We start from the raw sequence: 57671 nt of genomic DNA on the forward strand, positions 1-57671 counted from the left end.
AGGCCCTGCGCGCCCAGCTCCTGGCCCGCGACCAGCAACTGGCCGAGCGCAAGCGCATCGAACTGGCCAAGGGCATGTTGATGAAGATGAAGGAATGCAACGAGGAGCAGGCCTACACCCTGATGCGCCGCCAGGCCATGAGCCGCCAGCAGAAGCTGATCCAGGTGGCGGAACAGATCATTGCCATGAATGAGCTGCTGGGCTGAAGACCTTGTAGCGCCTGCCTTACCGCCCTACTGATGATCGTTCCCACGCTCTGCGTGGGAATGCATCCCATGACGCTCTGCGTCACCTTGTGAAGCGGAACGCGGAGCGTCCCTGGCGCGGCATTCCCGCGCAGAGCGTAGGAATGATAGTGACAGACTTGGCACAGATCTCGCTTAAGCAAACCCACAGGTAACCAACGGCGGTTGCCCCACCTACGACAAAGACGTCGCACACCCTCCTTGCCTCTCTGGCGATCCGGGTTGCGGCGTTTTTTTGTTTTGGCCCCTCGGGGCCGGTGGTGCGACCACAGACGGCGCACTGCTCAAAGCACTGACTCATTTCTCGAGACTTTTACAGCTGAGGTGCGCGATGAATTCAAGCTTCTGGAAATCCGGCCATACCCCGACACTGTTCGCGGCCTTCCTCTACTTCGACCTGAGCTTCATGGTCTGGTACCTGCTCGGTCCACTGGCGGTACAGATCTCTGCCGACCTGCACCTGACCACCCAGCAACGCGGCCTGATGGTCGCGACGCCGATCCTGGCTGGCGCCGTACTGCGGTTGTTCATGGGCCTGCTGGCCGATCGGATTTCGCCGAAGACTGCTGGCATGGTGGGCCAGGTGATTGTGATCGGTGCGCTGTTCTGCGCCTGGAAACTGGGCATCCACAGCTACGAGCAAGCGTTGTTGCTAGGCCTGTTTCTGGGCGTGGCCGGCGCTTCGTTCGCCGTGGCCCTGCCGCTGGCGTCCCAGTGGTATCCGCCACAGCACCAGGGCAAGGCCATGGGCATCGCCGGTGCCGGTAACTCGGGCACCGTGCTCGCGGCGCTGATCGCTCCGGTCATGGCGGTGGCCTTCGGCTGGAGCAACGTGTTCGGCTTCGCGCTGATCCCCCTGGTGCTGACCCTGGTGCTCTTCGCCTGGTTGGCCAAGAACGCCCCCGAGCGGCCAAAAGCCAAATCCATGGCCGACTACCTCAAGGCCCTGGGCGACCGCGACAGCTGGTGGTTCATGTTCTTCTACAGCGTGACCTTCGGCGGCTTCATCGGCCTGGCCAGCGCCCTGCCCGGCTACTTCAACGACCAATATGGCCTGAGCCCGGTCACCGCTGGCTACTACACCGCCGCCTGCGTCTTCGGTGGCAGCCTGATGCGTCCATTGGGCGGCGCCCTGGCGGACCGTTTCGGCGGCATCCGCACCTTGCTGGGCATGTACACCGTCGCGGCCGTCTGCATCGCCGCAGTGGGCTTCAACCTGCCGAGCTCCTACGCCGCCCTGGCCCTGTTCGTCTGCACCATGCTCGGTTTGGGTGCGGGCAACGGCGCGGTGTTCCAACTGGTGCCACAACGCTTCCGTCGCGAGATCGGCGTGATGACCGGGCTGATCGGCATGGCCGGCGGCATCGGCGGCTTCGCCCTGGCGGCGGGCATGGGCGCGATCAAGCAGAGCACCGGCAGCTATCAACTGGCATTGTGGTTGTTTGCCAGCCTCGGTGTCCTGGCCTGGTTCGGCCTGCACGGCGTCAAGCGCCGTTGGAGGACCACTTGGGGTTCGGCCGCCGTCACCGCGGCTCGGGTATAAATAACCCCCATGAGCCTGCAACTGAGTTTCGCCGAAGCCAGTGCCATCGGCCCGCGGGAAGAAAACCAGGACGCCTTGCGCCTGGTCACCCCGGCGCCGGCCCTGGCCGCCAGCAAGGGATACCTGTTCGCCATCGCCGACGGCGTGAGCCAATGCGCCGATGGCGGGCTGGCCGCCCGTTCGACCTTGCAGGCCCTGGCCCTGGATTACTACTCCACGCCACAGACCTGGGGCGTGGCCCAGGCATTGGACCGGTTGCTGTTGGCGCAGAATCGCTGGCTGCAAGCCAACGGTGGCGGGCAACCGCTGCTCACCACCGTCAGCGTCCTGGTCCTGCGGGGCCGGCGCTTCACCTTGGCCCACGTCGGCGATTGCCGGGTCTACCGCTGGCACGCCGATCAGCTGCAACGGGTCAGCGAAGACCACGTCTGGGAACAACAGGGCATGCAGCATGTGCTCAAGCGTGCCCTGGGCCTGGACCAACACCTGATCCTCGACTTTCTTGACGGCGAACTGCGCATCGACGAAACCTTCGTATTGCTCAGTGATGGCGTCTGGGCGGTGCTGGGCGACACGGCCATTGCCGGCATTCTTCGGGATCAACCGGACCTGGACGTCGCCGCCCAGACCCTGGTCAACGCCGCGCACCTGGCCGGCAGCCAGGACAACGCCAGCGCCTTGCTGGTGCGGGTCGACGCGGTGGGCGAAGCGAGCATCGGCGATGCGCTGATCCAGTTGCAGCAATGGCCCCTGCCGCCTGCGCTGAAACCGGGCCAGGTGTTCGAGGGCTGGCAGATCGAAAGCCTGCTCGGTCAGAGCCAGCAATCGTTGCTCTACCGGGTACACGATGGTCAGGGCCAACCTTGGCTACTGAAAACCCTGCCCGCGCAGCTACGCGACGATAGCCGCGCGGGGCAGGCGTTGCTCTCGGAGGAGTGGTTTCTCAAGCGCGTCGCCGGGCGGCAGTTTCCAGAGGTCCATGGGGTTCCCCAGCGTCAGCATTTGTATTACGTGATGCGTGAATATCCGGGCGCGACCCTGGCCGAGCTGTTCAACCAGGGCGGGCCACTGCCTCTGGCCCAGTGGCTGGAACTGGCGCAGCGGCTGGTGCGGGCAGTAGGCCTGTTACATCGAAGGCAGATCTACCACCGCGACATCAAGCCGGAAAACCTGCACCTGGGGGATGACGGGGAATTGCGTCTGCTCGACTTCGGCCTGGCGTACTGTCCGGGCCTGTCCGAAGACCAGGCCAACGTCCTGCCCGGCACCCCCAGCTACATTGCCCCGGAAGCCTTCGCCGGCACCGCGCCGACGGCGCAACAGGACTTGTACTCGGTCGGCGTGACCTTGTACTTCCTGCTGACCGGGCATTATCCCTACGGCGAAATCGAAGCCTTCCAACGCCCGCGCTTTGGCGTACCGGTCAGTGCCAGTCGCTATCGACCGGACTTGGCCGAATGGCTCGGGCAAAGCCTGGAACGCGCCGTCGCCGCAGACCCGGAGCAACGCTTTGAAACCGCCGAAGAGTGGTTGTTGCTGCTGGAGCAGGGTGAACGCCGCAGCTTGAACGTAAGGCCCCGGCCACTGTTGGAGCGCGAGCCGCTGAAGGTCTGGCGGACCTTGGCACTGGTGTCCCTGGTGGTGAACATCGTGCTGCTGTTTTTGGTGTTTCACGGCTCATGATTATTGTGGCGAGGGGATTTATCCCCGCTGGGCTGCGCAAGCAGCCCTAAAGCAATGATCTCAATCTTCCTGGCACACCGCGTTGCCTGGCTTGGGGCCACTTGCGCAGCCCAACGGGGATAAATCCCCTCGCCACAGGGCCTAGTTCACTACGCTCCATTACCGGGCAACACGCTTTGATTCGGTGCAATAAATCCCTCCCCAATCCGCTCAACCAACCCGCAGCTCAATAAATCCGCACCTTCAAGCCACTTGGCACAACCACTGCATAACCTCTCTCACCATACATAAAGCAACGCCTCCAACGATGAAGGCGGTGCTTCCCGAGAGAACGGGACCAGGACAAAGGCGTCCTCGCTAGCTTGCTAGCGGGACGCCTTTTTTTGTTTTCGTAAAAATTGCCGAGCCAGTCCGATCACCGTGATAAAGCGGACCTGAGCTTGCGGAGAACCCTGATGAAAAAACTCAAACTGGTAATGATCGGCAACGGCATGGCCGGGGTTCGAACCCTCGAGGAACTGCTCAAGCTGAGCAACGAGCTGTACGACATCACGGTGTTCGGCGCCGAGCCCCACACCAACTACAACCGCATCCTGCTCTCGCCGGTGCTGGCCGGTGAGCAGACCTTCGAAGAGATCGTGCTCAACGACCTGAGCTGGTACCTGGACAACAACATCAAGCTGCTGCTCAACCGCAAAGTGGTGGAGATCGATCGGGTCAAGCGCCGGGTCATCGCCGAAGATGGCAGCGAAGCCGAATACGACCGCCTGCTGATCGCCACCGGCTCCACGCCCTTCATCCTGCCGATTCCCGGCAACACCCTGGACGGCGTGATCGGCTACCGCGACATCGCCGACACCCAGGCGATGATCGACACCGCCAAGACCCACAAGCACGCCGTGGTCATCGGCGGCGGCCTGCTCGGCCTGGAAGCCGCCAATGGCTTGAAGCTACGGGGCATGGACGTGACCGTGGTGCACCTGGGCGAATGGCTGCTGGAACGGCAACTGGACAAGACCAGCGGCCAATTGCTGCAGACCGCCCTGGAAAACCGGGGCTTGAAATTCCGCCTCAGCGAGCAGACCCAGGCCTTGCACGACGCCGGCAATGGCCGGGTCGGCTCGGTGCAGTTCAAGAACGGCGACATCATCCCCGCCGACCTGGTGGTGATGGCCGCCGGCATCCGGCCCAACACCGAGTTGGCGGAAAAATCCGGCATCCCCTGCAACCGCGGGATCCTGGTCAACGACACGATGCAAACCTACGACCCGCGCATCTACGCCATCGGTGAATGCGCCAGCCACCGTGGCACCGCTTACGGCCTGGTGGCGCCGTTGTTCGAACAGGCCAAGGTCTGCGCCAACCACCTCGCACAACTGGGCTTCGCCACCTACAAGGGCTCAGTGACCTCGACCAAACTCAAGGTCACCGGTATCGACCTGTTCTCCGCCGGGGACTTCATGGGCGGCGAAGGCACCGAGACCATCACCCTTTCCGACCCGATCGGCGGCGTCTACAAAAAGCTGGTGATCAAGGATGACGTGCTGGTCGGTGCCTGCCTGTACGGCGATACCGCAGATGGCGGCTGGTACTTCCGCCAGATCCGTGAAAACCACGGCATCAGCGAGATCCGCGATCACCTGATGTTTGGCGAGAACGCCTTGGGCGACGTCGGTCACCAAGGCCAGGACAAGGCCATGAGCATGGCCGACAGCGCCGAAGTCTGCGGCTGCAACGGCGTGTGCAAGGGCACCATCGTCAAGGCGATCCAGGAACACGGGCTGTTCAGCGTCGATGACGTGAAGAAACACACCAAGGCCGCCAGCTCCTGCGGTTCCTGCGCCGGCCTGGTAGAGCAGATCCTGATCAACACCGTGGGTGGCGCGGCGGACGTCAAGCCGAAAAGCGAAAAAGCCATCTGCGGTTGCAGCGACCTCAACCACGGCCAGATCCGCCAGGCAATCCGCGACCAGCACCTGCTGACCATCGCCGGGACCATGAGTTACCTGAACTGGCGGACCCCGAACGGCTGCGCCACCTGCCGCCCGGCGTTGAACTACTACCTGATCTCCACCTGGCCCGGCGAAGCCCAGGACGACCCGCAGTCGCGCCTGATCAACGAACGTGCCCACGCCAACATTCAGAAAGACGGCACCTACTCGGTCGTGCCACGGATGTGGGGCGGCGTGACCAATCCTGCGGAACTGCGGCGCATCGCCGACGTGGCCGACAAATACAACGTACCCATGGTCAAGGTCACCGGCGGCCAGCGTATCGACCTGCTGGGCATCAAGAAGCAAGACCTGCCCGGCGTCTGGAAAGACCTCGACATGCCGTCCGGCCACGCCTACGGCAAATCCATCCGCACCGTGAAAACCTGCGTGGGTAGCGAGTTCTGCCGCTTTGGCACGCAAAACTCGACCCAACTGGGTATCGAGCTGGAGCACGACCTGTTCAACATGTGGTCGCCCCACAAGGTCAAGCTGGCCGTTTCCGGTTGCCCGCGCAACTGCTCGGAAGCCGGCATCAAGGACGTCGGCATCATCGGTGTCGACTCCGGCTGGGAGATGTACATCGGTGGCAACGGCGGGATCAAGACCGAGGTCGCCGAGTTTTTCGTCAAACTCAAGACCGCCGAGGAAGTGCGCGAATACAACGGCGCCTTCCTGCAGCTGTACCGCGAAGAAGCCTTCTACCTCGAACGCACCGTGCATTACATGCAGCGGGTCGGCATGGAGCACATCAAGAAAGCCGTGCTTGAGGACCCAGAACGGCGCAAAGCCCTCCATGAACGCTTGAAGTTTTCCCTGTCGCTGGAACAGGACCCGTGGAAACAGCGCCTGGAACAACCCCAGCTGAAGAAAGAGTTCGAGGTCATCCCCGTGAAAAACCTGGAGGTGCTGGCATGAACTGGCTGGATATCTGTGCACTGGAAGAAATCAATGTCCTCGGCTCGCGCATCATCAATGGCCCGAAAGGCGATATCGCGATTTTTCGGACCAGCGATGATGAAGTGTTCGCCCTGGATGACCGTTGCCCGCACAAGGGTGGCCCGCTGTCCCAAGGCTTGGTCTATGGCAAACGCGTGGCCTGCCCGCTGCACAATTGGCAGATCGACTTGGAAACCGGCCAGGCCCAGGCTCCGGATGTGGGCTGCGCCCATCATCATTCGGCGCGGGTCGAGAACGGTCGGGTACAGTTGGCACTGCGGGACGCAAGCTGATGAACCGCCAAATCACTGCCTCGACCTGCTGTTATTGCGGGGTCGGTTGCGGCGTCCTGATCGAGCATGACGGCGAGCGCATCCTCGGCGTCAGCGGCGATCCCGCCCATCCGGCCAACTTTGGCAAACTGTGCAGCAAGGGCTCCACCCTGCACCTGACCGGCGACCTCGCCGCTCGCGCCCTCTACCCGGAACTGCGCCTGGGCAAAGGCCTGGCCCGGGCCCGCAGCGACTGGGACAGCGCCCTGGATCACGCCGCCAGCGTCTTCGCCGAGACCATCGCCGAGCACGGCCCGGACAGCGTGGCGTTCTACATCTCCGGGCAACTGCTGACCGAGGACTACTATGCCTTCAACAAGCTCGCCCGGGCATTGGTGGGCACCAATAACATCGACAGCAATTCGCGGCTGTGCATGTCCTCCGCCGTGGTGGGCTACAAGCGCAGCCTCGGCGCCGACGCCCCGCCCTGCAGCTACGAAGACCTGGAGATGAGCGACTGCGTGATGATCGTCGGCAGTAACATGGCCTACGCCCATCCCATCCTCTTTCGCCGCCTCGAAGAGGCCAAATCCCGCCGGCCACAGATGAAAATCATCGTCATCGACCCCCGGCGCACCGACACCTGCGACCTGGCAGACCTGCACCTGGCGATCCTGCCGGGCACCGATGTCGCCTTGTTCCATGGGATTCTGCACTTGCTGCTGTGGGAAGACTGGGTTGACCGCGACTTCATCAAGGCCCACACCGAAGGCCTGGCGGACCTGAAAAACCTGGTGCGTGACTACATCCCGAGCATGGTCGCCCAACTGTGCGGTATCAGCGTCGAGCAACTGCACCTGTGCGCCGAATGGGTCGGCACGTCGCCGAGTTTCCTGTCGCTGTGGTGCATGGGCTTGAACCAGTCCACCGCCGGCAGCGCCAAGAACAGCGCATTGATCAACTTACATCTGGCCACCGGGCAAATCGGCCGGCCAGGTGCGGGACCTTTCTCACTGACCGGCCAGCCCAATGCCATGGGCGGACGGGAAACCGGCAGCCTGTCCAACCTGCTGCCAGGTCATCGCGAAGCAGCCAACCCGGAGCATCGCGCCGACGTCGCCCGTTACTGGGGCGTCGAGCAATTGCCCGCCACCACGGGCTTGAGCGCCATCGAATTGTTCGAGCAGGTTCGCAGCGGCAAGATCAAGGCCCTGTGGATCGCCTGCACCAACCCGGCCCAATCGATGCCGGACCAGACGGCGGTACGTGAAGCCCTGCAAGCCTGCCCGTTCGTGGTTTTGCAGGAGGCGTTCCGGACCACCGAAACCGCCGCATTCGCCGACCTGCTGCTGCCGGCAGCCAGCTGGGGTGAGAAAGAAGGTTCGGTGACCAACTCCGAACGGCGCATTTCCCACGTCCGCCGGGCAATCGGCGCGCCGGGTGAAGCGCGGGCGGACTGGGCAATCACGGTGGATTTCGCACAACGCCTGGAGAAACGCCTGCGGCCCGGCCAGCCCAGCCTGTTCGCCTTTGAAACCCCGGCCCAATTGTTCGATGAATACAAGCAATTGACCCGGGGTCGCGACCTGGACTTGTCCGGCATCAGCCATGCGTTGATCGATCAACTCGGTCCGCAGCAATGGCCCTTCCCGGAAGGCGCGACCGTCGGAACGGCGCGTTTGTACGTGGACGGGATTTTTCCCACCGACAGCGGCCGCGCCCGGTTCGTGGCCGACCCGTATCGCGCCGCCAAGGAACTGCGTGACGCCCGCTACCCGCTGACCCTCAACACCGGTCGGCTACGCGACCAATGGCACGGCATGAGCCGCACCGGCACCGCCGCCCAGTTGTTTGGTCATGTGAACGAAGCGGTACTGAGCCTGCATCCCGACGAACTGCAGCGCCATCGCCTGCAAGCGGGCGACCTGGTCAGCCTCAAGAGTCGTCGCGGCAGCGTGATCGTGGCCGTGGACAGCGACGATAGCGTGCGTCCCGGCCAGGCGTTCCTGCCCATGCACTGGGGCGACCGGTTCCTCAAGGGCGGGGTCAATACCCTGACGCAACCCGCCTTCGATCCCTTGTCGAAACAACCGGAACTCAAGCACAGCGGCGTGCGCCTGGAACCGGTGAACCTGCCTTGGCAGTTTTTCGCCTTGATCGAAGGCGATGTTCAACAGCATCTGGAAGCCCTGCGCCCCCTGTGTGAGGCGTTTTCCTATGTCAGCCTGAGCCTGACTGGCCGTGAGCGTCCCGCGTTGCTGATTCGCGCTGCCAGCGCCGTTACCCCTGAACCGCAACTGCTCCAGGCCATCGACGAACAATTGGGTCTGATTGATGGGCCGGTGCTGGCCTATGACGATCCGCGTCGCTCCATCGGTAAGCGGGTGCGCATAGAAAACGGCCGCATCACCGCTATTCGCCTGGCCGGCGAAACCCTGGCCCGACACTGGTTGCAGAACCTGTGGCTGGAAGGTCGTGCCAATGAACAACTGCGGCGCTGGCTGCTGGCGCCTTTGAGCGCGCCGCCGGGCAATGTCGGCGCAGCAACGGGTGGCAGCAAAACGCTGTGCAACTGCATGAACGTCAGCCAGCGTGCGATCTGCGCAGGTATTGAACGTGGCCTGGACTTGCAGGGGCTCAAACAGGAGCTGGGCTGTGGCACGCAATGCGGCTCCTGCGTACCGGAAATCAAGCGCCTGCTGGTTGCCACTGCGCAACCACTGGCGGCTATCTCGTGAGGAAAACACTATGAACGCAAAAGTCTGGCTGGTGGGTGCAGGTCCTGGTGACCCTGAATTACTGACCCTCAAAGCCGTGCGCGCCCTGCGCGAGGCCGACGTGGTGTTGATCGACGATCTGGTCAACGCAGCGGTGCTGGAACATTGCCCCGATGCGCGCATCATTGCCGTGGGCAAGCGCGGCGGGTGCCGCTCCACACCCCAGGCCTTCATTCATCGATTGATGCTGCGTTATGCCCGCCAGGGCAAATGCGTGGTGCGCCTCAAGGGCGGCGACCCCTGCATCTTCGGCCGCGGTGGTGAAGAGGCGCAGTGGCTGCGCGAGCAGGGTGTCGAAGTGGAGATGGTCAATGGCATCACCGCCGGCCTCGCGGGGGCGACCCAATGCGATATTCCACTGACCCTGCGCGGGGTTGCCCGGGGCGTGACGCTGGTGACGGCCCACACCCAGGACGGCAGTAGCCTGAACTGGCAAGCCTTGGCGCAAAGCGGCACGACGCTGGTGGTGTACATGGGTGTGGCGAAGCTGAGCGAGATCCGCGAACAGTTGCTGGCCGGTGGCTTGGCGGCGAACACGCCTGTCGCCATGATCGAAAATGCGTCCCTGCCCCATCAACGTGACTGCCGCAGCGACTTGGCCTCGATGGAAGCCGATGCGAACGCCTTTCAACTCAAGAGCCCGGCGATCCTGGTGATTGGCGCGGTGGCAGCGGCCGCTGAACTCGCCGGATCGCAGCCTGCGTGGGTCCAGGCGTCGGCGCTATAACAAACCACACCGAACCTGTGGGAGCGAGCCTGTTCGCGATAGCGGTGGGTCTGCATCATTGATGTTGACTGATACGCCGCCATCGCGAGCAAGCCCGCTCCCACAGGTATTGTTTTGTCTGGCACAAGCTGCGTCCCACAAATCGCAGACAAAGAAAAGCCCGGCCTAAGCCGGGCTTTTCTATAGCGTCAGGCTAATTACTTAGCTTGGGCTTCAACCTGCGCTTCTACGCGACGGTTAACTGCACGACCAGCTTCAGTGGCGTTGTCGGCAACTGGGCGGGATTCGCCGTAGCCAACAGCCTGAACGCGGGACGATTCAACACCGTACTGGTTGGTCAGAACTTGTTGAACGGCTTTTGCACGACGCTCAGACAGTTTCTGGTTGTAAGCGTCAGGACCGACGGAGTCAGTGTGACCTTCAACAGTGGTGCTGGTGGATGGGTACTGCTTCATGAAGTCAGCCAGGTTCTTGATGTCGCCGTAGCTGTTAGGCTTGACAACCGACTTGTCGAAGTCGAACTTCACGTCCAGCTCAACACGTACGACTTCAGCAACAGCTGGGCAGCCATCAGCGTCAACGGTTACGTTGGCTGGGGTGTCAGGGCACTTGTCGACGTTGTCGCACACGCCATCGTTGTCGCTGTCGGAGCAGACTTCAGCCGGAGCTGGAACTGGAGCAGCAGCAGGCTTGGAGCCGCCACCGAAGTTCACACCGATACCGACGCTTGGAGCCCACTCGGTGTCGCCCTGGTCGATGTTGTACTGAGCTTCAACGCCGGCACGGGCGTAGAAGTTCTCGGTGAAGTACAGCTTGGCGCCGCCACCAACGTTGGCGAAGGTGGAACGGTTACGACCGTTGCTGCCATTCTGGTCGATGCTCTGGTCGGAGAAACCGGCAGAGACGTAAGGACGCAGCATGTCGCCTGGGTTGTTGAAGTGGTACAGAGCGTCCAGAGCGGTGTTGGCGCCTTTGACGTTGGTGCCGTCGTCAGTACGGGCGTTGTGCACTTCGTCGTAGGCCAGACGCAGTTCAACGTCGTCGGTCAGGAAGTAACCAACCGAACCGCCGAACAGGTTGCCGTTGTTCTTGAAGTTACGAGCGCTGTCGAATTGTTCTTTCTTGGCGAAGCCTTCGATTTCAACTGCGCCTTGGCCTTGTGCCAGAGCGCCGAACGAAGTGGCAGCAATCAAAGAACCAATGGCAAAGCCCAAGGTGTTTTTCAGTTTCATCCGTTAAATCCCCATCTGGTGATTGTGAAGCAGTCCCGCAAACCGGGGGACAACTCGGCGGCAAGTCTATCAGAACTTGCCTACACGTAAGAGATATTTGCGCCGAACTTAAGTTTCAGCAATGCCCGCAAATTTCTCACGCAATTTGTCGAGCGCGCGCTTGTAACGCATTTTTGTCGCGCTCAAACCCATATGCATTATGTCTGCGATCTCCTGGAATTCCAGCTCTGCGACAAATCGTAGCACCAGAATTTCCCGATCGATCGGGTTCACATAGACCAGCCAGCGATCGAGTCCCCCCTTCTCCTCGGGCTTGGGCGCCTTATCTTCCGACGCTTCCTCCAGAGGATCCAGGCTCAAAGCGTCCATCAAGCGACGCTTTCGCCGTTCCTTGCGATACTGCGTGATGCATTCGTTGTAGGTGATGCTGTAGAGCCAGGTCTTGAACTTCGATTTCCCCTCGAAGTTCTTCAGGCCATACAGCACCTTCAACATCACCTCCTGACAGACATCATCAGCATCGCGATCGTTCCCAAGATATCGTGCACAAACGTTAAATAATGTTCTCTGGTAACGGCGCATCAACTCTTCATAGGCGCGCGTTACGTGAAACAGCTCGGTATGCGCGCGCGCGACCAACTCCTCATCGGAGAGATCACGGGGGTCGTAGCGCGTAGATAGCGATTGGGGTTTGTTCAAAACAAGTCGGGCCGACAGTCTAGGTCAATGTGCGCCGCAGCCTGCGATAGCAGGCATTTTGCGGCGGCATACATTAGCAGGATTTGCCGGGTTAGCGGCTACTCACATGCTGTTCCAGCAGGATCCGATTGGAAAGCGACACCAGCTCGCCCTCCTCGGTCAGCAATGTGGTCTTCACCGTGCCAATCTCTTCGATCTGGCCTTCGACCTCGCCTACACGCACTTGTTGCCCAACCTCATACAATTCACGCACATAGATTCCCGCCAGTATCTGACCGGCGATTTCACGACTCCCCAATCCCATTGCCAGCGCAACCGCCAGACCAACGGTAATCAAAACGATCACGATCACGTGGTTGAGCAGGTCTGTCTTGACCTCCAACTGGCTGATCGCCACCGAAATACTTATGATGATCACCAGGCCCTGGGCAATTCGCCCTACGCCAGCGGCGTAGTCCAGCCCCACGCCCTCGGCCGCGCCGCGCACCAGCCCATTGGCCAGTTGCGCCAGCAGAACGCCGACCAGCAATACCAGCGCAGCACCAAAAACCTTCGGCAAATACAATGCGAGCATATCGAGCGTCGCCGAAACTCGCTCAAGGCCAAGGGATTCTGCTGCGGAAACCAGGAAAATCAGCAATACAAACCAGTACACGATCTTGCCGACCAGGGTCGAGATCGGTACCTGGATGCCGCCACGGGACAGCAACTTGGTCAGGCCGGTGCCGCCCATCAGGCGATCGAGGCCCAGCTTGGCGAGCAACTTGGACAGCAACGTGTCCAGCAGCTTGGCCACGACAAAGCCCAACAGCAGCACCACCAGGGCGCCGAAGAGGTTCGGGATGAAGTTAGCTACTTTGGTCCACAACGCAGTCATCGCCGTGACGAGGCTCTGGGTCCAGAGATCAAGTTCCATATTCAATCAGCCTTATCAGCGGTGCGAGTAACAGGTTTACGGCGGGAAACCGGCGAGAGATGGGCCGATCCGTTATTCAGGGCAATCATCAGCGCGGGCAACCAGCGGCCCAGCAGGCTGAACAGATCGCCGGCGCCGACCTGGCGGTTGGCGGTTTTCAGTACACGTCCCAGGCATGCATCGTCGTCCCGGCTGGACGGCGAAGCCTTGAGCATGTCGCGCAAAGACTGTTCAAACGGATCGTGCATACGCACCTCTCGTGATGTCTGTGGAAGACGCGATCAAATTTCGTCGGGTCACATGAAACCCCATCACACCCAGCGCAAACGACGGAACAACCACCACTGCCCCAGCGCCACGCAGATCATCAGCAAGCACGCGACCATGAAACCGTAGGGGCTTTCGGAAAACGGAATGCCGCCGACGTTGATACCCAGAAGGCCGGTGAGAAAACTCATCGGCAGGAAAATCCCGGTGACGATACCGAAGCGGTACATGGTGCGGTTCATGCGCACCGAAAGGCGTCGGTCTTCGGCCTCCAGCACAAGCCCCACGCGCTCTCGAGTCAATTCCAGCTCCTCGAGGTAACGGGTCAGGCTGTTGTTCAATTCGTTCCAGTAGTCGCCGTCATCGTCGCAAAACCATGGCAGTTTGAGCCGCGTCATCTGGCCGAAGATGTCCCGCTGTGGCGCCAGGAATCGCTTGAGCCCGGCAGCCCGTCGACGGATGTGCAAAATGGCGTCGTGCTCGGGAGTATACCGTTCGTCGGTATCGAGTTTTTCTTCCTCGCCATCGACGATTTCGGAGAGGCAGGTGACCAGGTCCTGCACCTTATTGGTGAGGTATTGCGCCATGTAGAGGATGAGTTCGGACGCCGTCTTCGGGCCCTTGCCCTCGGCCAGTTGCGCCAGTAGCTCATCGGTGGCGCGCAACGGACGCAGGCGCAGGGAGATCACCCGCTGGGCGGACGCAAAGATCCGTACCGACACCATGTCTTCAGGTTCGGCGCCCGGGTTGAGATTGATCCCCCGCAGGAACAGCAGCAGCTCGGCATTGGGCAACGGCAACAGCCGCGGCCGGGTGTTTTCTTCGAGCAGCAGGTCGCAGTTGAACTCGCTCAGGCCACTGGATTTGCGCAACCAGGTGTGGGTTTGCGGATGACTGCGATCCCAGTGCAGCCACAGGCTTTCGTGGGCCTGCAACTGCAAATCGTCGAGTTCGGTCCGGGCTATGGAACGCGCGCCGCCTTTACCGTCCAGCACCAGGGCATGCACCAGCCCCCACTGCGCGTTTTCTTCCTCGAACATCCTCATCCCTTATGGCTGTACTGCTTCATTCAGGCATTTTCAGCGGGCTTGGCGAGACGATCACGCCGTTATTGTCCGCATAGACATACTCGCCCGGACGAAACGTCACGCCGGCAAAGGTCACCGGCACATTGAGTTCGCCAACGCCGCGCCGGTCGGTCTTCATCGGGTGACTGGCCAGGGCCTGGACCCCGAGGTCCGTCTGGGCAATGATGTCGACGTCGCGGATGCAACCGTAGACCACCAGCCCTTCCCAGCCGTTTTTCGCGGCCTTTTCCGCCAGCATGTCCCCCAGCAGCGCCCGACGCAGGGAACCGCCGCCATCGACCACCAGCACCTTGCCGTTGCCCTTGAGTTCAACCTGCTCCTTGACCCGCGAGTTGTCCTCGAAGCACTTGATGGTCACGATTTCGCCGCCGAAGGAATCGCGGCCGCCGAAATTGCTGAACATCGGCTCCAACACCTGCACCAGTTCCGGGTAGGCGTCGCACAGGTCGGGCGTGAGGTAATGGTTCATCGAACAACTCCTGAAAGGCTGGAACGTCAGACTGAATGAACAACCGTTTGTGACTGGAACCGCTTGAAGCGTCATATCTTAGCCGCAAGCCGACAAGAGCGAAATGCCCTTGTCAGAGCCTTCGCCTCAAACCGCCTCGGCCAACTGGGGCTGTTCCGCCAGCAAAGGGGCCTGCTGATCCTTGAGCCAACGCACCACCAGCGGCCAGACTTCAAGATGCGCGGCCTTGCTCACCAGCATCTCGACGTGACCAAAGTCTTCGGTGAACCCCTGTCCCCGGCCCAGGCAGACAAACTGCTTGTGCTCGGAACCGATCTGATCGAAGAGTTTGCGGCACGCCCAGGTCGGGTCCTGGTGATCGCCTGCGGCACTCACGGCCAACACCGGTAACTGGACATCGGCCAACCCGGCCCACCAGTTCTTCTCGGCATCGCCGAAACGTCCGAACAGGCCGTACCAGCGCATGCTTTCCAGGGCCAGGCCGATGGGCTCGTCCTCGGGGCCGCGCTTGAGCCTTGAACCGGACAATTGGGCAAAACGCTTGAGAATGAAGCGACCGCTCCACTCCACTGGCGGAATCTTCAGCGGCCAGTAGGTACGGCTGACCTGGGTACCAAAAAACGCCGCCGAAGCCACCGCCGGCTTGCCCAGGTAATGGCCGCCCAAGGCGGCCGCCAGGGTGATGCCCCCCAGGGAATGACCGATCCAGTGGGGCACTTGCCCGCTCTGCTCACGCACGAAGGCGCCAATGGCCGGCAAGTCGTAGCGGGCGTAGTCGGCCACGCGATTGTTGCGATAACCCTGGTTGCGCTGGGACAACCCATGGCCGCGCATCTCGGGGATCCAGACATCGAACCCCAGGCGTGTCAGGTACGCGCCCAGGCCCAGGCCCTTGGGGGAATACCAGAAGCGCCGATTGGAAAAGCTGCCGTGCAACAGGATCACCGGGACCCCGCGGGTTTCGCAGGCGTCGGCCATGCCCAGCCGGGTGACGGCCAGTTCGACGCTGGCGTCCGGGCTGTTGCCGGGTTTCAAGCGATAGACGTCTTCGCTCAGATCACCGCGCCGCTCGGCGCTGATCAGGGCGACAGGAAAGAGGTTGCTGCTGCTTTGCATAATGCTCTTGCACAAAAAAGGGCGGCATCTGTCAGGAGCCCGCCCTACTTCAATCAAAAAGGGGTCGTGTAACTGTAACGCTGCTCATTGAAGAGGATAAGTGAAACCGTGGCGAGGGAGCTTGCTCCCGCCGGACTGCTTAGCAGTCCCTTTTTTGTGAGCGCTTCGCACTCAAGCGGGAGCAAGCTCCCTCGCCACAATGAACTTCACCAACCTGTAAACAGTATTACCATTGACCGCCCCTTCACTCGATCAGACCGCTGCCTGACCCTCAGCCAGGAAGAACCAGGTTTCCAACACGGAGTCCGGGTTCAACGAAACGCTTTCGATGCCCTGCTCCATCAGCCACTTGGCCAGGTCCGGGTGGTCCGAAGGGCCCTGGCCGCAGATGCCGATGTACTTGCCGGCCTTGTTGCAGGCGGCAATGGCGTTGGCCAGCAGCTTCTTGACCGCCGGATTACGCTCGTCGAACAGGTGCGCGATGATCCCGGAATCGCGGTCCAGGCCCAGGGTCAGCTGGGTCAGGTCGTTGGAACCGATGGAGAAACCGTCGAAGAACTCGAGGAATTCTTCAGCCAGGATCGCGTTGGATGGCAGCTCGCACATCATGATCACGCGCAGGCCATTGTCGCCACGGGCCAGACCGTTTTCGGCCAGCAGATCGACGACCTGGCTAGCTTCGCCCAGGGTCCGGACGAACGGCACCATGATCTCGACGTTGGTCAGGCCCATTTCGTTGCGCACACGCTTGAGGGCGCGGCATTCGAGCTCGAAGCAGTCGCGGAACGATTCGCTGATGTAGCGCGAAGCACCACGGAAGCCCAGCATCGGGTTCTCTTCTTCCGGCTCGTAGAGCTTGCCGCCGATCAGGTTGGCGTATTCGTTGGACTTGAAGTCCGACAGGCGCACGATGACCTTTTTCGGCCAGAACGCCGCCGCCAGGGTGCTGATGCCTTCCACCAGCTTCTCGACGTAGAAACCGACCGGATCGTTGTAACCGGCAATGCGCTTGTCGACGCTGTCCTTGATGTCCTGCGGCAGGCCGTCGTAGTTCAGCAGTGCCTTGGGGTGCACGCCGATCATGCGGTTGATGATGAACTCCAGGCGGGCCAGGCCCACGCCAGCGTTCGGCAGTTGCGCGAAGTCAAAGGCGCGATCCGGGTTGCCGACGTTCATCATGATCTTGAACGGCAGGTCCGGCATGGCGTCCACGGAGTTCTTCTTGATGTCGAAGCCCAGTTCGCCCTCGAAGATGTAGCCGGTATCGCCTTCGGCGCAGGACACGGTCACGCCCTGGCCGTCTTTCAACAACTGGGTGGCGTTGCCGCAACCCACCACGGCCGGGATCCCCAGTTCGCGGGCGATGATCGCCGCGTGGCAGGTACGCCCGCCGCGGTTGGTGACGATGGCGCTGGCGCGCTTCATCACCGGTTCCCAGTCCGGGTCGGTCATGTCGGAGACCAGTACGTCGCCGGCCTGGACCTTGTCCATCTCCGAGACGTCGTTGATGATCCGTACCTTGCCGGCGCCGATGCGCTGGCCGATGGCACGGCCTTCCACCAGCACGGTGCCGGTTTCTTTCAACAGGTAACGTTCCATGACGTTGGCCTGGGTGCGGCTCTTCACGGTTTCCGGACGGGCCTGCACGATGTACAGCTTGCCGTCGTCACCGTCCTTGGCCCATTCGATGTCCATCGGGCACTTGTAGTGCTGCTCGATGATCATCGCCTGCTTGGCCAGTTCGCTGACTTCGGCGTCAGTCAGGCAGAAACGCGCGCGCTCGGCCTTGTCCACGTCGACGGTCTTCACCGAACGACCGGCCTTGGCTTCGTCGCCGTAGATCATCTTGATGGCCTTGCTGCCCAGGTTGCGGCGCAGGATGGCCGGGCGACCGGCTTGCAGCGTGCCTTTGTGGACGTAGAACTCATCGGGGTTCACCGCGCCCTGCACGACGGTTTCACCCAGGCCGTAGGCGCCGGTGATGAACACCACGTCACGGAAGCCCGACTCGGTGTCGAGGGTGAACATCACGCCGGCGGTGCCGGTTTCGGAGCGGACCATGCGCTGCACACCAGCGGACAGGGCAACCAGCTTGTGGTCGAAGCCCTGGTGCACGCGGTAGGAAATGGCACGGTCGTTGAAAAGGGAGGCGAAGACTTCCTTGGCGGCACGGATGACGTTTTCCACGCCACGGATGTTCAGGAAGGTTTCCTGCTGGCCGGCGAAGGAGGCATCCGGCAGGTCTTCGGCGGTGGCCGAGGAACGCACGGCGACGGCGATGTCGGGATTGCCTTCGGACAGCTTGGCGAAAGCGGTGCGAATCTCGGCGTTCAGTTTTTCGGGGAACTCGGCTTCCATGATCCATTGGCGGATCTGGGCGCCAGTCTTGGCCAGGGCATTGACGTCATCGACGTCCAGGGCATCGAGCGCATCGTGGATCTGCTTGTTCAGGCCGCTCAGTTCCAGGAAATCACGATAAGCCTGGGCGGTCGTGGCGAAGCCACCTGGCACCGATACACCGGCACCGGCGAGGTTACTGATCATCTCGCCCAGGGATGCGTTCTTGCCCCCCACATGCTCTACATCATGGACGCCGAGCTTATCGAGGGAAACTACGTACTCTACCAAGGTGATCTCTCCACTAACTGTGTTGGAAAAGCTCAAGGCACCGGTGGCTCCAGGGGAGCGATGACCGGCGATATGGCCTGGACCTGGAAAATAAGTGAGAATGCGGGCCACTGGCGGCCAGCAAATCGCGCCTATCATATCCAAGAATCGTCACTAGCTCACTAGCTTAAGGCCCAAGGCGCAAATGAAACGATCTGCTTTCTTTATCTCCGACGGCACCGGCATTACGGCCGAAACGCTAGGCCAAAGCCTGTTGGCACAGTTCGAAAACATTACCTTCGCCAAGTTCATACGGCCGTACATCGACAACGTCGACAAGGCGCGGGCCATGGTACAGCAAATCAATAAAGCCGCCGAAACCGACGGTTTCCGCCCGATTATCTTCGATACCATCGTCAATCAGGACATCCGTGAGATTCTCGCAACGTCCAATGGTTTCATGATCGACATTTTTTCCACGTTCCTGGCGCCCCTGGAACAGGAACTGAGCGAGCATTCCTCCTACTCGGTCGGCAAGTCCCACTCCATTGGCCACAACTCCAACTACATGGAGCGGATAGAGGCGGTCAACTTCGCGCTGGACAACGATGACGGGGCCCGCACGCATTATTACGACAAGGCCGACCTGATCCTAGTGGGGGTGTCGCGCTGTGGTAAGACGCCGACGTGCCTGTACATGGCGATGCAGTTCGGCATCCGTGCGGCCAACTATCCGCTGACCGAAGACGACATGGAGCGCCTGCAACTGCCCAGCGCCCTGCGCGCCCACCAGCACAAGCTGTTCGGCCTGACCATCGACCCGGACCGCCTCACCGCGATCCGCAACGAGCGCAAGCCCAATAGCCGCTATTCGAGCTATGCCCAGTGCGAGTTCGAAGTGCGCGAGGTGGAAAACCTGTTCCGGCGGGAGAATATTCCCCATATCAACTCCACGCATTTTTCCGTGGAAGAGATTTCGGCGAAGATCCTGGTGGAGAAAGGGGTGGAGCGGCGGTTCAAATAACCAGACGGCGTGCCGGAAAGCCTGTGGGAGCGAGCTTGCTCGCGATGACGGAGTGTCAGCCAACATTGATCTTGCTGACCCACCGCAATCGCGAGCAAGCTCGCTCCCACAAGGGATAGGAAGCCTTCCGGCCTATGGTTTCAACCGCTTGAGCAACGCCTGCCCCACCTCCAGCGCCGACGCCGGGTTCTGGCCGGTAATCAGTTCCCGATCCTTCACCACATGGGACGTCCATGGCGCGGTATTGCTGCTGTAGCGCCCGCCCGCCTGCTCCAGCGCGGTCTGTGGATAGAATTTCATGGTCCCGCCGCCCAACAACCCCTTGGCGAGTTCTTCTTCCTGGTTGCTGATCACCGTCATGTTGTACCCCTTGTAGATCCAGTCGGACGGGGGCGAGGCCTGGCCTTTGCTGGCCAACCGACCGACGAAGCCCTTGGCATCAGGCAAGGTCGAGAGCAACGCGATCGGGCCGTGGCAGACCAGCGCGGTGGTCTTGCCCTTGTCATGGAAATGCGTCAACACCCGCCCCAGCGGTGCGCTGGTGAGCAAATCCTGCATGGGCGCATGCCCGCCGGGAATGTACAGGGCATCGAACTGTTCCAGACCGATCTGCTCGACACGGGCCAGGCTGATCACCGGTGAGTCCTTGGCCGAAGTGATATTCAGTTGAGCCAGTAACGCCTGGTAACGCTCCAACTCCGCCGGGTCATTATTGAAGTACATCTTGTCCACCGAGGACCGGTCCAGCGTCGGCGCCTTGCCCTCCGGGGTGGCAAACGTCACGTGGTGACCGGCATCCAGCAACAGCTTCACCGGCTGCAGCAATTCGTTGAGGTAAAACCCGGTGGAGAAGACCTTGCCATTGTTCAGATCCAGATGATCGGAATCCGACAGGACCACCAGCACGTTATCGGCATGGGCCGCGACGCCAATACCCGCCAGAACGACAGACGTTGCCAAGGTCGTGAGCTTTTTCATGATGACTCCAGGATGTTTCGATAAAAGATGCGCTCACTGTATTGATGCCCCGACCGGCGATAAACTGGCGCGCCGGAACATCACTTGGCCCCTGGAGGCAACAATGGCACGCCGATTCGATTATCTGGCCGACGTGGAAGCCTTCGTCACGGTCGTGGAAAAAGGCACCCTCAGCGCCGGTGCCGTGGCACTGGGGACCACGCCTTCGGTATTGAGCCGGGCCATTTCCCGCCTCGAAGCCCGGCTCGGCGTACAGCTGCTGCGACGCACCACGCGGCGGCTGAACCTGACCGACGCCGGCACGTTGTACCTGGAACAGTCACGCTCGGCCTTTGCCCTGATTGACGACGCCGAGCGGCGAATCCAGGGCCAGGACGGTGTCTTGACCGGTCGCGTGCGCTTGAGCGTGCCGACCACCTACGGTCATTACCGCTTGCCCTCGCTGCTGTCGCGTTTCGCCGAGGCTTACCCGCAAGTTCGGGTCGAGTTGAGTATCACCAACCGCAACGTCGATCTGGTGGCCGAGGGGTATGACCTGGCGATCCGCCTTGGGCCACTGCCGGACAGCGGCCTGGTCGGGCGCAAGCTCGAAGACGCTCGCCTGTGCCTGGTGGCCGCGCCGCATTACCTGGAACGCGCCGGAACACCCCGGCACGTCGATGAACTGGCTGCCCACGCCTGCCTGCCTTTCGTAATGCCCAGCAGCGGACGCATCGCACCCTGGCTGTTTCGCGACAATCATGAAGACCGGGAATGGCTGCCGGCGGGCAATGTGCAAGTGTCCGATGATGTATTGGGTATCGTGTCCCTGGCACAGGCCGGGATGGGGATCTGCCAGACCTATGAGTTCATTGTCCGGGAGCGAATCGAGCGCGGGGAATTGATGGCTTTGCTGGAGGACTTTGGCGGGCGCAGCCGACCCTTTTCAATCATCTACCCGCCCCATCGGCAATTGCCGGCGGCGGCGAGGGCGTTGATTGATTTTTTGATCGAGCAATAGCGGGTAATGTCGGCCTTTGTGGGAGCGAGCTTGCTCGCGAGTGCGGAGTGTCAGCCGGCATTGATGTTGCCGATCCACCGCTATCGCGAGCAAGCTCGCTCCCACAGGGGTTCTGATGTGGCTGCAAGATTTGTGTTCTCCCGCAGCCTTCCTGTGGAAAGCTTTCTTGCTGCCACAGGCTCTACATTTAGTGGGCCGCAGCCGCCTGCTCTTCCATCTTCTTGCGCAGGCTCAGCGGGCGCATGTCGGTCCAGACTTCTTCGATGTAGGCCAGGCATTCCTTCTTGAACCCGCTTTTGCCGACGGTACGCCAGCCTTCGGGGACGGCCTTGTAGTCTGGCCAGATCGAATACTGTTCTTCGTGGTTGACCACGACCTGAAAGACGATGTCCTCGCGGTCGAATACTGAAGTCATGGGTGTCTCTCCATCTTTGCTCGAGGTTCGCTGCGTCACATGCGCAGCCAGGATATGAAAGGAACGTACGGGCCCGGGTGAAAATTAGCTGTCGGTGACCGCCGCCTGCAGGGCTCGCCCGAAAATCTCGGCAACCCGGTCGATTTCCGCCTTTGTGATGATCAGCGGTGGCAGGAACCGCACCACGCCGCCCTGCCGGCCACCCAGCTCCAGGATCAGCCCGCGCTTGAGGCATTCGCGCTGCAACCGTGGCGCCAGGCCTGCATGCACCGGCGGATGGCCCAAGGCGTCGGGCTTACCCGTCGGGTCCACCAGTTCAACACCGAGCATCAACCCGCGACCGCGGATATCGCCCAATTGTGGGAAGTCCCGCTGCAGGATGCGCAGGTGCTCGCTCAGGCGTTCGCCCATGGCGGCGGCGTGGGCCGGCAAGGCGTGTTCCTGCAGATAGCGCATCACCGCGGAACCGGCGGCCATGGCCATCTGATTGCCACGGAAGGTGCCGGCGTGAGCACCCGGCAGCCAGGTGTCGAGCCAGTCGCGATAAACCACCACCGCCAGCGGCAGGCTGCCACCGATGGCCTTGGACAGCACGACCACGTCCGGGATGATCCCGGCGTGCTCGAACGCAAACATTTTGCCGGTACGGCCGAAACCGCTCTGGATTTCGTCGACGATCAACGCCACACCGGCCTGCTCGGTGATCCGCCGCAAACCGCGTAGCCAGTCCAGATCAGCGGGAATCACCCCGCCCTCGCCCTGCACCACTTCGACGATGACGGCTGCCGGCAATTGCACGCCAGCCTCGGGGTCATTCAGCAGGTTTTCCAGGTAATGCAGATTGGCCTTGACGCCCGCCACACCGCCCAGCCCGAACGGGCAGCGGTAATCGTAGGGGTACGGCATGAATTGCACGCCATTGCTGAGCAAGGCGCCCAAGGGTTTCTTCGGCCCCAGGCTGCCCATCAGGCTCAACGCCCCTTGGCTCATGCCGTGATAACCACCCTGGAACGACAGCACGGTGCTGCGGCCGGTGGCGGTGCGCACCAGCTTGAGGGCGGCTTCCACCGCGTCGGTACCGGTGGGGCCGCAGAACTGGATCTTCGCCTCGGCGGCAAGCGCCGCCGGCAACAAGCCGAACAGGTCCTGGACGAAACGGTCCTTGACCGGCGTGGTCAAGTCCAGGGTATGCAACGGCAGCTCATCGGCCAGCACCTGCTGGATCGCCTCGATCACCACCGGATGGTTATGCCCCAGCGCCAAGGTGCCGGCGCCGGCCAGGCAGTCGATGAAGGTGCGACCCTCGACGTCCTCGACATACAGCCCCTTGGCACGCTTGAGGGCCAAGGGAATCCGCCGTGGGTAGCTGCGGGCATTGGACTCCTGCCGACTCTGGCGGGCCAGCAGCGGCGACTCATTGAATTGATAGAGCGTCTCGGCCGGTGCAGGGCTGACCCGTGCCGGCTGTGCTTCGATAAGGCTGTTGGCGACTGACATCTCTCGACCCCCGCAATCCACTGTAAGTAGCGACCCAAATGGCACACCGCACAGGTGCGTATCCGGTCGGGCGCACATGCAGGTTTCCTGTTGAGGAAACGCATCAGCGAGGCAAGGATTTACTCCCGGGCCGTGCAATCGTGTCTCGATACCGCGCATTGCCTGGGGATTGTCCATGTTCTTGGGGGTTGCCTGGATCATTGTGGCGAGGGAGCTTGCTCCCGCTGGACCGCGAAGCGGGCCCAAATCCGTCGCCCGGAACCGTCAGACTCACCGCGTCCCCTGGTTCTGGGGCTGCTGCGCAGCCCAGCGGGAGCAAGCTCCCTCGCCACGGAACCACTCACTTGAGCAGGGGCTGCTGCACCGGCACCGTCAACTCGACCCGCAGCCCATCCGGGCGCGTGTCGAAATGCAGGCCGCAACCGCAACGCTGGACGATGGCCTGGACGATCGCCAGCCCCAGGCCGCAGCCGGTGCTCTGGCCATTGCGCCAGAAGCGCTGGGTCAGGTGTTGGATGTCGTCGGCGGCGATGCCGGGGCCGTGGTCGCGGACCTGGAAGCGCACGCGCTGGCCGACCATCTCCAGGCTCAGCTCCACCTCGGTATCGTCCGGAGTATGGCGCAGGGCATTATCCAGCAGGTTGCGCAAGGCGGCGATGGAGAGCACCGCCGGCATCTGCACCGGTGCATCGGACAACCCTGGGGATACGTGCAACCTGATCCGCCGGGAATCACTGCTGGCGGCATCCTGGATCGCCAGCCGGGCGACCTGCTCGGCGTTGCATTGCACGCCATCGTCGAACGACAGGCTACCTTCTACCCGCGCCAGCAGCAGCAACTGTTCGAGCGTGCGATGCATGCGGTCGGTGCCCTCCTCGGCCCGGGCCAGGGATTGGTCGCGGGCGGCGCCCTCGGTCATGCGCGCCACTTGCAGGTGCGTCTTGATCGCGGTCAGCGGGCTGCGCAGCTCGTGGGCGGCGTCGCCGGTCAGCCGTCGCTCGCGCTCGATGGTCTTGCCGATGCGCTGGAACAACTGGTTCTGGGTCTCCAGCAGCGGTCGCAATTCGCTGGGCAGTGGATGGATCTGCAAGGGCTCCAGGGAATCGGCGCTGCGCCGCATCAGCGCATCGCGCATGCGATTGAGTGGTGCCAGGCCCTGGCCGATGCCCAGCCACAACAGGCACAGACAACCGAGCAATGCCACGCCCACCGGCACCGAGGCGGCCAGCAGTATCGACATGTTCAGGGCCTCGCGCTCGATCTGGCGGTCGGCGGTGGTGATGCGCAAGTCACCCCGGGCCAGGGTGAAGCTGCGCCAGGGCGCACCATCGATCATCTGGTCGTGGAAGCCCATTTTCTCGGCTTCCAGGGTTTGCTCTGGGGTGCCGTGGCTGCGGGCCAGAATCTCGCCGCGCAAGGAGCTGACCTGACAGGCCATGCCGCCGGGAATGCTCAATTGCTCGGAACTCAAATGCGTGCCGTCGCCCTTGCTGGGCAGCGGCGGCATCTGTTCCAGCAACCCGGCAACCATCCGCGCCGAGGCCACCAGGCGCTGGTCGAGGGAGAACATCATCTGGTTGCGCAGGTCACTGAGCATCCACACCGCGGCCAGGGCCCAGATCAGGGCGAAAGCCGCGCCGAGGGTCAGGCTCAGGCGCAGTCGCAGGCTCATCACTTGGAGGGCTCTCCACCTTCGGCCGGCCCCAGGCGATAGCCCAGGCCGCGCACAGTCTCGACAATCCCGTTGCCCAACTTGCGCCGCAGGTGATGGATATGGACGTTGAGGGCGTTGCTTTCCAATTCGTCGTTGAAGCCGTAGACGCTGTCCTTGAGTTGTTCGGTGGACAGCACCCGGCCGCGACTGTGCAGCAGCGCCTGCAACAGCGATTGCTCGCGCCGGGACAGATCCACCGGCTGGCCGTCCAGGGTGGTTTCCCGACTGCTGGGGTCGTAGGTCAAGCGACCGTGCTCGATCAGGTTGACGCTGCGCCCCGCCACGCGCCGCAGCAACGTGTGCAGGCGCGCCGCAAGCTCGCGCAGGTCGAAGGGTTTGAGCAGGTAGTCATCGGCGCCGGCCTGCAAGCCGTCGACCCGGTCGGTTACCGAGTCTCGGGCAGTGAGGATCAGCACCGGCGTCTGCATCCCCTGCTGGCGCAGTTGCCTGAGCAGCTTGAGACCGTCCTCGTCGGGCAATCCCAGATCCAGCACCATGACGTCGAATTCCGCCACGCCGACCATCGCCCGCGCCGCCGATGCGGTGGCGACGTGCTCGACAGTCAGGCCCTGCGCCGTAAGGCCGGCAACGATCCCGCTGGCAATCAACTCATCGTCTTCGCAGACCAGTACGCGCATGGTAAGCCCCGTGGAAAAAGGTACATTAGGCCGCCGGCCGATTAAGCCGACATTATGCGACGAGTACGGCCAACATGGGCGATCATTGCTGCCTGCCGGTCGTCGCCGGGTTAATCGACGGTTAATCGCCAGCCGCCATTGTGTTTTCCACTTGCTTCGTTCTAAGGCTTTATCCATGCGTCGATTGTTTTTGCTGTGGCTGTTCCTGATCTCGGGCCTGGCCCAGGCCGCCAATCCCTTCGAAACCAAACCCGATTTCCTGCCGGTGGAAAAGGCGTTCGTGTTTACCTCCGAACGCCTGGACTCCGGTGAAACCCAGCTGTTCTGGCAGATCGCCGATGGGTACTACTTGTATCAGCAGCGGCTCAAGTTCGATGGCCTGGCCGAGGCGCAAAAACCCAAGCTGCCGGAGGGTGAAGCCCACAGCGACGAGTTTTTCGGCGACCAGCAGGTCTATCGCCAGGCGCTGGAGCTGAAGATTCCGGCCGGTGCCACGGGCAAGATCAAGGTCGGCTTCCAGGGCTGCGCCGACGCCGGCCTGTGCTATCCACCCCAGACCCAAGTGGTCGACCTGGGTGGCAGCGCACCGGTGGCGGCCAGCGGCGAGGCGCCGGACCAGGCCCTGGCCAGCGGCCTGCAACAACGGGCCTTGGGCTGGAGCCTGCTGGTGTTCTTCGGCTTGGGCCTGCTGCTGGCGTTCACCCCCTGTTCGCTGCCGATGCTGCCGATCCTGGCCGGGCTGGTGGTAGGCAGCGGCGCCGGGCCGAGACGCGGCCTGGCCTTGGCCGGCAGCTACGTGATCAGCATGGCCCTGGTGTACGCCGCCATGGGCGTGCTCGCCGCGCTGCTGGGCGCCAACCTCCAGGCGCTGCTGCAACAACCGTGGCTGCTGGGCAGCTTCGCGGCGGTATTCGTGTTGCTGGCGCTGCCCATGTTCGGCTTCTTCGAATTGCAATTGCCGGCCGCCCTGCGTGACCGCCTGGAAAACGCCGGGCGCCAGCGCCGCGGCGGCAGCCTGGTGGGTGCCGGGATCCTCGGGGCGCTGTCCGGCCTGTTGGTGGGCCCGTGCATGACCGCGCCGCTGGCCGGCGCGCTGTTGTACATCGCCCAGAGCGGCAATGCGCTGCACGGCGGGCTGATCCTGTTCACCATGGGCATCGGCATGGGCCTGCCATTGTTGCTGCTGGTGACCGTGGGCAACCGCTTCCTGCCCAAGCCCGGCGCCTGGATGAACCTGCTCAAGGGCGTGTTCGGCTTCCTGTTCCTGGGCACCGCGTTGCTGATGATTCGCCCGATCATCGACGGTTCGTTGTGGGTCGGCCTGTGGGGCGTGCTGTTGTTGATCGCCGCCTACAGCGCCTGGCGCCAGACCGAAGGGTTCGGCCGCATCGCCTATGTCTGCGGCAGCGCTTCGTTGCTGTTCGGCCTGTGGGGCAGCCTGCTGGTAATTGGCGCCGCGGGCGGCGGCGATGATTTCTTCCAGCCCCTGAAGGTCTACGCCGGCACCGAGGGCCGCGCGACCGTCAGTGCCCACGATGCGTTCGTCACGGTCAGCGAGCCCACCGCCCTGCAGCGGGAACTGGACGCCGCCAAGGCCCAGGGCCAGTGGGTGCTGCTGGACTACTACGCCGACTGGTGCGTGTCCTGCAAGATCATGGAAAAACAGGTCTTCGGTCGCCGCGAAGTGCTCGACGCCCTGAACGGTGTGCGCCTGCTGCGCTTGGACGTCACCGCCGACAACCCCGCCAGCCGGGAACTGCTGGGCCGTTACCAAGTGCCGGGGCCGCCGAGCCTGCTGTGGATCGGCGCCGACGGTGAAGAACGCCGCAGCCAGCGGATCACCGGGGAAGTCGACGCCAAGGCGTTCCTGGAGCGCTGGAACCTCACCCGGGACGCGCGCTGATGCTGACGTTCACCTTGGGCACCTTTGCCATCGCCCTCAACCACCTGTTGCTCATCAGCGCCCTGGCGCTGGCGACCTTCGTGGGCTGGCGGGTGGCCAAGCGCGGGGGCGAAAACCCCGAGTCGGTACTGTTCGTGCTGTTTCTACTGGGCCTGCTGGCTGCACGGGTCGGCTTCGTCGTCGCCTATTGGCAACATTACCGGGACGACCCGTGGCAGATCGTCGACCTGCGCGACGGTGGCTTCCTGGCCTGGCCGGGCATCGTGGCGCTGCTGATTGCCGCCTTGTTGTGGGCACGGCGCCGTCCGCCCCTGCGCCGACCATTGGGCTTCGGCGTCGGCAGCGGCTTGCTGTTCTGGCTGGTGGCGACCCTGTCGTTGACGATTTATGAACAAGGCACGCGGCTGCCAGACATCACCCTGCGCACCGCCGACGGCGAGACCGTGAAACTCACCGATTACCAGGGCGGCCCCCTGGTGATCAATCTATGGGCCACCTGGTGCCCGCCCTGCCGGCGTGAAATGCCGGTGCTCGAAGAAGCCCAGCAACAGCGTCCGGACCTGACCTTCCTGTTCGTCAATCAGGCCGAAAGCATGCAAAGCGTCAGCACCTACCTCGCCACCCAAGGCCTGAGCCTGGACAACGTGTTGTTCGATGGCAGCGGCCGCCTCGGCCAGGCTGTCGGCTCCATGGCCCTGCCGACCACCCTGTTCTACAGCGCCGATGGCCACCTGCTGGGCAGCCACCTGGGGGAATTGTCGGAAGCGAGCCTGGCTCGCGCCCTGGAAAACTTCGAAACGCCGGACTTGTCCATAACGCCCCACTCCGCCACAAGGAAAACGCCATGCCCCGCCTCCGCCACCTGCTGACCCTGGCCGTCGCCACCGCACTGTCGCAGGCCCCGCTGCTCCAGGCCGAAGAATTGCCTGCAGCGATCAAGAAGATCGAAGCCAAGGGCGCGAAAATCATCGGCACCTTCGACGCGCCGGACGGCTTGCGCGGTTACGCGGCGCAATACCAGAACCGTGGCATGGCGCTGTACCTGACCCCGGATGGGCAACACGTCCTGCTGGGCAACCTGTACGACGCCGACGGCAAGGACCTGAGCGCCGAGCCACTGCAAAAACTGGTTTATGCACCGATGGCCAAGGCCATCTGGGCGAAGATGGAGGGCAGCAACTGGATCGCCGACGGCAACAAGGACGCACCGCGCACGGTGTACCTGTTCAGCGACCCGAACTGCCCGTACTGCAACATGTTCTGGGAACAGGCTCGGCCCTGGGTCAAGGCCGGCAAGGTGCAGTTGCGCCACATCATGGTGGGCATCATCCGCGAAGACAGCCCAGGTAAATCCGCCGCCTTGCTGGCGGCCAAGGACCCGGAAAAAGCCCTGGCCGAGCATGAAAAGGCCGGCAAGGGCAGCCCGCTCAAACCGCTCAAGGACATACCGCCGGCCATCCAGGCAAAACTGGACGCCAACCAACAGTTGATGGACGAACTGGAACTGTCCGCCACACCGGCGATTTTCTATCTGGATGAAAAAGGCGAGCTGCAACAGCAGCAAGGCGCGCCGTCGCCGGACAAACTGGTGAAGATTCTCGGGCCGAAGTAAAGCCCTGGACAAACACCTGTGGCGAGGGGATTTATCCCCGCTGGGGCGCGAAGCGGCCCCAATGCTGTCGACTTGGTTTGTCAGGTTCACCGAGGTGTCAGGTTTCAGGGCTGCTTCGCAGCCCAACGGGGATAAATCCCCTCGCCACAATTTCAGTGCTTGCGCGTCAGGAACTTCAGCAACGCCCCGGTCACGAATTCCGGATTCTCCAGATTGGAAATATGCCCCGCGTCCGGAATCACCACGTGGGGGCAACCGATCAGCTCGGCCATTTCCCGCGACTCGGACGGCGGACGCGGTTTGTCCTGGTCGCCGCACATCACCACTGTGCCCTTGGCATCCAGCGCATGCAGGCGCGGCAGGATGTCGTCCCGACCGAAAATGATCCGCCCCAGCGGTACGATGCTGGCGCGCAGGCGATCGCTTGGCAGCGCGGCCAATGTGGCGCGAAACTGCTGGTAGAGCGCCGACTGCGGGTCGATGCCCGGCCGGAAGAAGATCGGCACGATGATGTCCAGCAACGGCTCGGGAATGCTGCCGCTGGCTTCGATCTTGTCGAACAGTGAAAAGTAGTACTGACGGGTCTGTTCTGGCTCGACGCCCACGTAAGTGTCCATCAGCACCAGCGACTGGATCCGCGTGGGCGCCGCCAGCGCCAGCCGCGTCCCCCACATCCCGCCCACCGAAAGCCCCACCAGGTGGAAGCAGTCGATGCTCAAGTAATCCAGCAGCTCCATCATCTGGCGGGCCAGATCGTTCAGCGAACTCATGCCCTCCGGCATTTGCCCCGACTGGCCATGGCCCCAAAGGTCCGGAGCGATCACCCGGTAATGCCTGGACAACACCTCGATCTGCGGCGCCCACATGGCGTGGTCCCACAGATAGCTGCCGCCCAGCAGCACCACCGGGCCCTGACCCTGGTCCAGATAGTAAAGGGGTTGTCCGTCGATCATTGCAATTGGCATCGAGAAACTCCTTGTCTGAATGTGCAAAGCCCCGGCAGCCTGACCCGATAAACGGCCAATCGTCAATCGCCACAGCTATCTCTGCCTGAACGGACCTGTAAAGTCTGACAGTAGATTTGCCGCAGCGCCGGCGATAGCTTGGACACTCGGAACGACAGCGGATGGAGAACCCTCATGACTAAAGCTGAGCTTCAAGCGTTCGCCCAAGAGCAAGTTGATCTCCTGAAGCCCAAGGCTGCCAACACGGACAAACCGTCCGGCCAGCGAGCCAGGGGGAAACTGCAATTCTTCGAGGCGATTCTGGCCGCGTATGACAACTCCCAGACCCCGGAACAGTTCGGTTTGCTGGATGCGGTCAATGACAGCCTCCAGAAGATTGGCGCATTTGCTTCCGGCGTGACCTTTTTCAGTAAACCGGAAGAGTGTTGCAAAAAATAAAGTCATCGCAAGCAAGCTCGCACAGAAGATTCGCGTCGTACACAAACCACTGTGGGAGCGAGCTCGCTCGCGATGAGGTCTTTATAGACGCCGCAAAACTACATGCCTTCCAACTCCGCCATCAAATCATTCAACCGATCCACCTTCTCCTCGGTGATCTCGCTGGCCGCCAGCCCATCGATGTAGTCGGCCAGTTCCTGCACCGTGCTGCATTCGAACATCGCCCGCAGCGGTACGTTGCGTTGCAGGGCCTTTTGCACCCGTGAGGCGATTTGCGTCGCCAGCAAGGAATGCCCACCCAGTTCGAAGAAGTTGTCCCGCACCCCCACCCGCTCGACTTTCAGCACCTGGGCCCAGATGTCTGCCAGGGTCTGCTCCAGTTCATTGCCGGGGGCTTGGTAGTCCTGGCTTTGCAACTGGCCGATCTCCAGGGCCGGCAAGGCCTTGCGGTCGAGCTTGCCGTTGGCGTTGAGCGGCAGGCGCTCGAGCCACAGCCAGTGCAGCGGCACCATGTATTCCGGCAATTCGGCCCGCAGGCGCTGCTTGATGCGTTCCAGGCGTTCGGCGGGTTTGAGCGCCGAGTCGGTGGCAACGAGATAGCCCACCAGATGTTTGCCATTGACGCCCTCCTGCACACCCACCGCCCCATCACGCACTTCCGGCTGTTCATGCAAGCGCGCCTCGATTTCACCCAGCTCGATGCGGTAGCCGCGGATCTTCACCTGATGGTCGATGCGCCCGACGTACTCCAACACCCCATCGCTGCGCCGCCGCGCCAGGTCGCCGGTGCGGTACAGTCGCTCTCCCGGTGCCCCGAACGGGTTCGGCACAAAGACCGGGGCGGTGCGCAGGGGATCGCTGACATAACCGCGGCCAACCCCGATGCCCGCCACGCACAACTCACCCACCGCGCCCAGCGGCACCAGGTCCAGCGCGCCGTCGAGCAGGTACAGACGATTGTTGTCGGTGGGGGTGCCAATCGGCAGATACGTACCACGGGTCGAGGCCAGGTCCACCCGGAAGAACGCCACATCATCGGAGCATTCCGCCGGGCCGTAGGCGTTGACCAGACCGATGTCCGGATAACGCAACAACCACTGGTGGGCCAGTTCCGGCGGCATCGCTTCGCCGGTGGGCAGCATCCAGCGCAAGCCGTCCAGACCGATGCGTTCCTGGGCGAGCATGCCCTGGATCAGCGACGGCACGCTTTCCAGCACGGTGATGCCCTGCTGCTGCACATGCTCCAGCAGCCCTTGCGGGTCGTGGGCGATGGCGTTGGGCACGATGTCGACCCGGGCACCGAACAACGGCGCGGCCAGGAACTGCCAGACCGAAATATCGAAGCTCTGGGACGCCGTCTGGGCAATCACATCCACCTCGCTCAGCGCCAGGTACGGCACTTTGCTCAGTTGGTTATTGAGCATCCCTCGCTGCTCCACCATCACGCCTTTGGGCAGGCCGGTGGAACCGGAGGTGTAGATCACGTAGGCGAGGTTATCCGGCCCGCTGTAGACCCCTGGGTTTTCCAGCGAAAGAGCGCTGGCCTGGACGGCTTCCCACACCAGCAACTTCGGTCGTCCGGAGCAGGCGAACTCGTCCAGCAACGCCTGGGCCTGGGCCTGGCAGGCCTGGGTGCAAACCAGTAACGGCGTGCGACTCAATTCGATGATGCGGCCCAGGCGCTGGCTCGGCAGGCCGGGATCCAGCGGCAGGTAGCCGGCACCGGCCTTGAAGCTGCCGACGATCATGCCCAGCAACTCGGCATCCCGCTCGGCCAGCAGCGCTACGGGCTGATCCAGGCCGACACCGGCAGCGATCAGGGCGTGGCCGAGGCGGTTGCTGCGTGCATTCAGCTCGGCGTAGCTGTAGCTCGTGTCCAGGCAACTGACCGCAGGGCGGTGGGGATGAGCCGCGACCCGCGCCTCGAACAGCTCGACGTAGCTCTGTTCCAACGGATAGGCATGTTCGCTCTGGTTGCAGCCTTCAATCAGGAAATCCTGCTCTTGGGCACCGATCAGCGGCAACTCGCTCATGTCACCGTGCAAGCCCTCCATCAGCGCCAGCAGCAGCCGCTTGAACTCACTCAGCAAGCCCTGGACGGTGGCTTCATCGAAGTAGCGCTGGTCGTACGAAAGGTGCAGCCCCAGGTCATCGCCCGGGTAGCAGACCGCCGTCAGCGGGAAGTTGGTGTGGGTGCGGCCCGAGTCCGAAGTGGCGTTGAGGCTTTGGGCGCGGTCCAGCACCGAGACCTCCACGGGCGCATTCTCGAACACGAACAAACTGTCGAACAGCGGCTGGCCCTTGGGCAGTTCGCTGGCCTCCTGGATGCTCACCAGCGGCAGGTATTCGTATTCGCGCAGTTGCATATTGTGGTCCAGCAAATCGCTGAGCCACTGGCGCACGCTGCAACGTTGATGGTCCTCGGGCATCTGCACGCGCAAAGCGATGCTATTGATGAACAGCCCCACAGTGCGTTGCATCTGCGGCAGCTCTACCGGGCGCCCGGCCACGGTGACGCCGAACAGCACGTCGCGGTCGCCGCTGACCCGCCGCAGCACCAGGGCCCACGCCGCTTGGGCGAAGGTGTTGACCGTCAGTTGATGGGCCTGGGCCAGTTCCCGCAGCCGTGCTCCGTCCCGGGCATCGAGACGGGTGTAGCAGTCGCCGACGATCATGCCGCCGCTGTCACCGGCGTGCTCGCGCAGGAACGGCCGGTCGCCAGGGATCGGCGTGGTCCGCTCGAAACCTTGCAGGTTGCGCTGCCACCACTGGCGGGCTTCGGCCAGGCTCTGGTGCTGCAACCAGCCGATGTAGTCGCGATAGCGCGGCGGCACGGTCAACTGCGGTTCGCGGTTTTCACCCAGGGCGGTGTAGATCTCGAAGAAGTCATCCATCAGCAGCGAACGGCACCAGGCATCGATGAGGATGTGGTGGTTACTCATCATGAACCAGTAGCGTGCCGCGCCGACCCGAATCAGCCGCAGATGGAATGGCGCCTGGTTCAACAGATCGAAACCGGCCTCGCGTTCGTTCTTGAGCAGTGCCTGGAGCTTGGCTTCCTGGGCGTCTTCGGGCACCTCGGACCAGTCGAGATAATCCACCGGCGTGCTGCCGGGCCGGTGGATAATTTGCAGCATGTCTTCGCCAACGTTCCAGCAGAACGACGCGCGCAAGGCTTCGTGACGGGCGATAACCGCCTGCCAGGCCTGGGCAAAACGCTGCGGGTCCAGTTCGCTGTTGATGCGGTAGCGATCCTGCATGTAGTACAGGCCCGTGCCCGGTTCCAGCAAGGTGTGCAGAAGCATGCCTTCCTGCATCGGCGTCAGCGGGTAGACGTCCTCGATCTGCCCGGCCGGCACCGGCAGGCTGTCGAGCTGGCCCTGGGTCAGCTTCGCCAAGGGGAAGTCCGATGGTGTCAGGCCGCCCGCCTCGTCTGTCAGGCAGTGCTCGATCAGGCGTTGCAACTCATCGAGGTAGGCACCGGCCAGGGTCGCGATGGCCTGACGATCATGCCGTTCGCGGCTGAACGTCCAGCGCAGCAGCAACTCGCCACCGCTGACCTGGCTGTCGACACTCAGCTCATTGGGCAGCGGCGCGTCGGGATCGTGGATCGCCCCCAACGGCGCATCCAGCGGCTGGAACAGCGCATCATGACCCAAGGTCTGGTCAAGCTGGCCCAGGTAGTTGAAGGTGATCGCCGCATGCGGCAGGTTGGCCATCGTCTGGCGAGTCGCGGCGTCGGCCAGGTAGCGCAATACGCCATGGCCGAGGCCCTTGTGGGGCACTGCGCGCAATTGTTCCTTGATGGCCTTGATAGACGCTCCGAAGCCTTCGGTCGCTGGGCTCAGGCGCACGGGATAGACGCTGGTGAACCAGCCGACGGTGCGGGTGAGGTCAATGTCGTCGAACAGCGCTTCGCGGCCGTGGCCTTCAAGCTGGACCAGGGTCGAGGCATGGCCGCTCCAGCGGCACAGCACACGGGCCAGGGCGGTAAGCAGCAGGTCGTTGACTTGGGTGCGGTAGGCGCTCGGCGCCTGTTGCAACAGTTGCCGGGTGCGCTCGGCGTCCAGGCGTACGCTGACAGTTTCAGCATGACGCTCCAGGAGCCCGCCCTCGGGATTCGCGCACGGCAGCGGCACCTGCGCGCCGCTCAACTGTGCTTGCCACCACGCCAGTTCTTCGCGCAGAGATTCGCTGCCGGCGTAAGCCTGCAAGCGCGCGGCCCAGTCCCGCATTGGGCTGGTCTTGGCTGACAATTGCGCCGCCTGCCCGATGGCGAGCGGGCGGTAGACGGTTTGCAAATCGTCCATCAACACCCGCCACGACACACCGTCGACCACCAGGTGATGGATGACGATCAGCAACCGTTGCTGGCCGTCGGGGAACTGCGCCAGCACTGCGCGCAGCAATGGCCCGGTGGCCAGATTGAAACGGCTCTGCGTCTCGGCAAACAACGCTTCGCAATCCTGCGCGGTGTCCACGGACACGTGCCGCAACAGCGCCGCGTCAGACAACGGCTGGTGCTCGGCCTGCCAGTGCCCGGTGCTTTCGTCGAAGCCCAGGCGCAAGGCATCATGGTGCTGGAGGAGGCTGCGCAGTGCCTGTTCCAGCGGTTGCGGCGCCAGCGCCGTAGTCGGCTCCAGCACCAGCGCCTGATTCCAGTGATGCCGGTTGGGGATCGGGCGCTCGAAGAACCAGTGCTGGATCGGCGTCAGCCCGGACTCACCCTGCAACAGGCCCTGCTCGGCAAGCACCTGCTGGCTGCGCGTGGCAACCGCGGCCAAAGTCTGCACGGTCTGGTGCTGGAACAAGTCCCGGGGGGTGAAATGAATGCCCTGCTGCCGAGCGCGGCTGACCACCTGGATGGACAGGATCGAATCGCCGCCCAGCTCGAAGAAATTATCGTTGAGGCCCACCTGCGTCACGTTCAGCACGTCGCACCAGATCGCCGCCAAGGTCTGTTCCAGGGCATTGCTCGGCGCCACGTAGTGTTGGCGATTGAGTTCGGGATCGGGCATCGGCAAGGCGCGGCGGTCGAGCTTGCCGTTGGCGGTCAGCGGCATGCTCGCCAGCAGGATCAGGTGCGTGGGCACCATGTAGTCCGGCAACTGGGCCTTGAGGTGGTTTTTCAAGGCGTCGCGCAGGGCCGCTTGTCGCCCGTCGTCCTGGCTGGCGACGTCGCTCACCAGATAGCCGGCCAGTTGCTTGCCCCCCGGCGTGTCGAGGGCCAGTACCACGGCCTCGCGCACCGCGTCATGTTCCAGCAAACGGGTTTCGATTTCCCCCAGCTCGATACGGAAGCCGCGGATTTTCACCTGATGGTCGATCCGTCCCAGGTACTCCACCAGCCCATCGGCACGCTGGCGCACCAGGTCGCCGGTGCGATACAGGCGCCCACCGTCGGTGGCGAACGGGTCGGCGACGAAACGCTCGGCGGTCATCCCCGGACGCTGGTGATAACCCTGGGCCAGACCGGCGCCACCCACATACAACTCACCGGTGGCGCCTGGCGGCACCAACGCCAGGTCGGCGTCGAGGATGTACGCCATGCGGGCGCCAATCACGCTGCCAATCGGCACACTGGCCGCGCCCTCCTCCAATTGCTCGGGGGCCAGGCTCGCCAGAGGCATGACCACGGTTTCGGTCGGACCATAGGCATTGAAGAACAGGCTCGGGTTGAACGCCGCGCGAATGCGCTGCAAATGCTCGCCCGTCAGGGCTTCGCCACCGGTGATGCACATGCGCACCGGCAGGGTCTGTCCCTGCGTCGCCAGCCACTGCGCCAGCTGGCTGCCGTAGCTGGGGGTGAAGCCAAGAATGTTGATGCGATGCTGGCGAATCAGCCCGCAGATTTCCTCGGCGTCCCATTGGCCCTGGGCCCGCAGCACCACGTGGGCGCCACTGAGCAATGGCACCAGCAGACGTTCAGTGGCCGCATCGAAGTTGATGGAATAGAAATGCAGCTCGCAATCGTCCGGGCGCATGCCGAAACGCTGGATCACTGCCTGGCAATGCATGGCGATTTCACCATGGGACACCACCACGCCCTTGGGCTTGCCGGTGGAGCCGGAGGTGTAGATCAGGTAGGCCTGGTGTTGCGGCAGGTTGATCAGCGGCAGCGCGTGATCCGGGTACTGCGCCAAGGCCGGCGAATCATCTTCCAGGCACCAGCAGCCCACGCCGTCGGGCAATGCACCGAGGGCCTGGAGCATCGCCCGGTCGCTGAGCAACAGGCTGATGCCACTGTCTTCGATCATGTAGTGCAGGCGATCCAGCGGGTATTCCGGATCCAGCGGCACATAGGCACCGCCGGCCTTGAGAATCGCCAGCAGGCCAATGACCATTTCCAGCGAACGCTCCAGGGCCAGGCCCACCCGCACCTGCGGCCCGACGCCCCGCTCGCGCAGCATCCAGGCCAGACGATTGGCACTGCTGTCCAGTTGCGCATACGTCAGGGTCTGCCCGGCAAAAGTCAGGGCCGGCGCATCGGGACGCATCCGCGCCTGTTCGTCGAACAACTCATGGAGGCATCGATCCAGGTGATGCTCACCAGGCTCGACGCCCAGGCTGTCGAGCAGTTGTTGCTGCTCGCGGGTGTCCAGCAACGGCAGTTCGCTCAGGCGTCGGGCCGGATCGTCCAGCAACGCTTCCAGCAGATTGCGCCAGTGCCCGGCCATGCGCGCGATGCGTGGTTCGTCGAACAGGTCGGTGCTGTAGGTCAGGCAGCAACCCAGGCGCTGGTCCAGGTCGGTGACTTCCAGGTTGAGGTCGAACTTGGTGGCCCGGGCGTCGTTGACCAGGTATTCCACCGTCATGCCGGCCAACGTGCGGCTCTGCTGGAATTCCCAGCGCTGCACGTTGCACATCACCTGGAACAACGGGTTGTAGGCCGCACTGCGCGGCGGTTGCAGGGCTTCCACCAGATGATCGAACGGCAAATCCTGGTGGGACTGGCCTTCGATGACGGTGTGGCGCACCTGTTCGAACAGCTCGCCCACCGACATCTGCCCGTCGAGCTGGCAACGCAACACTTGGGTGTTGAGGAACGCACCGATCAGCCCTTCGCTTTCCGGGCGGATGCGGTTCGCCACCGGCGCGCCGATGCGCAAGTCGGTCTGGCCGCTGTAGCGGTAGAGCAACACGGCCAGGGCGGCGGTCATGGTCATGAACAGGGTCAGGCCCTGTTGCGCGTTGAAGGCACGGACCCGCGCCGCCAAATCATCGCTGAGGTCGAAACGGAACAGTTCACCGCGATGGCTTTGCACCGACGGACGCGGGCGATCGCCGGGCAGCTCCAGCAGCGGATGTTCGCGACCCAGTTGCGTGGTCCAGTAGTCCAACTGCCGTTGACGCTCGCCGGACTCCAACCACTGACGCTGCCAGACACTGTAGTCCAGGTACTGCACCGGCAAGGGTTCCAGGGGCGATTCGCGATCGTCAATAAAGGCTTCGTACAGCGCGCTCAGTTCACGGGCAAAAATGTCCATCGCCCAGCCTTCGGTGACGATGTGGTGCAGCGTCAGCACAAAGTAATGCTCATGCTCGGCGGTCTTGACCAGGCAGGCCCGCAGCAGCGGTCCGGTTTCCAGGTCGAAGGGCTTGTGGGCCTCGCTGTCGGCCAGTTGCTGCACCCGCTGTTCGCGGACATCAAAGGCCAGCATCGAGAAGTCCTTCCAGTCCATGCGCAGGCCCGTCTCGCCGTGCACCTGCTGGTGGGCCACGCCGTCAACGCTCGGGAACGTGGTGCGCAGGGTTTCGTGGCGCAGGATCAACGCCTGCAAGGCCGCCTCGAAGCGCCCGACATCCAGCACCCCGCGCAGGCGCGCCATGCCACCGACGTTGTAGGCCGGGCTGTCCGGCTCCATCTGCCAGAGGAACCACATGCGCTGCTGGGAGTAGGACAGCGGCACCGGTTGGCTGCGGTCAACCTTCTCGATCGGTGGCTGGCGGTTGGCCTGGCCGCTGGCCTGGATCAAGCGCACCTGTTCGGCGAAGGCCCCCAGCTCACTGGCCTCGAACAAAGTGCGCAGCGGCAGTTCGACATCGCAGGTTTGGCGGGTGCGGGAAATGATCTGGGTCGCCAGCAGCGAATGACCGCCGAGCGCAAAGAAATCGTCCCGCAGGCCAATGCGCGCAAGGCCCAGCACCTGGCGCCAGATGCCGGCGATTTGTTGCTCGAGGACGCTGGCCGGCTCGACGTGCTCGCGCACCTGCCACTGCGGCTCGGGCAAGGCGCGGCGATCGAGCTTGCCGCTCGGGCTCAAAGGCATGACGTCCAGGCGCAGCAGTTGGGCGGGCACCATGTAATCCGGCAGTTCGGCGGCCAGGGCGGCCTTGAGCCGGGTGTTCAATTCATCCTGGCCTTGGGCGACCTCCGGCGCGGTGTAGTAACCGATCAACTGCGGGCCGGCCGAGGTGTTGCGCACCAGCACCGCGACCTGGGCGACGCCGTCCTGGGCCAGCAGGCGCGCTTCGATTTCCTGTGGCTCGACCCGAAAACCGCGCAGCTTGACCTGCTGGTCGAGGCGGCCAAGGTACTCGATCACGCCGTCGGCGTTCCAACGCGCACGGTCACCGGTACGGTATAACCGCGCACCGGCCTGTCCCAATGGGTCGGCAACAAAACGCTCGGCGCTCAGGCCCGGACGCCCTAGGTAACCCCGGGCCAGGCCCAGGCCGCCAATGCACAGCTCGCCTGGCACGCCGGCCGGCACGGGATTGAGGTCGCTGTCGAGTACCCGGCACAGGACGTTGCCCAAGGGCCGGCCGATCGGCGAGCGCTCGCCATCGGCCTCGGTGCAATGCCAATGGGTGACGTTGATCGCGGTTTCGGTCGGGCCGTAGCGGTTGTGTAATTGCACTGACGGCAGTTGCGCCAACACCCGGTTGCGCAGTTCGGCGGGCAAGGCCTCGCCACCAGAGAACAGCCGGCGCAGGCTGGTGCAGCGGGCGCTCAGTGGTTCATCGACAAACAGGCTGAGCAGCGGCGGTACGAAGTGCAGCGTGGTGACGCCAAACTGCTGCACCAACTGGGCGATGCGGTGCGGGTCACGGTGCTCACCGGGGCCAGCCAGCACCAGTTGACTGCCGGTGATCAGCGGCCAGAAGCATTCCCAGACCGACACGTCGAAACTGATGGGGGCCTTTTGCATCAGCACATCGATGGCATCCAGCCCATAGGTCGCTTGCATCCATTGCAGGCGCTCAGCCAAAGCCGCGTGGGTATTGCCGACGCCCTTGGGCTGGCCGGTGGAGCCGGAGGTGTAGATCACGTAGGCCAGGTGGTCGCCGTGCAGATGCAGACCCGGCGGGTTGCTCGGCCATTGTTCCAGGTGCAGGGCGTCCATGGCGATGACACTGACGCCGTCGCAAGCTGGCAAACGTTCGAGCAGCGCGGTTTGGGTCAGCAGCAAGTCGACGCCGCTGTCGTCGAGCATGTAGGCCAGGCGTTCGGCCGGGTAGTCCGCGTCCAGCGGCACATAGGCACCGCCGGCCTTGATGATGGCCAGCACACCGATGAGCAACTGCGGCGAACGCTCGGCGGCAATCGCTACGCACACGTCCGGGCCCACGCCCTTGTCCCGCAGGTAATGGGCCAGGCGATTGGCCTGGGCGTGCAGCTCGGCATAATCGAGTTGACCACCGTCCCAGCGCAGGGCGATCCGTTGCGGCGTGTTGCGGGCCTGCTCGTTCAACAACTCCGGCAGCCATTGGCTGGCCGGCGCGCATGGGGCCGCGCTCCACTGCTGCTGTTGGCTGTGTTCATCGGCGGTCAATAACGGTACATCGCCGATGGCTTGCTGCGGACCGGCACAGACCGCCCGTAACAGATTGCCGTAATGCGTTGCCAACCGCTCGATGGTCGCCGCCTCGAACAGTTCGTCGGCGTAGTCGAACGACAGGGTCAACCGGCCATTGCGGTCTTCTTCGCTGTGCAATTGCAGGTCGAACTTGGCTTCGCGGCTATGCCACGGCAACTCCTCGGCCAGCAGCCCCGGCAGACGGCGCAAGGCACTCAGGTCACGCTGCTGGTGGTTGAACATCACTTGGAACAGGCCTTGCTCGCGCGCCTCGGGAATCGCTTCGAGCAGTTGTTCGAATGGCAAGTCCTGGTGGGCCTGGGCCCCGAGCGTGGCTTCCCGGGCCTGGGCCAGCAACGCGGCAAACGGTTGACGGGAATCGACCTGCCCGCGCAGCACCTGGGTGTTGATGAAAAAGCCGATCAGCCCCTGGGTTTCCAGGCGCGGACGGTTGGCGTTGGGCACGCCAATGCGAATGTCGGATTGCCCGGTGTAACGCTGCAACAGCGCCTGGAAAGCCGCCAGCAACAGCATGAACGGCGTCGCGTCATGGGCCTGGGCCACGTGGCGCAGGGCCTCGCCGAGGTCCTTGTCCAGGCGCAGGCTGTGCCGCGCGGCGCTGCGCTGGCGTTGCGCGCTGCGTGGGTGATCCGTGCCCAGCACCAGGGCCGATTGTTCAGCGCCCAGTTGCTGCTTCCAGTAGCTCAGTTGGCGCTCGGCCTCGCCCTGGGCGAGCCATTGGCGTTGCCAACTGCCGTAGTCGGCGTATTGCAACGGCAATGGCGCCAGTTCAGCAACCTGGCCTTGGGAGGCGGCGGCGTACAAGCGGGAGAATTCTTCGATCAAGACACTCATCGACCAGCCGTCGGCGATGATGTGGTGCAACGTCACCAGCAGTTGGTGATCATCCTCGTCGAGGCGCAACAGGGTGACCCGCAGCAGCGGCCCTTTCTCCAGATCGAACGGCGTGGCCGCTTCGTCTTCTCGAACCTGCCGCGCCCGGGCTTCGCGCGAGTCGGCAGGCAGGTCGCCGAGGTCGATGACATGCAGCTTGAATTCCCCTGCTGGATCGATCTGTTGCAGCGCCACGCCATCGCGCTCCAGGAACCGCGTGCGCAGGGACTCATGACGCTCGATCAGTTGCTGGAAACTGGTGCGCAACGCGTCTTCGTCCAGCTCGCCGCGCAGGTGCAAGGCGCCGGGAATATTGTAGGCATGGCTCGTCGGGTCAAGCCGCCAGGTAATCCACAAACGGTTCTGGGCCAGGGATTGCGGCAACGCTTCGTCCCGCGACAATGCGCTGATCGCTCCTTGAGGCTGGCCGCCGTCCTGTTGCTGGTTCGCCACCGCTTCGGCGAACGCGGCCAGGGTCGGGGCTTCGAACAGCAGGCGCAGGTTCAGTTCCAGCCCCAGGATCTCCCGTAGTCGTGCGATCATCTGGGTGGCGGCGATGGAATTACCGCCCAACAGGAAGAAGTGATCGTCAGCCTGGACTTGTTCGACCTGCAGCTGCTCCCGCCAGATTTGGCCGATGAGCGTTTGCAGCTCGGAGGACGGCGCAGACTCATCAGCGTCTTCTACCTCGGCTGACGGGAACTGTGCATAACTGTCCAAGCTGCCGTCGGCCAATCGACTGCGGCACGCCGAGCGCTGCAACTTGCCGCTGGAGGTCTTGGGCAACGCGCCGGGATTGAGCAGCGCCACCACGCTCGGGGCTTGCTGGCAGGCCTCGGCCACGGCTTGGCGAATGGCTTTGATCAAGGCTTCGGGCGGCAAGATTTTCTGCACGCTGCGGCTGATTTCCGCGGCGATGCCGATGCCTTCCTCGCCACCATCGTTGACCGCGAACGCGGCCACGCGCCCCTTGCGCACCACCTCCACTTCGCGCTCGATGGCTTGCTCGATGTCCTGGGGATAGAGGTTATGCCCGCGCACGATCAACAGGTCTTTCAAGCGACCGGTGATGAACAGCTCACCGTCGCGCAGGAAACCCAGGTCGCCGGTACGCAGCCAGGTCCGGCCATCGTGCTGGACAAAGGTCTTGGCGCTGGCTTCGGGGTTGCGCCAATAGCCCAGGGCGATGCTCGGGCCGGCAGCCCAGACTTCACCGACCTGATTGTCGGCCAACGGCTGCGCCGTAGCGGGCTCGACGATCAGCACCGCGTGCCCGGGCTGACTGACACCGCAACTCATCACCGCACTGCCCTGCCCCGGCTCGGCTCGGTTTTGCGCCAGTGCCGCATCATCCACCCGCAGCGAAGGAATGCCGTGGCGGCGTGGCGTGCCGGCGACGAACAGGGTCGCTTCGGCCAGGCCGTAGGAGGCCATGAAATTGTCCGGCGTGAAACCGCACGGGGCGAACTTCTCGGCAAAACGTTCCAGGGTGTCGAGGCGGATCGGCTCGGAACCGGAATAGGCCACGCGCCAGCCGCTCAGGTCGAGACGCTGCAGGGCCGAGTCACTGACCCGTTCGCTGCACAGCCGATAGGCGAAGTCCGGGCCACCGCTGATGGTGCCGCCGTATTCGCTGATCGCTTCGAGCCAACGCAGGGGGCGGGCCAGGAAGTAGGCCGGCGACATCAGTACGCACGGGACGCCGCTGAACACCGGCTGCAGCAAACCGCCGATCAAGCCCATGTCGTGGTACAGCGGTAGCCAACTGACGATGACGTCATCAGGGTTCAGGTCGATGCCAAAGCCATGGCGGATCAGCAACTCGTTTGCCACCAGGTTGCCGTGGCTGACCTGCACACCCTTGGGCAACGCGGTGGAGCCGGAGGTGTATTGCAGGAAGGCAATGTCATCGTCCTGCAGCGTCGGCATCCGCCATTGCCCGGCACGGGACGGGTCGAGGGTATCGACACACAACACCGGCGGCGCCGATTCGATGGCTTGCAACGGCTCGCGCAGATCACTGCGGGTGAGCAACAGGCGCGGTTCGGCGTCGGCAATGATCGACAGCAAGCGCTCTTGATGATGACGACGGGTGGACTCCGGCGGATAGGCCGGCACGGCAATCACCCCGGCATAGAGGCAACCAAAGAACGCCGCGACGTAGTCAGGGCCGCTGGGGAACAGCAGCACGGCGCGATCACCCAGCGCGGCCTCGGCCTGCAAAGCGGCGGCGATAGTCCGGGCACGCAAGTCCAGGTCGCGATAACTCAACACCACACCCTGCCCGGGGGTGTCGGCAAGGAAGCGCAGGGCCACCCGGTCCGGCGTCAACGCGGCGCGGCGCTGGAGGGCATGAGCCAGGGTGCTGGGGAGTTCGAACGCGTCGGTCATGGGGGTTTCCTGCCTGAATTCGGCTTGCAAGTTGTCCCCCATGGAACGGATAACCGCGGCAAATAATTAGTCGGGCAGCCGACTCACCGAGGCCTGCTGCGAAGCAGCCAGCTGCCAGGCACCGCGGCAATGGGTCGCGGTGCCGAGGCTGGACTTTATTGCATCAATAATTCTTCTTCTCAATTGACAATCATTATCATTAAGCCTAATTTGGCGCTCGATGTGTAGGACGGGTCCGGCATCCGGACGTCCTGCTAACTTTTTGCAGCAAGGTGAATTCCATGACGGAACAAGTATCCACAAGCAGGTGCGACTCACCGTTACTCCAGGCATTCGTGGACAACCGATTGATCCTGGTCAAGATCGCGGCACGCATTACCGGCTGCCGATCCCGCGCGGAGGACGTGGTGCAGGACGCATTTTTCCGGCTGCAATCGGCGCCCCAGATCACCTCCTCGTTCAAGGCGCAGCTCAGCTATCTGTTCCAGATCGTGCGCAACCTGGCGATCGACCACTACCGCAAGCAGGCGCTGGAACAGAAATACTCGGGGCCGGAAGAGGAAGGGTTGAACGTGGTGATCCAGGGTGCTTCGCCAGAAACCTCCCATATCAACTTTTCCACGCTGGAACACATCGCCGACGCGCTGACCGAACTGCCCAGCCGCACCCGCTATGCGTTCGAGATGTATCGCCTGCATGGCGTGCCACAGAAGGACATCGCCAAGGAACTGGGGGTCTCGCCGACCCTGGTGAACTTCATGATCCGCGATGCCCTGGTGCATTGCCGCAAGGTGTCGGGGGTTCGCGGGGATACCTTCGCCCGGCGGTGATTTTGCAGTGGCTTTGCTGGCCCCATCGCGAGCAAGCTCGCTCCCACAAGGGATTTGGGTGTTCACAACGTTGGTGTTCACCACAAATCCCTGTGGGAGCGAGCTTGCCCGCGATGGCGGCCTGATGACCGCCCCTACCCTTACATCAACCCACACCGATCAAAAAACCGCTCACGCCCCAGGATCATCAGCGCCGCGCGTTTGTGAGGGAAATCAAATTCCTTTTCACAGTGGAAACACTGGTTGTGCAGGTGCCCGATCATCCGGGCATTGTCGGCCCGGGGCTCGGCGACCACGCGCTGGGTGCGCGGATCGTCCAGGAACAGGTAATGCACCAGCGCCGACAGCCAACTGGCCACCTTGTGCGGCCCTCGGTGTTGCTCTTCACCCACCAACATGTGGATGCCGCGATCGTAGTTGCCGGCGTCATAGAACGGCGCGATCCGATCTTCCTTGGCCCAATAGGCTTCGAAATAAGCGAACGGCTGGTCATCGAAACAGCCGATCAAGGTCAAGACCCGGGGATCGGCCTGCAGCTTGCCCAGGTACTGGCGATGCTGTTCCAGGCTGCCCTCCTCCTGCCAGAAGCTCGCCACCCGCGGGCTGTTCTGCCAGCGGTTGAAACGTTCCAAATCCTGCTCGATTTCCAGGGTGCGCAAGGACACCCAGGCCCCCAGCCGCGCATCGAAACGCCGATACACTTCGCCACGGGGTTTGATGGGCCGACGTGGATGGCGGCGGCCATCGGTGATGACCATCTGTTGCGGGTAACTGCCGTTGAACGACTCCCCCAGCCAGGGCTGCGGTAATTGCCAGAACATTGTGCGCTCGCAAAAGTACTCACCGGCACGTTCAGTGGCCGTCAACAAACCGCTGAGCAAGGCTTCGCCGGGGCGCTCGTCGAGGTGCCAGGTCAAGCGCTGGCAGTCGGGATGGTGAGCAAACAGCCAATAGCAGGCCGCCCATAGCGCCGGGCCTACTGGTCGGTCGTTGATCTCCTGCAAGTGCACGTGCAGCTCGGGACCGCGCGCAAGGCGCAGCCGGATCAGCGGCGCACCTTCGAGCATCAGGCTCAGGTGGCGTTCGGTTTCATCGGCGCCGAGGCGACGGCCGCCGGGCAAGGGCAACGTCGTCGGGTGGTTGAGGTTGGACATGGGAGCGGCTCGCGTATTCGTCGGTAGTCAACGTGTGACGTGAGCCGGGGCGGGAAATTTAGTGTCGCCCTCAGTGGGAATGCGTGGAGACCAGCTGGATCTGATAGGGCTGGAAAATCTTCAGCATCTGACCGTTATCCCGCAGCGTTTGCAGCAACTGTGCGAACGCTTCACTGGAAATGGGCGCCTGTGGCCGAATCAGCGCGTAATGGTGGTAAACCTGATCGATGCGCTCAGACACCAGCAATTGCGGGCCGACTTCGGGATTGCGCAGCACGTAATCATTGAGGTACGAACGGGTCACCAGGGCGATATCCGCGCGCCCGCGCAGGACCATCAGCAGATTGCTGTCGTGGGAATACGTCAGCGTGGCGTTGTATTGACCGGCGAGAAACTTGGGGTCGGCGTTGAATTCGGCAAAGGCGTAGTGATAACCGCTGAACAACGCCAGGCGCTTGCCCCTGAGGTCGGCGAAATAACTTTGCTGGCGTTCCGGCTGGCGCTGGGCGACGAAGACTTCCGCATCTTCCAGGCCCATGTCCACCGACGTGTGCGGCACCTCCTGCCAACCCCATTCGGGATTCTCGAAAATCGCCATGTCGACCCGGCCCTGCTTGAAATCATTGAAGCGACGCGGGATCGATGTCGGCACCAGCACGAACTGATAGTCGGTTTGCGCCTGGTTCAAGGCCTCCACCATTTGCGGCAGCAGGCCGGTGTCGGCGCCGTTCTCAGGACGAACGGTATAAGGCGGAAAATGCGCCGCACCGATCCGTACCAGTTGCGCTGCCTCGGTCGGCAACACCAGGAAAACGGCCAGAGCAGCCAGCACCAGACGCGAGGTCATCCCCATCGGCGAAAACGTCAAGATAACCCACTCCCCAAAAGTCCCCATCAATAACAATCAAGCTAGGCGGTTTCAGTCACTTAGCCAGCCACGCACGGTCATTTAAGGTATTGCTCGATTATTGTTTTTCTTCAAGCACCAGGATCAGGGCTTGCTCGGCCAGCTCATCGAGGCTCAGGCTGCCTTCGGCGCGAAACCAGGTGGTGGTCCAGGACAACGCTCCCGTGAGGAACCGCCGGGTAATGAACACGTCACCGCGAATATACCCGGCCTCCTTGGCCTGGCCCAGGACCTCGAGCCACAAGTCTTCATAAATATCACGCAGGGCCAGCACGTGCCGCTGCCCTTCCTGCGATAACGAACGCCATTCATAGACCAGCACCGCCATGGCCTCGCCGGTACCGCCCATGATCGACTGCAATTCGCAGCGGATCAGCGCCAATACCCGCTCACGCACACTGTCGGCCTCGGCCAGGGCTGCGCGCATCAATGCGGTGTTGTAACGGATGGTTTCTTCCATCACCGCCCGCAGGATGTCGTCCTTGCTCTTGAAATGGTGAAAAATGCTGCCCGACTGAATGCCCACGGCACTGGCCAGGTCACGCACCGTGGTGCGCTCGAAGCCTTTGTTGCGAAACAGGTGGGCGGCGGTCTGGAGCAGTTTGCCGCGCGCACTGTCCGGGTCGGTCAGTTGCCCGTTGTCGACCAGCTCCCGCATCACGCCCAGGGCTTTTTGCTCGTCCACCCATTCTCTCCTACAGTCGATCAACCAACGCGCGAGCAATTGCACACCAAACCATCAGTGGCGCGGGCAATTTAAGCTGACCGAGGCAACCAAGCAAGCGCTCGGCCAGAAGAACCAGCGGTCGTTTACAAACCAAGCGCTTGCTTGGTAGTCTCGAACCACCTTTGCCGGAGGGACGCCATGCCCAAAACGATCCGTATCGGTTGTGCCAGCGCCTTCTGGGGCGATACCTGTACTGCGGCGGCGCAACTGGTCGAGGGCGGGGCGCTGGATTACCTGGTGTTCGACTACCTGGCCGAGGTGACGATGTCGATCATGGCCGGGGCGCGGCTGAAGGATGCTTCGAGCGGCTACGCCACGGACTTCATCGAGGTCCTCACACCGTTGCTACAGCGTTTGCATGACAACGGGATCCGTGTCATCAGCAACGCCGGCGGGGTCAATCCCCGGGCCTGTGCGAAGGCCCTGCAAGCGGCCTGCGACCAGCGGGGCGTGCCGTTGAAGATCGCCGTGCTGCTGGGCGATGACCTGCAACCGCAATTCGAACGGCTCGCCGCCCAGGGCATTCGCGAAATGTTCAGTGGCGAACCCCTGCCCTGCGCGTGCGTGTCCATCAACGCCTACCTCGGCGCCCCCGGCATCGTCGAGGCGTTGCGCCTGGGGGCCGATGTGGTGATCACCGGTCGCGTGGTGGACAGCGCCGTGGTCAGCGCCGCCCTGGTGCATGAATTCGACTGGGCCTGGGACGATTACGACCGATTGGCCCAGGCCGCACTGGCGGGGCACCTGATCGAGTGCGGCGCCCAGTGCACGGGCGGCAACTTCACCGACTGGCAGCAAGTGCCGGATTACGAGCACATCGGCTTTCCCATCGTCGAGGTCAGCGCCGACGGCCAATTCACGGTCACCAAAGCCGAAGGCAGCGGCGGATTGGTCACGCCATTGACCGTCGGCGAGCAGTTGCTCTACGAAATCGGCGACCCGCAAGGCTATCTATTGCCGGACGTGATCTGTGATTTCAGCCAGGTCAGGTTGATCCAGCAAGGCAAGCACGCCGTGCGCGTCCACGGTGCCAAGGGCTTGCCGCCCACCGATCAATACAAGGTCAGCGCCACCTGGCCGGACGGCTGGCGCTGCACCGCCACCTGCCTGATCGCCGGCATTGATGCGGTGGCCAAGGCCGAACGCGTCAGCCAGGCAATCGTCGCCAAGACCTCACAGATTTTCAGCCAACGAGGCTGGTCGCCCTACAGCGAAGTGAACATCGAACTGCTGGGCAGCGAAGCCACTTACGGCCAGCACAGTCAGCGCCGGGACAGTCGTGAGGTGGTGATCAAGCTGGCGGTTCGGCACCCGGAGAAACAGCCGCTGGTGCTGTTTTCCAGGGAAATCGCCCAAGCCGCCACCGGCATGGCGCCAGGGCTGACAGGGCTGGTCGGCGGCCGGCCGACGGTGTCGCCGTTGATTCGCCTGTTCTCGTTCCTGATCGACAAGGCCACCTGCCGGCTCGAGATTGAACTCGACGGCCAGCGTCACCCTTGCCCCCTGCCCGCTTTCAAACCGCTGCACACCATCGATCTGCCCGTCGCCCCGGACCTGCCCAAAGCCCAGGGCCGGGCCGACGCCAGCGTGCCACTGATCAAACTGGCGGTGGCGCGCTCCGGCGACAAGGGCAACCACAGCAACATCGGCGTGATCGCCCGGGAACCCGAATACCTGCCCTGGATCGCCGAGGCGCTGACCCCGGAGGTGATGGTCGATTGGATGAGCCACGTGCTCGACCCACTGCTGGGCCGGGTCGAACGCTGGTACCTGCCGGGCACCCACAGTTTGAATTTCCTGCTGGAAAACGCCCTCGGCGGGGGCGGTGTCGCCAGTCTGCGCATCGATCCCCAGGGCAAGGCGTTCGCCCAACAGTTGCTGGAGATCCAGATACCGGTGCCGCAGCACATTGCCGACCGGGTCGGCCAGGGAGAGTCGCCATGACCCGTGCCGCTCGGTCAAGCACATGCCCAGCAGCTTTTGTGTGGCGAGGGAGCTTGCTCCCGCTGGGTTGCGCAGCGACCCCGCTTTTTGCGATTGCTGCGCAATCGAGCGGGAGCAAGCTCCCTCGCCACAGAGTTGTGCGCTAATCCGTTCGAGCAAGAGGAATCTGCATGCCAGTCATCGAATCGCACCTTGACCCGCACTGCGCTGACTTCACGCGCAACCACGCGGCGATGCTGGCCGGTGTCGAACAGCTGCGCCAGCTCGAACAGGCCGTGCTGGAGAAAGCCGCCCAGGCCCAGGGCAAGTTCGACCAGCGCGGCCAACTGATGCCGCGCCAGCGCCTGAACCTGCTGCTGGACCCTGGCGCGCCGTTCCTCGAACTGGCGAGCCTGGCCGGCTACAAACTCCATGACGACAAGGACGGTAGCCAGGCCGGCGGCGGCCTGATCGCCGGGATCGGCTACGTGTCCGGGGTGCGGGTGCTGGTGGTGGCCAACAACAGCGCAATCAAGGGCGGCACGATTTCCCCCAGCGGCTTGTACAAGACCCTGCGCCTGCAACAGATCGCCATGGAAAACAAACTGCCGGTCATCACCCTCGCCGAAAGTGGCGGTGCCAATCTCAATTACGCCGCGCAGATATTCGTCGAAGGCGCACGCTGCTTCGCCAACCAGGCACGCATGTCGGCCATGGGCCTGCCACAGATCACCGTGGTGCATGGCTCGGCCACCGCAGGCGGGGCTTATCAGCCAGGGTTGTCGGATTACGTGGTGGTGGTGCGCGACAAGGCCCGCTTGTTCCTGGCCGGGCCGCCGTTACTCAAGGCCGCGACCGGCGAAGTGGCCAGCGAGGAGGAATTGGGCGGTGCACAGATGCATGCGCAGGTGGCGGGCACCGCCGAATACCTGGCGGAGAACGACGCCGACGGCGTGCGCCTGGCCCGGGAGATTCTCAGCCTGCTGCCCTGGAATGCACAACTGCCACCGCAGCCCGAACGAAGCTGGACGGAACCGCTCTACCCTGCCGACGAATTATTGGGACTGGTCCCCGACGACCCGAAGACACCCTATGACGTGCAGGAAATCATCGCCCGCATCGCCGACGGCTCGAATTTCCTGGCCTTCAAAAGCGAGTTCGATGCCCAGACGATTTGCGGTCACCTGCACATTCGCGGCCATGCCTGCGGCCTGATCGGCAACAACGGCCCCATCACGCCGCAAGGCGCCAGCAAGGCCGCCCAGTTCATCCAATTGTGCGACCAGAGCCGCACGCCGTTACTGTTTTTGCACAACACCACCGGGTTCATGGTCGGCACCGAGTCGGAGCGACAAGGGGTGATCAAGCACGGTGCCAAGATGATCCAGGCCGTGGCCAATGCCCGAGTGCCCAAGCTGACCGTCGTGGTGGGCGGCTCCTACGGCGCCGGCAATTACGCCATGTGCGGCCGTGGGCTGGACCCACGCTTCATCTTCGCCTGGCCCAACAGCCATACGGCGGTGATGGGCGGTGCCCAGGCCGGCAAGGTCCTGCGCATGGTCACCGAGGCCACGCAGATCAAGAACGGCCTGACCCCCGACCCGAAGGTGCTGGACCTGCTCGAACAAACCACCGCGCAGAAACTCGACAGCCAGTCCACCGCCCTCTACGGCAGCGCCAGCCTGTGGGACGACGGGCTCATCGATCCGCGCGACACGCGCACTTTGCTGGGCTACCTGCTGGACATCTGTCACGAGGCTGAGCAGCGGCCACTGCAAGCCAACAGCTTCGGCGTGGCCCGTTTCTGAGGACGCTCCACGGCTCACAGGAGAACACTGAAAATGATCTTCACCCCGGAACACGAAGCACTGCGGCGCACCGTTCGCCAGTTTGTCGAGCATGACATCAACCCTTACGTCGACGAATGGGAGAAAGCCGGGCGTTTTCCCATCCACGAGGTTTTCCGCAAGGCCGGCGAGCTGGGCCTGCTGGGCATTTCCAAACCAGCGGCCTTCGGCGGCATGGGCCTGGACTACAGCTATTCGATCGTCGCGGCCGAGGAATTCGGCACCATTCATTGCGGCGGCGTGCCCATGTCCATCGGCGTGCAGACCGACATGTGCACCCCGGCCCTGGCCCGCTTCGGCTCCGATGAGTTGCGTGAAGCCTTCCTGCGCCCGGCCATCCGCGGCGAACAGGTGGGCTGCATCGGCGTCTCGGAGGTGGGCGCCGGCTCCGACGTCGCCGGCCTCAAGACCACCGCGCGCAAGGACGGCGACGACTACGTCATCAGTGGCAGCAAGATGTGGATCACCAATGCGCCAAGCGCTGACTTCATCTGCCTGTTGGCGAATACCTCGGACGACAAGCCCCACGTCAACAAATCGCTGATCATGGTGCCGATGCACAGCCCCGGCATCAGCCTTGGCCAGCACCTGGACAAACTCGGCATGCGCAGCTCGGAAACCGCCCAGGTGTTTTTCGACGACGTGCGGGTGCCACAACGCAATCGCATCGGCCAGGAGGGCGCCGGGTTCATGATGCAGATGCTGCAATTCCAGGAAGAACGCCTGTTCGGCGCGGCCAACATGCTCAAGGGCCTGGAGCATTGCATCGACAGCACCATCGAGTACTGCAAGGAACGCAAGACCTTCGGCGCGCCCCTGATCGACAACCAGGTGATCCACTTTCGCCTGGCGGAACTGGCCAGCGAGATCGAATGCCTGCGGGCGCTGGTCTACCAGGCCACCGAGCAGTACATCAACGGCCAGGACGTCACGCGACTGGCGTCGATGGCCAAGCTCAAGGCCGGACGCCTGGCCCGGGAAACCACCGACAGTTGCCTGCAATACTGGGGCGGCATGGGCTTCATGTGGGACAACCCGGTCGCCCGGGCCTATCGCGACGTGCGGCTGGTGTCCATCGGTGCCGGTGCGGACGAGATCATGCTGGGCATCATCTGCAAACTCATGGGGATTTTGCCGGGAAAGAAAAACTGAGTGCATCACCTGCCAGAGCGCCATCGCGAGCACGCTTTGCTCCCACAATGCCCAGTGAGTGCATTCGCCTGTGGGAGCAGAGCTTGCTCGCGATGAGGCCCATACAGACACCGCAAGACGCCAGGAATGAACCCATGCCCGCCTTCAGCAAAATCCTCATCGCCAACCGCGGCGAAATCGCCTGTCGCATCCAGCGCACCGCCCAAGCCCTGGGTTATCGCACGGTAGCGGTGTTCAGCGAGGCTGACGCCGACGCGCTGCATGTGCGCATGGCCGATGAAGCGGTGTTGATCGGCCCAGCCGCGGCGCAGCAGTCCTACCTCAACCCCTCGGCCATTCTCGATGCAGCCCGGCGCTGCGGAGCCGATGCGATCCATCCCGGCTACGGCTTCCTTTCGGAAAATGCCGGGTTCGCCAAGGCCTGCGAAGCGGCCGACATCGTGTTCATCGGCCCCAGCCCCGAGGCCATCGACCTGATGGGCAGCAAGCGCCGGGCAAAAATCGCCATGATTGAAGCCGGCGTTCCCTGCATCGCCGGTTACCAGGGCGCCGCCCAGGACGACGACACGCTGCAGCGCGAAGCCGGGCGTATCGGCTACCCGTTGATGATCAAGGCCAGCGCCGGCGGCGGAGGTCGAGGCATGCGCCTGGTCCAGCGGGCCGAGGACCTGCTGGAGCAGTTGCGCGGCGCGCGCTCGGAGGCCCTGCACGGTTTTGGCAGCGACGAGTTGATCCTCGAACAGGCGTTGATCGATCCGCGGCATGTGGAAGTGCAGATCTTCGGCGACCATCACGGTCAGCTGATCCACCTGGGCGAACGGGACTGCTCGATCCAGCGGCGCCACCAGAAAGTCATCGAGGAAGCGCCCTGCCCGGTCATGACCACCGACCTGCGCCGGGCCATGGGTGACGCGGCACTCAAGGCCGCACGCGCAGTGAATTATGTCGGGGCCGGGACCGTGGAGTTCCTGCTCGCTGCGGACGGTCGGTTTTACTTCCTGGAGATGAACACGCGCCTGCAGGTCGAACACCCAGTCACCGAGTTGATCACCGGCCTGGATCTGGTGGCCTGGCAATTGGACGTCGCCGCCGGCAGGTCGCTGCCCCTGCGCCAGGAGCAGGTGACGCTAAGCGGCCATGCCATGCAGGTGCGGCTGTACGCCGAGGACCCGGCGGCGGATTTTCTGCCCCAGACCGGGCGGCTGATCGGTTGGGAGCCGCCCTCGCAGGACGGCGTGCGAATCGACCATGGCCTGCTGGAGGGCCAAGCCATCACCCCGTTTTACGACTCGATGCTGGGCAAGCTCATCGTCCACGGCGCCACTCGCGAGGAGGCCCGACGCAAATTGTTGCGAGCGGTGGAAGATTGCGTCCTGCTTGGCGTCCAGAGCAACCAGCGGCTGCTCACCGGGTTGCTGGCACATCCGCGGTTCATCGACGGTGACTTCGGCAACGGATTCATCGGGCAACACTTTGCCGATCATGCGGCGCTCCGGCCCCTTGAGCCTTCTGCCGAACAACTCGCCATCGCCACGGCGGCGTTTTATCAGGCTTCGCAGGCGCGACATGCTCAGGGCCTGGGCGGATGGCGCAACAGCATCGGCGTGGTGCTGCATTACCGGATCGGTGTCGGGGAGCACGACTGGACGCTGAGCCTGGTGGCCGAAGCCGACGGCACATTCAATATCCGCAGTGCCGGGCGCTTGATCGAACTGAGGTTGCTCGACGCTGCCCCCCATGGCGCAACGCTGGTGATCGATGGGATTCGCCGGCGGCATGCGTGGCGCCTCGATGGCAACGATCTCTGGCTGTTCACCTGCCCTGGCGGCCTGCACCTGCAAGATCGGACCCTGGCCCCCATCGCCGCCAAGACCAGCGCCAGCGACGGCACGCTCAAGGCGCCAATGGACGGCGCCATTGTCGAGCTGCGGGTCCGCGAAGGCAGCACCGTGCACCAAGGCCAGTTGCTCATGGTGCTTGAGGCCATGAAAATGGAGCACCCACTCAAGGCCGGCGTCGACGGCGTGGTCACGCATTTGCAGGTCGCGCGGGGTGACCAGGTGAAAAAACGCCAGGTTTTGTTGCGCGTTGAAACGGCCCACTAGTCGGATGCCGAGGGTTTGACTACGCTCAAACCCATCAGCACGCCGATACCGGGAACCCTGCAATGCCTCACTGGCTGGTGATTGATCTGGAGGCCACCACCGATGAAGGTGGCTGGCCGGTAACCGAAATGGAAATTATCGAAATCGGCGCCACGCTGGTGAATCGTGACGGCCGCGAAGTGGATCATTTCCAGCGCTTCGTGCGGCCCCTGAGGCGACCGCTGCTGACGCCCTTCTGTCGCGAACTGACCCACATCACCCAGGCCAATATCGACAGTGCCGCACCCTTGACCGAGGTCTGGCCGGTGTTCGAGCGCTGGCTGGCGCCGTATCAGTCGAAGCTGGAAAGCTGGGTCAGTTGGGGCGATTACGACCGCAAGCAACTGCTTCAGGAATGGCAGCACCAGCAATTGCACAGTGTCCTCGGCCAGGTGCCGCACATGAACCTCAAGCAACGCTTCGCCAAGGCCCGTCGACTGGAGCGACCGCTGGGGCTCAATGGCGCGCTGCAACTGGCGGGCCTGCAATTCTGCGGTCAACAGCACCGAGCGCTGGAAGATGCCCGCAACACCGCGCGGTTGTTGCCGCTGGTGCTTCCGGGTTGAGCGGCAGCCACCTCCCAGCGCGGCAGATGACGAATGTTGCGGCCTTGTGCATACTGGCCGGCCTTTTTCAGCCCCTTTTTCGAGGAATCGCCCATGTTTAAAGTCAACGAGTACTTCGACGGCACCGTCAAGTCGATCGCTTTTGGCACTGCCGAAGGCCCTGCGACCATCGGCGTCATGGCACCGGGCGAATATGAGTTCGGCACGGCCCAACGGGAAATCATGCACGTGGTCTCCGGCGCCCTGACCGTGAAGCTGCCTGACAGCACCGACTGGGAAACCTTCGCGGCCGGCAGCCAGTTCAATGTTCCGGCCAACAGCAAATTCCAGCTCAAAGTGGCCGTCGACACCGCTTACCTGTGTGAATACCGCGGCTGATTCGGCGCAATACAAAGCGGGGAGCACAGTTACCCCTGTGGCGAGGGAGCTTGCTCCCGCTGGGCGTGAAGCAGCTCCTCTTGGCCGGGGACGCTAGCGCGTCCAGCGGGAGCAAGCTCCCTCGCCACAAAAGCTAGAAAAACTGTTGCCTGATAAACAAAAATGCCCGTGTCCAATGACACGGGCATTTTTGTTTACGGATCCTTTTATTCGAGCACTTCAACCGGCATGCCAACTTCAAGCCGACCGTTGCTGTCGTTGACCAGATTCTGACCGAACATCGCACCGTCCGGTGTCGAACGGTACTGCTGCAACGTGGCAAAGGGTTCGCGATTCGGATCGCGTTCGCCGGTTTGCGGATCGACCGTGGTCATGATGCAACGTGAGCATGGCTTGACCAGCCGGAACTCAACCTCGCCGATACGAATGCGCTTCCAGCCGTCCTCGGCAAACGCCTCGCTGCCCTCGACCACCAGGTTGGGGCGAAAGCGCAACATTTCCAGCGAACGACCGACCCGACTCGACAGATCCTGCAAGGACGCCTGGCCAATCAGCAGCAGGGGAAAACCATCGGCGAAGGCAACCTTATCGTCATCCTTGCCATAACCGGCGGCGGTGGTACGCGCCAGATCCACCGGCACATGCACCAGGCGGGTAGGATTGCCGATGAATTCGCTGACCCAGGCCGCGGCCTCGTCACCGGCATCCGGCACACGCAAGGTGTCACGCCAGATAATCACCCCGCGCCGCTGTTCCTCCACCACTGGCGGCAGCGGCACGTCGATGGCGCCATGGCCCGGCGCGCTGAGCGTCAGGCCGCCCGATTCGTTCCACAAGGCTGAGAGCTGGCTCATCTTCGCCACGGCTCGCTGGGTCAGGAAACGCCCCGTGCCCTCATCCACCAGCATCCAGCGCCGGTCACCGTCCAGCCCGAGCTTGTCCAGGCCGATCCCTTGCAAGGGCTCGCCCTTGCCGGACTTCAACGGATACCGAAACAGCGCGCTCAGCCGCAACATGGTCAACTTCCCTGGTGGCGAAAAAATGCCACCTTATACGAGCCGGCCATTGAAGCAAACCACCATCGGTTTCAGTCGAGCATCAGCCGCTGGCGCACTACATCGACCAGCTTGTCCGGCTGGAATTTGGAGAGGAAGTTGTCGCAACCGACCTTCTTGACCATCGAATCGTTGAAGCTGCCGGACAGCGAGGTGTGCAGTACGACATAGAGCCCACGCAAGCGAGGGTCGTTGCGGATTTCGGTGGTCAGCCGGTAGCCGTCCATTTCGGGCATTTCCGCGTCAGTGAAGATCATCAGCAATTTATCGGTCATCACCTCGCCGGTATCGGCCCAAGCCTTGAGCATGTTCAGGGCTTTGAGGCCGTCGCTGGCGATGTGCATTTTCACGCCCAGTTGCCCCAGGGTATCGCGCAGTTGCGAGAGCGCGACGTTGGAGTCGTCCACCAGCAACACTTCGCGACCACGGGCGCGCTCCAGCACCGGATCTTCGAGCTTGTCCCGGGAGACCTTGGCGTTGTACGGCACGATTTCGGCCAGGACTTTTTCCACGTCGATGATTTCCACCAACTGATCGTCCACCTTGCTGATGGCCGTCAGGTAGTGCTCACGGCCAGCGCTGGTCGGCGGTGGCAGGATGGCTTCCCAGTTCATGTTGACGATGCGGTCGACGCCGCCCACCAGGAATGCCTGAACCGAGCGGTTGTATTCAGTCACGATAATGGTGCTGTTGGGGCCCGGCACCAAAGGACGCATGCCAATGGCCTGGGACAGGTCGATCACCGGCAACGTCTGGCCGCGCAGATTGACCACGCCGCACACGAACGCGTGACGCTGCGGCATCAGGGTCAGCTTCGGCAACTGCAGCACTTCCTGGACCTTGAACACGTTAATGGCGAACAACTGTCGACCCGCCAAGCGAAACATGAGAATTTCCAGGCGATTCTCACCCACCAGTTGGGTTCGTTGATCTACTGTGTCGAGAATGCCGGCCATTGATGACTCCTGGGCTTGTTCGGATGAATCCAATGAATGAGATATCGGCTGGACGAACCGAATCTTGACCCCCGGATAAAATACAAGCGCGGGGCATTGATGTCACATTAACATCATGCTTTACTGGCTTCATGATTTCATCTGCGATTTTTCCCTGCCACGCGACCCTCGCTTGTGTGCAAAGTTCCCCTG

The 57671-nt window shown here is 62.9% G+C and carries 40 protein-coding genes (1 of these 40 running past the window's edge); 20 read left to right on the forward strand and 20 right to left on the reverse strand.

All coding sequences use genetic code 11. The features are described 5' to 3' along the window. The 7 genes from TK06_RS12000 to cobA form a co-directional block, all read left to right on the forward strand. A protein-coding gene (locus tag TK06_RS12000; protein ID WP_025212689.1) for an ANTAR domain-containing response regulator crosses the window boundary here: on the forward strand, positions 1–206 show its 3' end. The gene continues 370 nt to the left of window position 1, outside the view; the window shows 206 of its 576 coding nt (coding positions 371–576); the start codon falls outside the window, past its left edge; its stop codon occupies positions 204–206. A 370-nt stretch (positions 207–576) separates the two neighbouring features. Further along, on the forward strand, positions 577–1788 hold the full coding sequence (locus TK06_RS12005; protein WP_039589025.1) for a nitrate/nitrite transporter: 1212 nt from the start codon (positions 577–579) through the stop codon (positions 1786–1788). A gap of 9 nt (positions 1789–1797) precedes the next feature. Continuing rightward, a complete protein-coding gene (locus TK06_RS12010) occupies positions 1798–3471 on the forward strand; it encodes a bifunctional protein-serine/threonine kinase/phosphatase (protein ID WP_063322259.1) in 1674 nt (557 codons plus the stop codon). A 455-nt stretch (positions 3472–3926) separates the two neighbouring features. Then, entirely contained in the window at positions 3927–6380 is a 2454-nt protein-coding gene (nirB, locus tag TK06_RS12015; RefSeq protein ID WP_063322260.1) for a nitrite reductase large subunit NirB, read from the forward strand. After that, on the forward strand, positions 6377–6694 hold the full coding sequence (gene nirD, locus TK06_RS12020; RefSeq protein WP_063322261.1) for a nitrite reductase small subunit NirD: 318 nt from the start codon (positions 6377–6379) through the stop codon (positions 6692–6694). Before nirB ends, nirD begins: the two co-directional genes overlap by 4 nt. Further along, complete coding sequence (locus TK06_RS12025) at positions 6694–9411, forward strand: nitrate reductase (protein WP_063322262.1); 2718 nt, start codon at positions 6694–6696, stop codon at positions 9409–9411. Before nirD ends, TK06_RS12025 begins: the two co-directional genes overlap by 1 nt. Positions 9412–9421: 10 nt before the next feature. After that, positions 9422–10177: a uroporphyrinogen-III C-methyltransferase gene (gene cobA / locus TK06_RS12030; RefSeq protein ID WP_063322263.1), complete on the forward strand. Its 756-nt coding sequence runs from the start codon at positions 9422–9424 to the stop codon at positions 10175–10177. Between the two features lie 197 nt (positions 10178–10374). Here cobA and TK06_RS12035 read toward each other — a convergent pair whose 3' ends face one another. The 8 genes from TK06_RS12035 to ppsA form a co-directional block, all read right to left on the reverse strand. Beyond that, positions 10375–11409: an OmpA family protein gene (locus TK06_RS12035; RefSeq protein WP_063322264.1), complete on the reverse strand. Its 1035-nt coding sequence runs from the start codon at positions 11407–11409 to the stop codon at positions 10375–10377. A gap of 108 nt (positions 11410–11517) precedes the next feature. After that, positions 11518–12108 (reverse strand): RNA polymerase sigma factor SigX, encoded by a 591-nt coding sequence (sigX, locus tag TK06_RS12040; RefSeq protein WP_003183614.1) that lies wholly within the window; start codon positions 12106–12108, stop codon positions 11518–11520. 91 nt (positions 12109–12199) lie between these two features. Continuing rightward, entirely contained in the window at positions 12200–13024 is an 825-nt protein-coding gene (locus TK06_RS12045) for a mechanosensitive ion channel family protein (RefSeq protein ID WP_003199523.1), read from the reverse strand. Between the two features lie 2 nt (positions 13025–13026). Further along, positions 13027–13272 carry a hypothetical protein gene (locus tag TK06_RS12050; protein ID WP_003199521.1) on the reverse strand — a complete coding sequence of 82 codons (246 nt, stop codon included), beginning with the start codon at positions 13270–13272 and terminating at the stop codon, positions 13027–13029. A gap of 63 nt (positions 13273–13335) precedes the next feature. Beyond that, positions 13336–14331 (reverse strand): zinc transporter ZntB, encoded by a 996-nt coding sequence (locus TK06_RS12055; RefSeq protein ID WP_063322265.1) that lies wholly within the window; start codon positions 14329–14331, stop codon positions 13336–13338. 25 nt (positions 14332–14356) lie between these two features. Then, positions 14357–14848: a ribonuclease E activity regulator RraA gene (gene rraA / locus TK06_RS12060; RefSeq protein ID WP_003199517.1), complete on the reverse strand. Its 492-nt coding sequence runs from the start codon at positions 14846–14848 to the stop codon at positions 14357–14359. Positions 14849–14974: 126 nt separating this feature from the next. Next, on the reverse strand, positions 14975–15964 hold the full coding sequence (locus TK06_RS12065) for an alpha/beta fold hydrolase (protein WP_063322266.1): 990 nt from the start codon (positions 15962–15964) through the stop codon (positions 14975–14977). A gap of 252 nt (positions 15965–16216) precedes the next feature. Beyond that, positions 16217–18592, reverse strand: coding sequence for a phosphoenolpyruvate synthase (gene ppsA, locus TK06_RS12070; RefSeq protein WP_063322267.1), 2376 nt, complete (start codon positions 18590–18592; stop codon positions 16217–16219). A 184-nt stretch (positions 18593–18776) separates the two neighbouring features. On the opposite strand from ppsA, the gene ppsR reads away from it, so the two are divergent. Next, positions 18777–19595, forward strand: a complete 819-nt coding sequence (gene ppsR / locus TK06_RS12075; protein WP_014337326.1) for a posphoenolpyruvate synthetase regulatory kinase/phosphorylase PpsR — start codon at positions 18777–18779, stop codon at positions 19593–19595. Positions 19596–19727: 132 nt separating this feature from the next. On the opposite strand, the gene TK06_RS12080 is transcribed toward ppsR, so the two are convergent. Continuing rightward, positions 19728–20573 (reverse strand): type 1 glutamine amidotransferase domain-containing protein, encoded by an 846-nt coding sequence (locus TK06_RS12080; protein ID WP_063322268.1) that lies wholly within the window; start codon positions 20571–20573, stop codon positions 19728–19730. A gap of 103 nt (positions 20574–20676) precedes the next feature. Here TK06_RS12080 and TK06_RS12085 point away from each other — a divergent pair, with 103 nt between their 5' ends. Beyond that, on the forward strand, positions 20677–21573 hold the full coding sequence (locus tag TK06_RS12085) for a LysR family transcriptional regulator (protein WP_063322269.1): 897 nt from the start codon (positions 20677–20679) through the stop codon (positions 21571–21573). Between the two features lie 187 nt (positions 21574–21760). Here the strand turns inward: TK06_RS12085 and TK06_RS12090 are convergent, their stop codons facing one another. The 4 genes from TK06_RS12090 to TK06_RS12105 all read right to left on the reverse strand — a co-directional run bounded on the left by TK06_RS12090 (position 21761) and on the right by TK06_RS12105 (position 25837). Beyond that, complete coding sequence (locus TK06_RS12090; protein ID WP_063322270.1) at positions 21761–21988, reverse strand: MbtH family protein; 228 nt, start codon at positions 21986–21988, stop codon at positions 21761–21763. Positions 21989–22072: 84 nt separating this feature from the next. Continuing rightward, positions 22073–23485, reverse strand: coding sequence for an aspartate aminotransferase family protein (locus TK06_RS12095; protein ID WP_063322271.1), 1413 nt, complete (start codon positions 23483–23485; stop codon positions 22073–22075). 340 nt (positions 23486–23825) lie between these two features. Then, a complete protein-coding gene (locus TK06_RS12100) occupies positions 23826–25160 on the reverse strand; it encodes a sensor histidine kinase (RefSeq protein ID WP_063322272.1) in 1335 nt (444 codons plus the stop codon). Then, complete coding sequence (locus tag TK06_RS12105) at positions 25157–25837, reverse strand: response regulator (protein ID WP_063322273.1); 681 nt, start codon at positions 25835–25837, stop codon at positions 25157–25159. The genes TK06_RS12100 and TK06_RS12105 overlap by 4 nt, the downstream gene beginning before the upstream one ends. Before the next feature lie 175 nt (positions 25838–26012). Between TK06_RS12105 and dsbD the strand changes: the two genes are divergently transcribed. Genes dsbD through dsbG form a run of 3 tightly spaced genes read left to right on the forward strand, consistent with a single transcriptional unit; the run spans position 26013 to position 29352 of the window. Next, the gene (dsbD, locus tag TK06_RS12110; RefSeq protein WP_063322274.1) at positions 26013–27740 is read left to right on the forward strand and encodes a protein-disulfide reductase DsbD; all 1728 of its coding nucleotides are present in this window, start codon (positions 26013–26015) and stop codon (positions 27738–27740) included. Then, on the forward strand, positions 27740–28609 hold the full coding sequence (locus TK06_RS12115; protein ID WP_063322275.1) for a TlpA family protein disulfide reductase: 870 nt from the start codon (positions 27740–27742) through the stop codon (positions 28607–28609). The genes dsbD and TK06_RS12115 overlap by 1 nt, the downstream gene beginning before the upstream one ends. Then, entirely contained in the window at positions 28585–29352 is a 768-nt protein-coding gene (gene dsbG / locus TK06_RS12120; protein ID WP_063322276.1) for a thiol:disulfide interchange protein DsbG, read from the forward strand. The genes TK06_RS12115 and dsbG overlap by 25 nt, the downstream gene beginning before the upstream one ends. A 152-nt stretch (positions 29353–29504) precedes the next feature. Here the strand turns inward: dsbG and TK06_RS12125 are convergent, their stop codons facing one another. Further along, positions 29505–30317 carry an alpha/beta fold hydrolase gene (locus TK06_RS12125; RefSeq protein WP_063322277.1) on the reverse strand — a complete coding sequence of 271 codons (813 nt, stop codon included), beginning with the start codon at positions 30315–30317 and terminating at the stop codon, positions 29505–29507. A 174-nt stretch (positions 30318–30491) separates the two neighbouring features. Here TK06_RS12125 and TK06_RS12130 point away from each other — a divergent pair, with 174 nt between their 5' ends. After that, positions 30492–30755: a hypothetical protein gene (locus TK06_RS12130; protein ID WP_063322278.1), complete on the forward strand. Its 264-nt coding sequence runs from the start codon at positions 30492–30494 to the stop codon at positions 30753–30755. Positions 30756–30853: 98 nt separating this feature from the next. Here the strand turns inward: TK06_RS12130 and TK06_RS12135 are convergent, their stop codons facing one another. Next, positions 30854–43840, reverse strand: coding sequence for a non-ribosomal peptide synthetase (locus TK06_RS12135; protein WP_063322279.1), 12987 nt, complete (start codon positions 43838–43840; stop codon positions 30854–30856). A gap of 281 nt (positions 43841–44121) precedes the next feature. On the opposite strand from TK06_RS12135, the gene TK06_RS12140 reads away from it, so the two are divergent. Then, a complete protein-coding gene (locus tag TK06_RS12140) occupies positions 44122–44670 on the forward strand; it encodes an RNA polymerase factor sigma-70 (protein ID WP_024619408.1) in 549 nt (182 codons plus the stop codon). Between the two features lie 140 nt (positions 44671–44810). On the opposite strand, the gene TK06_RS12145 is transcribed toward TK06_RS12140, so the two are convergent. The 3 genes from TK06_RS12145 to TK06_RS12155 form a co-directional block, all read right to left on the reverse strand. Beyond that, on the reverse strand, positions 44811–45824 hold the full coding sequence (locus TK06_RS12145; protein WP_063322280.1) for a GNAT family N-acetyltransferase: 1014 nt from the start codon (positions 45822–45824) through the stop codon (positions 44811–44813). A 70-nt stretch (positions 45825–45894) separates the two neighbouring features. Continuing rightward, complete coding sequence (locus tag TK06_RS12150; RefSeq protein ID WP_063325140.1) at positions 45895–46671, reverse strand: substrate-binding periplasmic protein; 777 nt, start codon at positions 46669–46671, stop codon at positions 45895–45897. Positions 46672–46789: 118 nt separating this feature from the next. Next, on the reverse strand, positions 46790–47416 hold the full coding sequence (locus TK06_RS12155) for a TetR/AcrR family transcriptional regulator (protein ID WP_063322281.1): 627 nt from the start codon (positions 47414–47416) through the stop codon (positions 46790–46792). 180 nt (positions 47417–47596) lie between these two features. On the opposite strand from TK06_RS12155, the gene TK06_RS12160 reads away from it, so the two are divergent. From TK06_RS12160 to TK06_RS12185, 6 genes are all read left to right on the forward strand, one after another. Next, positions 47597–49402, forward strand: coding sequence for an acyclic terpene utilization AtuA family protein (locus TK06_RS12160; protein ID WP_063322282.1), 1806 nt, complete (start codon positions 47597–47599; stop codon positions 49400–49402). Positions 49403–49572: 170 nt separating this feature from the next. Beyond that, a complete protein-coding gene (gene atuC / locus TK06_RS12165; protein ID WP_063322283.1) occupies positions 49573–51189 on the forward strand; it encodes a geranyl-CoA carboxylase subunit beta in 1617 nt (538 codons plus the stop codon). Between the two features lie 33 nt (positions 51190–51222). Further along, positions 51223–52380, forward strand: a complete 1158-nt coding sequence (gene atuD, locus TK06_RS12170; protein ID WP_063322284.1) for a citronellyl-CoA dehydrogenase — start codon at positions 51223–51225, stop codon at positions 52378–52380. 134 nt (positions 52381–52514) lie between these two features. After that, complete coding sequence (locus tag TK06_RS12175; RefSeq protein WP_063322285.1) at positions 52515–54485, forward strand: acetyl/propionyl/methylcrotonyl-CoA carboxylase subunit alpha; 1971 nt, start codon at positions 52515–52517, stop codon at positions 54483–54485. A gap of 62 nt (positions 54486–54547) precedes the next feature. Next, positions 54548–55090 (forward strand): exonuclease domain-containing protein, encoded by a 543-nt coding sequence (locus TK06_RS12180; RefSeq protein ID WP_063322286.1) that lies wholly within the window; start codon positions 54548–54550, stop codon positions 55088–55090. A 93-nt stretch (positions 55091–55183) separates the two neighbouring features. Next, positions 55184–55468: a pyrimidine/purine nucleoside phosphorylase gene (locus tag TK06_RS12185; protein ID WP_003183665.1), complete on the forward strand. Its 285-nt coding sequence runs from the start codon at positions 55184–55186 to the stop codon at positions 55466–55468. A 206-nt stretch (positions 55469–55674) separates the two neighbouring features. Here TK06_RS12185 and TK06_RS12190 read toward each other — a convergent pair whose 3' ends face one another. Beyond that, entirely contained in the window at positions 55675–56484 is an 810-nt protein-coding gene (locus TK06_RS12190) for an MOSC domain-containing protein (protein WP_063322287.1), read from the reverse strand. Between the two features lie 71 nt (positions 56485–56555). Then, complete coding sequence (locus TK06_RS12195) at positions 56556–57479, reverse strand: chemotaxis protein CheV (protein WP_063322288.1); 924 nt, start codon at positions 57477–57479, stop codon at positions 56556–56558. Positions 57480–57671 lie beyond the last annotated feature (192 nt).

Origin of the sequence: Pseudomonas fluorescens (assembly GCF_001623525.1) — a bacterium.
Classification (GTDB): Bacteria; Pseudomonadota; Gammaproteobacteria; order Pseudomonadales; family Pseudomonadaceae; genus Aquipseudomonas; species Aquipseudomonas fluorescens_Q.

Bases quoted from the DNA above. Each gene is read 5' to 3' on its own strand.
- TK06_RS12160 (WP_063322282.1), top strand. From the start codon at position 47,597: ATGCCCAAAACGATCCGTATCGGTTGTGCCAGCGCCTTCTGGGGCGAT.
- TK06_RS12105 (WP_063322273.1), bottom strand. From the start codon at position 25,837: ATGCGCGTACTGGTCTGCGAAGACGATGAGTTGATTGCCAGCGGGATC.
- TK06_RS12125 (WP_063322277.1), bottom strand. From the start codon at position 30,317: ATGCCAATTGCAATGATCGACGGACAACCCCTTTACTATCTGGACCAG.
- TK06_RS12115 (WP_063322275.1), top strand. From the start codon at position 27,740: ATGCTGACGTTCACCTTGGGCACCTTTGCCATCGCCCTCAACCACCTG.
- dsbG (WP_063322276.1), top strand. From the start codon at position 28,585: ATGCCCCGCCTCCGCCACCTGCTGACCCTGGCCGTCGCCACCGCACTG.
- TK06_RS12185 (WP_003183665.1), top strand. From the start codon at position 55,184: ATGTTTAAAGTCAACGAGTACTTCGACGGCACCGTCAAGTCGATCGCT.
- TK06_RS12140 (WP_024619408.1), top strand. From the start codon at position 44,122: ATGACGGAACAAGTATCCACAAGCAGGTGCGACTCACCGTTACTCCAG.
- TK06_RS12135 (WP_063322279.1), bottom strand. From the start codon at position 43,840: ATGACCGACGCGTTCGAACTCCCCAGCACCCTGGCTCATGCCCTCCAG.
- nirD (WP_063322261.1), top strand. From the start codon at position 6,377: ATGAACTGGCTGGATATCTGTGCACTGGAAGAAATCAATGTCCTCGGC.
- atuC (WP_063322283.1), top strand. From the start codon at position 49,573: ATGCCAGTCATCGAATCGCACCTTGACCCGCACTGCGCTGACTTCACG.
- TK06_RS12010 (WP_063322259.1), top strand. From the start codon at position 1,798: ATGAGCCTGCAACTGAGTTTCGCCGAAGCCAGTGCCATCGGCCCGCGG.
- TK06_RS12065 (WP_063322266.1), bottom strand. From the start codon at position 15,964: ATGCAAAGCAGCAGCAACCTCTTTCCTGTCGCCCTGATCAGCGCCGAG.
- TK06_RS12085 (WP_063322269.1), top strand. From the start codon at position 20,677: ATGGCACGCCGATTCGATTATCTGGCCGACGTGGAAGCCTTCGTCACG.
- TK06_RS12055 (WP_063322265.1), bottom strand. From the start codon at position 14,331: ATGTTCGAGGAAGAAAACGCGCAGTGGGGGCTGGTGCATGCCCTGGTG.
- TK06_RS12045 (WP_003199523.1), bottom strand. From the start codon at position 13,024: ATGGAACTTGATCTCTGGACCCAGAGCCTCGTCACGGCGATGACTGCG.
- TK06_RS12050 (WP_003199521.1), bottom strand. From the start codon at position 13,272: ATGCACGATCCGTTTGAACAGTCTTTGCGCGACATGCTCAAGGCTTCG.
- cobA (WP_063322263.1), top strand. From the start codon at position 9,422: ATGAACGCAAAAGTCTGGCTGGTGGGTGCAGGTCCTGGTGACCCTGAA.
- TK06_RS12080 (WP_063322268.1), bottom strand. From the start codon at position 20,573: ATGAAAAAGCTCACGACCTTGGCAACGTCTGTCGTTCTGGCGGGTATT.
- TK06_RS12025 (WP_063322262.1), top strand. From the start codon at position 6,694: ATGAACCGCCAAATCACTGCCTCGACCTGCTGTTATTGCGGGGTCGGT.
- TK06_RS12090 (WP_063322270.1), bottom strand. From the start codon at position 21,988: ATGACTTCAGTATTCGACCGCGAGGACATCGTCTTTCAGGTCGTGGTC.
- TK06_RS12150 (WP_063325140.1), bottom strand. From the start codon at position 46,671: ATGACCTCGCGTCTGGTGCTGGCTGCTCTGGCCGTTTTCCTGGTGTTG.
- TK06_RS12035 (WP_063322264.1), bottom strand. From the start codon at position 11,409: ATGAAACTGAAAAACACCTTGGGCTTTGCCATTGGTTCTTTGATTGCT.
- rraA (WP_003199517.1), bottom strand. From the start codon at position 14,848: ATGAACCATTACCTCACGCCCGACCTGTGCGACGCCTACCCGGAACTG.
- nirB (WP_063322260.1), top strand. From the start codon at position 3,927: ATGAAAAAACTCAAACTGGTAATGATCGGCAACGGCATGGCCGGGGTT.
- ppsR (WP_014337326.1), top strand. From the start codon at position 18,777: ATGAAACGATCTGCTTTCTTTATCTCCGACGGCACCGGCATTACGGCC.
- atuD (WP_063322284.1), top strand. From the start codon at position 51,223: ATGATCTTCACCCCGGAACACGAAGCACTGCGGCGCACCGTTCGCCAG.
- TK06_RS12095 (WP_063322271.1), bottom strand. From the start codon at position 23,485: ATGTCAGTCGCCAACAGCCTTATCGAAGCACAGCCGGCACGGGTCAGC.
- TK06_RS12195 (WP_063322288.1), bottom strand. From the start codon at position 57,479: ATGGCCGGCATTCTCGACACAGTAGATCAACGAACCCAACTGGTGGGT.
- TK06_RS12190 (WP_063322287.1), bottom strand. From the start codon at position 56,484: ATGTTGCGGCTGAGCGCGCTGTTTCGGTATCCGTTGAAGTCCGGCAAG.
- TK06_RS12130 (WP_063322278.1), top strand. From the start codon at position 30,492: ATGACTAAAGCTGAGCTTCAAGCGTTCGCCCAAGAGCAAGTTGATCTC.
- TK06_RS12180 (WP_063322286.1), top strand. From the start codon at position 54,548: ATGCCTCACTGGCTGGTGATTGATCTGGAGGCCACCACCGATGAAGGT.
- TK06_RS12175 (WP_063322285.1), top strand. From the start codon at position 52,515: ATGCCCGCCTTCAGCAAAATCCTCATCGCCAACCGCGGCGAAATCGCC.
- TK06_RS12005 (WP_039589025.1), top strand. From the start codon at position 577: ATGAATTCAAGCTTCTGGAAATCCGGCCATACCCCGACACTGTTCGCG.
- dsbD (WP_063322274.1), top strand. From the start codon at position 26,013: ATGCGTCGATTGTTTTTGCTGTGGCTGTTCCTGATCTCGGGCCTGGCC.
- TK06_RS12145 (WP_063322280.1), bottom strand. From the start codon at position 45,824: ATGTCCAACCTCAACCACCCGACGACGTTGCCCTTGCCCGGCGGCCGT.